This window comes from Acinetobacter psychrotolerans (assembly GCF_048552595.1).
GTDB lineage: Bacteria > Pseudomonadota > Gammaproteobacteria > Pseudomonadales > Moraxellaceae > Acinetobacter.
On the sequence record NZ_JBIMDK010000012.1, the window covers coordinates 1 to 57671 of the forward strand.

Sequence of the window (57671 nt, forward strand, 5' to 3'; positions counted from 1 at the left end):
GCATTGTAAATATTATTAGACATTCTATATATATTTATTAGTAATTATTAACTATTCTACAAAATTAATGCCTTCCTCGTCTATATTGATTTAAATTCAAGCGACACTTTGTGTCTCTTTTTGTTTCAGCCTTTTAAGTAAATTGCGACGATAGTCAACTTGCCCTTTTGTAATTTGAAAAATCTCCTATATCTTCTTTCGTTCGAAATTTTCTAATTCATATTGGTATTATCGCACCCAGTCATAATCAGGAACTCTAATTTCAACCACGATACCCAATTGTTTTCTGACATAAGCTTTGGCTTTGTTGAGTTGTGACAATGTCATATTCAGCTGTAGCGCAAGCTCTTTATCCATTTCCGCTGAGTTTAAAAGCAAATCCTGATTGTCCATGAACCATTGCTTTCTATCACCTCTGCGCTGTGTTCGTTGAATGCCTGTGATCGGTAATTGATTTTCTGCACACATGCGCAAATGGATATCACGTGCAATACTGATATGTACATTAAGTGTTCAGCCAGTTAAACAATGGTGTTGCAATGAATAATCTCTACTTTATGTTGTAAAACATTTTTCACGTTCCACAACTGTTTGTAATGCTCTCCGTCTATGGGTATCGTTGTATCTAAAACACATCAGAAAAGTGACTTTTCCTTTTTGCGAGACACGAACGCTCAATCCATCTTGATCAGGCTCTGTATGTATTGCTGAACGTCACGATCTAAATTCTTCTTAGGCCACGTATCTGTTAAAGGCATTTTACTCCACCTGTGTACACAAAAATACTGACTAGACTTGAATTCTATTGAATGGGGTTGAATGATATATCAAATTAAGAATAACAATATTTTTATATTTTTACGGCACTTACAATATTTTTATTATTACATTTGAAAAGATTTGAACGAGCTTGAATAGGTGTCAGATATTTTGGTGGGAAATAATGGCGAACGTACGTCGCTAATTCATCTTTAAAACTCATGCAATATTCCTGCTGTAAATGTACAACGCTGGAGATCAGAAATGATCAAAATAAAATTTGGCGATATTGTATCAGGTTTATTGATTGTTGATATTTCTTGCCTAATATGGACTCAGAATCTAAAATTGAGTTATTGTTTAAATTTCAATATATTACAAAAAAACCCTAAGCGATTTCTTTAAAGCAAAATTCAGTTATTTTCTAACTCACGGGTTATTTAATCTATTTCAAATCGTCAATGATATTCTTAGACACTTTCAATCATGATCCAATTTCGAATGATACAACCATTTACCTGAAAATTTTATTTTAAAAATCTTATAAAAATTAAAATGATCCTGCAAAAATAGGATAACTCGCCTCTAAACGGTCTACAGGCAACGGCATACCCAGTAAATAACCTTGTAATTGCTGACAACCTAAGCGTTTTAAAATCTCAGCTTGTTGTTCAGTCTCAACACCTTCCGCGGTGACGATTAAACCTAAACGAATGGCTAAATGAATAATACTTTCTAAAATAATTTCTTCTTTTGAGCCTTCACATAAATTACGAATGAACTCGCGATCAATTTTCAATTCATCTACAGGTAAATCTTTCAAATATAGGAAACTTGAGTGCCCCGTTCCAAAGTCATCAATCGCAAGTTTTATACCTAAATGACGCAATTTTTCAAAGGTTTGAATACTACCGCCAATATGGTGCATTACCGTAGATTCAGTAATTTCAATAATTAAACTACCGCTTTTAATTTGATATTTTTGAATCAAACATTCAAGCTTTTCGATCAAATTTTTATGTTCAAATTGCACTGCGGATAAATTGACTGCAATCGGGCAAAACTCTAGCTGCTTATCGTTCCATTCCTGAATTTGCATACACGCTTGTTCTAAAGCCCAATAGCCCATGCGAATAATTAAGCCTGTTTGCTCAGCACCATCAATAAACATACTGGGCGCAAGTAACCCTAGAGTCGGATGCTTCCAACGAATCAACGCTTCCACCCCACAAATTTGATAATCTGCGGTAAATTTTGGCTGATAAAACAATACAAACTGTTGTTCTTCCACAGCTTTATAGAGATCATTAATCAACTTGGATTGGCTTCTATTTTGATGTTGCTGATCTAAAGAACTGCTATAAATACTGAAAGTATTACGCCCTTGTTCTTTAGACTGCATCATTGCGGCATCGGCATTGATGAGTAAATCTTGTAAACTTTGCCCATGATCTGGGAAAAAAACAATACCAATACTTGCCGAAACGTTAATTTCTTTTCCAGAAATCTCAAAGCCTTCTTGAATTTTTTGCAAGAATAACTCTGCCATTTGTTCAGCTTCAGTCCGAGTAGAATTCTCTAAAATAAGAATAAATTCATCACCACCAATTCTGATTAATTTTTGATTATCTTTTAATAGTGGATATAAACGCTGTGCTAATTTAACCAATAATGCATCACCAACATGATGACCAAAAGCATCATTTACAGACTTAAAACGATCTAAGTCTATAAAAACAAAAACAATTTTAGATTTTTGATCTTTGTAATCAATAAATAAAGCATCTGTATATTCAACCAGAAATAAACGATTAGGCAATTTAGTTAAATTGTCTTGCAAAGCTAAATCTTCAAGTTCTTTATTTGCTTGTAATAATTGTAAATTACGCTCTTCCAATCTGCGCTCTAATACAGCAACACTAAATGCAGAAACCAGAATTAAACTGGTCACAAAAATGATGGTAAATAATAAAATACCCTGCCCATCATGTATGTGTGGTGCCGTATCACCCATTGAATAAAATGTCGCCGCAGCCATGCCAGTATAATGCATACCGACAATACTGAATGAGATCATAATAGCGATAGCAGATTTATATAGAGTCTTGTAGTTAAAGGTATTTTTGTATTTAAATGCAAGCCAAAAAGAAAGACCTGCACCACTTATTGCAATCAATACAGAAAATATGACCAATAAAATATTATAATGAATTTCTTGATTTGGAATCTGCAAACCCATCATGCCTACATAGTGCATGCCAGAAATGCCCGATCCCATCAGTACAGCACCCAAAATCAAACGGACAATAGGTAAGGTATCTCGTGTGGTCAACCAAATGGCGAAAGTAGATGCAATAGCAGCAATGATATAAGAAAAAATGGTTAAGGTCAGATCAAAGGAGTAGCCCTTAGGTAAATGACAAGCCAACATCCCGACAAAATGCATCGACCAAATGGCAAATCCAAAAACCATACCGCACAAACACAATGTGAACTTACGAATACCTGATTTTTTTTGATTGAATATGAGTTGTTCCAATGAAATAGCCACGTAACAAATAATTACCGCAATGCATGCGGAACCTATTACGAGATTACTATCATAACTCATATAACTCATATAAATTTTCTTCCAGCAGTGAAGCTATTATTGTTATACGAAACCCCAAAAATTAAAACGCATAACTGCGATAAGGTTCTACTTTATTAATGAACTTTAGTACTCCTTAAAATATCACTATCCTATTGAACGTCAAGTTATTTTTTAATCTGCATAAAAAAAAGCATATATTAAATATGCTTTTTTATTTTACCTAAACATAGTATTAAGTTATTTATTTTTTAGATGCGACATATCTAATAAAACATTGGCAGCTTCATTCACAAAAGTTTCCTCTTCTGCTAATGCAGGTCGTTGGTTTGCTTTCATTTTAGCTCTTGATTCTGCCAAAGCATCTAAACTCGCTTGGTAACTTTCCCAATTTGAATAGGGTTTTAAGCCTGTTTCAGCACGGCGTTTGTTTTCCGCAGCTAAAGTCTTCGATTCAAGTGCAATCAATTCCGCCTTGCGTTTATCAATATCCAAAGATGCTTGCTTTTGATCTTTGGCTTGCTTCGCAATGGCCGTACGTGTTTCTAAATATTGAAATTGTGGATCTATTGCCACACGAGCTTTCGACTTTTCACCCAATTGAGCGACATAAGGTTGAATCGAACCTTCACGTTTAAATGGTGCTGTTGGAATAGTATCCCATTTCAAAGCATTCTTCGCTTTACGCTCACCAAACTCTTCATCGTAGATATCAACCAGTTTAATGTCTGGAACCACACCCTTGTTTTGAGTACTTCCACCCGTCACACGATAGAATTTACGCTGTGTCAATGTAGCTTGACCATAAGCTAAGCTATCCAATTGAACTTGTGCAGTTCCCTTACCTGTCGTTGTACTACCAATAACAATTGCACGATCATAATCTTGTAACGCTGCTGAATAAATTTCACTCGCCGATGCCGATGCTAAATTAATCAGAACAGCCAATGGACCTGCGTAAGTCTGCGCTCCACCATCTGTATCATCAAAAACACTGACATTGCCATTACCATCACGAATCTGAACGACAGGTCCTTCTTTAATTACTTGACCAATCATTTTCGCAACTTCTTCCAGTGAACCACCTGGGTTGTTACGCAAATCGATAATGATGCCTTCAACATTCTGTGAAGCCAGCAATTTTAAGGCTTTATTAGTATCTTCAGACACTGAACGATAATCTGTACCTGCACGACGTGCGCGATAGTTCAAGTAGAATGAAGGAATTTCCAAAACACCAAATTTATGTTTTTTTCCATCACGAGTAATATCGACAATACGTGAGCGAACACCTGCATCTTCCTCTTGAATCACATCACGAGTAATCGTCACGACGCGTGCTTGGTTCATAGACGCGCCAGCACCCAACAGTTTCACAGAAACTTTGGTACCACGTTTACCGCGAATCAATCCTACAATTTCAGAACTTGGCCACCCAATCACATCAACCATTGCTGCGCCATCTTGCGCAACACCGACAATACGATCACCCGACTTGACCTGACCTGTTTTACTTGCAGGGCCACCATCTACAATGGTTTCAATCTTGGTATAGTCTTCATTGCCACGTTCAGGACGAATCGATACACCTATCCCTTCCAATTGCAATGTGGTTTGACGGTTCAATTCCATTGCATCGACAGGTGGGAAATAGTTACTGTGTGGGTCGTAGGTCAGTGTCATCGCATTCAAAATGCGTTCTAGCACATCATCACTTTTAGTACGCCCAATACGCTCTAATTGACGGGTATAACGCTTAGTCAAAGTCTGTACTGGCGTTAAATCTTCAGGCGAAGTCAAATCCTGACCATTCGCCAATGAAGGATCATCTTTCAACGCTTTTTGCTTGGCTTGATCTTCTTGTTTGGCAATGGTTAAGTTGATCAGTTGTGAAACCAACATTTTACGCCAGTAATTTTGCAACTCTTCTTTGCTGCCAAAAAATGCCGCTTTTTCACGATCAGTATCGATAAATTGATTCGGTTGATTTAAATTTTGATTTTTTTTCAACTCTGCCAATTCAAACTCATAAAATTCTTTTAAACGTGCACGATAATGTGCATGAATGGCGAAAGGACCCGACAGATCACCCGCTTTCAGTCGAGCACCTAAAGTTGCACCATATTCTTTTTTATATTGTTCAATTTCTGAGGCTAAAAATAACGTATGTTCAGGATCTAAACTATCAATATACATATCCAAAATACGATTGGATGTATTTGCATCTAAACGCATATTTAAATAATGTTGACGATCAACCAAAGTCGCAAGCTGACGCGTCACTAAAGCTTGCTCTTGAGACGGCTGAATCGATTGCGATGCATTTATAGCATTGGTTTCTGCCATTGCCTGATTGATGGTATGCGAAAAAAATAAGCCACCTGTTGCAAGTGCGATAGCGCAAGCGAGTGTTTGAAGTTTCATATATGCTTAATACTTCCTTGGGTTTTCCAATTTCTATGCCGTTTTTCAATCTGATTCCAACAGTTTCAAGATCTTAAACAACTTTATCTGTTTATGTTGTGTAGTTTTATCATAATCTGTACGGACTAAATGTAGCAAATCATTGCAGAAATCGGGTATTGTTCCCACGTTTGTATAAATATAACCGTGGATTCATTATGATCGGCGCATTGATGCTTGATATTGCAGGCACAGAACTTACCCAAGAAGATATTGAACTATTACAAGCTCCGCAAGTCGGTGGCATGATTTTATTTGCTAGAAATATAGAATCACCCGCTCAAGTACGTGCTTTAACCGATCATATGCGTCAAATTCGCCCAGATATTCTTGTCGCTGTAGACCAAGAAGGCGGACGAGTACAACGCCTAAGAAAAGGTTTTACACTTCTTCCTGCGATGGGGAATTTTGGTGCTCTTTACTTAATTCAACCTGAAAAAGCCTTAGAACTTGCAGAAAAATGCGGTTGGCTCATGGCAATAGAAGTCCTTGCTGTCGGTATCGATTTTAGTTTTGCACCTGTTTTAGATATCAACGATATCAGCGATGTGATTGGTGACCGTGCATTTGCTAAAAATATTCAAGATATCGTGCCTTTAGCAAGTGCATTCATGCAAGGTATGCGACGTGCAGGCATGGCAACAACAGGAAAACATTTTCCTGGTCATGGTTCAGTGAAAGCAGATTCACATGTTGCAGCAGCGATTGATAGCCGTGAATACCAAGAAATCTACGATAATGACATGCAAAGTTTTATCAAGCTGCAATCGCAACTTGATGCACTCATGCCTGCTCATGTAATTTACGAAAAAGTTGATCCAAACCCTGCAGGTTTTTCACCATATTGGATTCAAAAAGTTTTGCGCCAAGAGCTTCAATTTGACGGCGTACTTTTTTCAGATGACCTAACAATGCAAGCTGCTTGTGTTGTAGGTGGTGCAGATGCACGTATTCGTGCTGCTTTGGATGCAGGTTGTGACATGGGTTTGGTGTGTAATAACCGTGAATCGGCTTGTACCGCTTTAACTGGCATCGAAAATTTACCATTGCCAAACCAAGAACGTCTGGAACGTATGCGCGGTAAAATTCCACAGATCCAAATTGGCGAACAACTCGATTTAGGAAATGAATGGCAATCTGTCAGAAAAGTCATTGAAGAATTTAAGAATTCGCTTTAAAAAGGACAGTAATAGTTCAAGACCACTCAAATCGAATACATTTGAGCAGATTTGAATAAATATCACCTCCCTCTTCTTGAAAAAGAAGGGAGGATTTTTGAGTGTTTGATCATATAAACACTCAAGATTTCCCTCATTTAAAAGTGGGGGAATATGTACCGCAAGGTATAGATTAAAAAGGAATAATTAAAAAATATTTTTAGTCTTCCTTTTTAATCGTAACGATTCATCGCAATCAAAATTAGAAAAATAAGTTAAGGATAACTCAAAGGATCAACATGTCTGAGCAGCAACTTTCCAAACATCGCCATATCTCATTTACAGCACATTACACAGGCTATATTTGGTACCAAATGGGGATTTCACACCCATTGCTTGCCACATCTAAAGGTAAAACATTGGCAATGATTGCTCACCCGATTGAAAGTTGGGGAGAGAAATATGTCGGTGGTAGTATGCGAACGACACTCAAAGAACGCCACACTATGCTCGATGACCGTCTTAGACAACTCATCGAACAATCACCCGATTTACAAGTCTTAGAAATCGCTGCAGGGCTTTCACCACGGGGTTGGTGGTTTAGACAACATTATCCAATGGTTGATTATCGCGAATTGGATTTACCCGATATGGCACAAACCAAGCAAAATGCATTAAAGCAAATGGATAAAAAAAGTCCAGATGTACTTTCTGTAGATTTATTTACCGAAGATTTTCAAAAAGCATTTGATGTTTTTGACCATAATCGCCCTTTGGTGGTAATCAGTGAGGGATTGATTAACTATTTTACTAAAGAACTTTTACAACAGTTAATTCAATCCATTGCACACTATGGAAAAGATTTTAAAACTTTGCATTATTTAACAGATTTATATCCTGAACCTGTCAAAAACAAACTGGCAAAAGTAATTTGGAACAGCAGCAAATTGTTAAAAGTCATGTCTCGCAGTGCTTTTAGCTTTCACTTTGTTAGCCCAGAAGAAGTCCGAAACTTTATGCAATCTGCAGGTTTCCGTCAGGTACAAGTAATTCAACCAAGCCTCTGTTTCAAAAAAAATACGACTGATCTAAATCCTGAAGAACACTTAGGCGACTTAGTTTGGATGATAGATGCTCAAATCTGAGCACATAATGCTTCAACCTTTAGAACAAAAAAACCAGTCATTAGACTGGTTTTATACTCAATAAACGATATCTGAATGACTAAACAGTTGCTTCAACTGTTTGGTGTTGCGCTTCCGTTTGACGTGCCACAAAACGCAATAAGCGATCCGCATTTTCAAAACTGCCATGCTTAAACAAGGCACGCACACCCTGTGTAGATGTTTCAAAAATTAGACACTCAATGGCAAATTCACCTTCATCATCACAGAGATTCAGTGCTAAATCTCGGGGATGAGCATTGATAAAGTCTAAGTCAGTTGGATCATCCAATTTCATGAATAAACCGAAATAATTGAAATCGACAATTTCAACATTTACCATTTGAGTAGAATGTCTATGTGTCAGTTGATGTTCAGGTTCAATGACTTGAATTCTAGCTTCACCACGACGTTCTATCTTCCGCATGTCTTCACGGGTGAAATTAATAATCCCATCAAGCCCATAAATTGACTCACCTTTTAAGTAAGTAGTGAATAAGTTCATGGTTTCTTTACGACGTTGTAATTGTGGCACATGATCAGCATTGGCAATCATGGCAAACTGCATATCTGGGCATTGCAATGCAAAATGTGCATTTTCATGCGGTAAGGTAAAACTGTCATATTGCCCACATGCAACCAAGGTATTCACTTGAGGCGCAGGTACATGATTTAAACGCAATAAACGATTGCAATTGATCTCATAGCGTTCTTGTTCAGTATCGGAAAATTGTGCCATTTGCTTATAGAATAATCTTTTGGCTGTAGGCGACATGCGTGTCTTATCCAGTTTTGCATGATTCACTAAATACAAAATCACAGCTTGACCGAACTCATCCATACGTTGCTCTTTCATGAGCATTAAAGATTCTTCTAACAACATCCGCCAGCTTTTACGTGTTTCTTGCATGACACCCATCAAAATCATTTTTTCAACGAGTTCAGGACGTTGCTCTACAAAAAATGAAGCGATAACTGAGCCTAAAGAAATCCCAACCACTGCAACTTTAGAAATTTCTACAATATCTAGCCATTCACCTAACATACGTGACAAATCAGGCAGTTCTAAAGTACCTGCGGACAAACCTGTATCAACATTGGTAATTTGTTGGTTTGAACCCATCGATGGTAAATCAATCAAAATAACAGGGCCACTCTCGAAGAATTGTTCAACACAATACTTATAAGAGTTAAAGTTTTGGAATGCTCCTCCAACAATCACAATCGGTGTATTGTGAATGGTCTTCGGGTCGGCAATTGCCATGTACTCAATTTTCCAACCATCAATCCAAGTTGTGCGAGCTGGTTGCTTAAAACTGTGTTTATTGTATATGTCAAAAAAACCAAAGCCTGTAAAGGTTTGGTGTGATTCACTGTCCATTTGGATAATGGAATTCATATCCGTCCTCCATCCTTGCTTTATTCTTTTAGTATGCAAGATTATTTGACCCGCATCTTTCTTTCAAATAGCAACACAAAATCATTTTGTATTACGTCAATGTCCTTATTGTTTCATTTTATACAGATGTTTGATTTGTACGCAATCGCTATTTTGACCGCTTATCTAGTTTAAATGGTAAAAGAATTACAAAACATTTACCTCAATTCTTTTAAGCCCCTTTATTTTAGTTCAATACTTCCTTGCTTGTGCAGAGACTGTTACTATCAAAGGGATATTATCAGTGATCAAATAAAACGCTATGCAAGATTCAATTGAACAGTATATGCAAAATGTAGGGAAACAAGCTCGCCAAGCCGCTAGTGTTTTGGCAGGTGCATCTACACTTGTAAAAAATAATGCCTTATCTGCTATTTATACTGCTTTAGAAAATAGTGAACCCCAAATTTTAGCGGCTAACCACATTGACATGACGAAAGGTCGTGACAATAACTTGGATAGTGCTTTACTTGATCGTTTAGAACTCAACCCCACACGTTTTAAAGACATGCTACAAGGCTTAAAAGATGTAATTGGTCTTGTAGACCCAATTGGTGGAATCACCGACTTGGCTTACCGCCCAACGGGTATTCAAATTGGTAAAATGCGTGTGCCTTTAGGTGTAGTGGGAATGATTTACGAATCACGCCCAAATGTCACCCTTGAAGCAGCTTCACTTGCTTTGAAATCTGCCAATGCCATTATTTTACGTGGTGGTTCGGAAGCATTGAATTCGAATCAAGCGATTGCAGAAGCGATTCAACACGGCTTAAAAGTGAGTGGATTGCCTGAAACTTGCGTACAAGTCATTAATACAGCTGACCGTGCTGCTGTTGGGCAACTTATCACGATGGCTGAATATGTCGATGTGATCGTACCGCGTGGTGGTAAAGGGTTAATTGAACGTATTAGCAATGAAGCCACTATTCCAGTGATTAAACATTTGGATGGTAACTGTCATGTGTTTGTAGAAGCTCAAGCAGACTTACACAAAGCCCTTCCAATTGCATTAAACTCTAAAACGCATCGTTATGGTGTGTGTAATGCGATGGAAACGCTTTTGGTTGATGAAAAAGTGGCTGAAGAATTTCTACCACGAATTGCAGAACTCTATGCAGAAAAGCAAGTTGAATTACGTGGTGATGCAGAAACACGCCGCATTTTGGGTAGTTCAGTGAAAACTGCAACTGAAGAAGATTGGTATGAAGAATATCTTGGTCCAATTTTAGCGGTTAAAGTAGTTTCTGGGATTGAAGAAGCGATTCAACACATTAATAAATATGGTTCGCACCATACCGACTCAATCATTACAGAAAACTTTAGTCTTGCACGTCAGTTCTTAACCCGTGTCGACTCAAGCTCTGTGATGGTCAATGCTTCAACACGTTTTGCCGATGGTTTTGAATATGGCTTAGGTGCTGAAATTGGTATTTCAACTGATAAAATCCATGCACGTGGTCCTGTTGGACTAGAAGGGTTAACTTCGCAAAAATGGATTGTTTTAGGTGATGGTCAAATTCGCCAATAATTCACTATGTCGTTATTAAAAAATTAAGTCTTTTTTAAACTCAGTATTTATGCAAATAGGTACTGAGTTTTTTATATTTTTTATTTATATTGATGATCAATAAGCTCAGCAATGTTCATTTACAAGAAACTGCATATTGCTCATAGATTAAAAATAAGATGAGTGATAATTTTTAATAATTAAGTGATAAATATTAAATATTAATCAATTTCAGGTCGATAGTCCGAAAGTCTAATCACCTAAAGTCTATCTAGGACAAAAAAACTGCACATGGTACAACATACTTACTGATCTAATTTGCCCTACAAAGAAGCCTAATCAGATCAATCAGGACGACCTTTTCAAATTACAACTTCGGGTATTAAAACGTGTCTACATCAGTATTAGTCATCAATTGCGGATCTTCATCGATTAAATATGCGCTTGTTTCTGAAAGCCGTGAAGATCGTATCTTTGGTTTAGCAGAAAACTTAGGTTCTGCTGAGGCACGTATTAAAGGTATTACTGCGGGTAATCAACCACTTGAATTATCAATTCCATATGCAGACCATGAAAAAGCTTTAGAAACGATTTTAGGTCGCTTGTCACAATACAAACCTAAAGCCATTGGTCACCGTGTCGTACACGGCGGTACATTAACAAAAGCAGAATTACTAACACCTGAAATTGTAGAACGTATTCGTGAAGCAACGCCACTTGCACCACTTCACAACCCTGCCCACTTGGTGGGTATTGATGCAACTATGCGTTTATTCCCAGAATTACCGCAAGTTGCTGTTTTTGATACTGCATTCCACCAAACAATGCCTTCACACGCGTATCGTTATGCGCTGCCTAAATTCCTTTATACACAACACAATGTACGTCGTTATGGCTTCCACGGCACAAGTCATGCTTATGTTTCTGAGCGTGGTTCTGAACTTGCAGGTAGCTACAAACAAGGCGGTTGGTTAACAGCTCATCTAGGTAATGGCAGTTCAACCTGTGCAATTTGGAATGGACAATCTGTAGATACATCTATGGGCTTAACACCGCTTGAAGGCGTGGTGATGGGTACACGTAGCGGCGATGTTGATCCAAGTATTCACAGCTTTCTTGCTTCAAACTTAGGCTGGGACATCTATAAAATTGATAAAATGTTAAATAGCCAATCTGGTTTATTGGGTTTATCTGACCTTTCCAATGATATGCGTACATTGATTGAAGCTTCTGAGCAAGGCAATGAAGATGCGACTTTAGCCATCGAAGTATTCTGCTACCGTTTAGCAAAATCATTGGCAGCGTTAAGCTGTGGTTTACCACGTCTTGATGGTTTGTTCTTTACAGGAGGTATTGGCGAAAATTCTGCATATATTCGTGAAAAAACGGTCTCTTACTTGCCACACTTTGGCTTCAATTTAAGTAAAGAAAATAATGATGGCTTAAAACGTGGTACTGAAGGTCGTATCGATAATGGTACTGGACCTCAAATTTGGGTTATACCGACGGATGAAGAAGGTCGTATTGCTCAAGAAACTGAACATGTTGTAGAACATGAGGTACAACAGGCTACAAAAAAGTCTGAATCTAGTATTGCGGCAGTTTAAAAACTGTCGTAATACTTTCAATTAAAATATCTTTTATTTCTAAGAAACTTCTATGAAAACAATTTTATTGGTTCCTACTGGGGAAGGCGTTGGTTTAACCTCTGCTTGTTTAGGCTTAGTCTATGCTTTGGATTGCCAAGGGGTAAAATCTGGCTTTTTAAAACCATTTTCACAAGAACTTAAAGCAGAACCAGACCGCACTACTGCGCTGTATCGTCATATTGCAAATTCAGACACAGTAGAACCCATTTCATTTGCCAAAATCGTTCAGCAATTAAATGCAGGCGAAACAGATGAGTTGCTTGAAGAAGCGGTTAGTCTACATCGTCAAATTGCTAAAAATCATGACATTATTATTGTCGAAGGTTTAGTTCCGACAGCTCGCGACTCATTTGCCAGTGATTTAAATGCATCTTTGGCACAAGCACTAGATGCAAAAGTTATTTTTGTCAGCAATGCAGACATTAACAAACCTGAGCAAACAGCAGAAAAGATCGAAATCCAATTACGTAATTTTGGTGGTGCTTCGTCTTCACGTAATGCAGGTGTATTGCTAATGCGTACACGTGGCTTACCTGCCGATTCTGCACAGATTCCTGTAACAATTGATACTCATTTACGTTTAGTCAGTGATATCAATAAATTCAGTGCTGAAATCCAAAAAACCCATGCTCATATTGGTTCAGCGCAGTTACCAATTATCGGTTTAGTTCCATTCAGTGATACATTGAGTGTGCCACGTATTTCAGACTTGGCTCAACAAATTCAAGCAACATGGATCAATGAAGGAAAAGCAGCAACTCGCCGTGTATTGCACAGCAGTTTAATCGCTTCGAATATTGAACATGAATTGGATAAGTTTGTTGCAGGTGAATTGATCATCAGTGCTTCTGACCGTATTGATGTATTGCTTGCAAGTAGCTTGGCTACGAGTAATGGTATTCCGTTGGCGGGTTTGATTTTAACAGAACACCATGAACCTAATAGTGTCGTTTTAGCGTTTTGCCAATCTGCAATTAAAAATGGTTTACCTATTTTACATACACCGCTCAGCATTTTTGAAACAGCGCAACAGCTTTCAAATTTAAGCAATGAAATCCCTGTGGATGATACGCAACGTGCGGATCAAGTGACTCGTTTTGTATCGAGCCATATTGACCCAGTATGGTTGGTTCAGATTCTAAATGGTGACTACAAACCACGTTTATCACCGTCTGCATTCCGTCACGAATTGGTACAAAAATCGATTGCTGCAAAAAAACGTATTGTTCTGCCTGAGGGTGATGAACCACGTACTATTCAAGCCGCTGCAATTTGTCAATCTCGTGGTATTGCACAATGTATCTTGTTGGCAAAACCTGAAGCTGTACTTGACGTTGCAAAAGCACGTAATATTGAATTGCCATTTGATTTAGAAATTATCGATCCTGATCTGATTCGTGAAAATTATGTCACCAAAATGGTCGAGCTTCGCAAAGGCAAACTCAATGAATTACAAGCGCGCGAACAACTACAAGACACTGTCGTTTTAGGTACGATGATGTTGGCACTGGATCAAGTTGATGGCTTGGTCTCAGGTGCAGTACATACTACGGCAAATACCGTCCGCCCTGCTTTCCAACTCATTAAAACCGCACCCGATTATTCATTGGTCTCGTCTGTATTTTTCATGTTGTTACCCGATGAAGTCTATGTCTATGGTGACTGTGCAATTAACCCAGATCCAAGTGCAGAAGAATTGGCAGAAATTGCGATTCAATCTGCCGACTCTGCTCAAGCTTTTGGTATCGACCCACGCATTGCCATGATTTCTTATTCAACAGGAACATCAGGTGCAGGTGCAGAAGTTGAAAAAGTTGCAGAAGCGACTCGTATTGCCAAAGAGCGTCGCCCAGATTTACTCATTGACGGCCCTCTGCAATATGATGCAGCATCGGTAGAAAGCGTGGGTAAATCTAAAGCTCCAGATTCTAAAGTTGCAGGTCGTGCCAATGTATTCATTTTCCCAGATTTAAATACTGGAAATACCACATATAAAGCGGTTCAACGTTCGGCAAATGTGGTGAGCGTCGGACCAATGTTGCAAGGTTTGAATAAACCTGTAAATGACTTATCTCGTGGTGCATTAGTGGATGATATTGTATTTACCATCGCTTTAACTGCGATTCAGGCTGAACAACAAAAAGCATAAATTTTTGATGTGAAAATAAAAAACCACCGCATTGAAAGATGAGGTGGTTTTTTAGTTTTATGAAATAAGTATTTGATTGAGGAACTAAAACATCACAGCAAATTATGATATTCGTTTTAAAAATCAAATCAATATCGCAAGCGATGATGATTTTTTCTATAAGCGATACAACTTATTTGAATGATCAGGCTTAGAAGAAATAGTTCACGCGAAATAAATAATTACGCGGAGTACCCGGCATAGCGTTTGAACGCCAATATTCTTTATCTGTTAAATTATTCACAGCAATCGTCGCGCCCCATTTATCGTCTTTATAACCAATTGCAGCATCTACACGAGTCCAATCTGGCATTTTGGTGGTATTTTCATCAGAAGTATAATAATCCCCCATATAGGTTGCACCGACCTCGCCATAAATTTTTTCGGTAGGAAGATAACGTACAAACAAATTGCCTGTATGCTTGGAAACATTGCGTAAATTATTATCAACTAATTCAGGTCTTACATCATGTTTAGTAATTTTGGCATCTGTATAACCATAGCCACCTCGAACATAAATATTATTCAGTGCCTGACCAATAAAACTAAACTCTAATCCTTTAGATTCATTTTCCCCAACAACAACATAAGGTGAGTTATTATCATCTGGATCTTTACGCGCGCGGATATTATGTTTTTTAATATTGAATACAGATAATTGTGTGTTTAGCTTAGAATCCAGCCAATCACTTTTTATACCCACTTCATATTGATCAAGATATTGCGGCTCATAATTAAATGCACTTAGATCATCGGTTGCATTTATAACATTGACGCCCATATTGCCGCCAAAGGGTGAAAAACTTCGACTATAAGATGCATATAGACTTTGTTCAGGGACGGGTTGCCATACAAAACCTACATTTGGGCTAAATGTCTCATCTTTGACTTCGCGTGATTGTCGGTATGAGGTTGAACTCTCTAACTTATTTGTAGTTTTTGACTCATAGTAATCATATCGCCCACCTAACATCATTTTAAACTGATCATTAAAGCTAATGAGATCCTGAAGGAAAAGCGCATAATTTGTTCCTTCATTATAATTATGCGAGGTAGTAATATGCCCTGTACCACGGTTACTAAAACGATCACCTGTTAATGGATTAACAAATCCATAAATCAATGAGCCATCCTTGTTTTTATTTGATAGTAAGGGTTCTCTCTGCTCATAAGACCAGTCTGTACCAACTAGAACATTATGTTTAATCGCCCCAGTATTAAATTCACCGGTTATATCCCAAGTATTGGTTGTGGTTTTATTGGTTGTCTGTTGCCAATAATAAATTTGATTGATATAACCTTTATAACATCCTTTATTTGTATTCGTTGGCTTTACGTCAGCAGTACACATAGAGCCTAAATAAAAATGATCAAAATTTTGTTCCGACTCACGATGACTTAAACCCCAGTGAAATTTCCAATTTGGTGCAAATTCATATTTAACATCTGTACGCATTGTTTGAAGAATATCTTCTACATAATCACCAGGTTGAGCAAACCCCATCTTAATTGAAGTTCCTGCAGGCAAATTATCATAAGAAGGACCACGATCAGGAACCCGATTTATATTGTCGTAAGTAAATTCCGTTGTCCAAAGTAGCTTTTCATCATCACTACGATAAGTCACACTTGGAGAAATCATTTCCTCATTGGCGCCGATTTCAGAACGGAAACTATTGGTATCGGACTTTTCACCAACCAAACGGACAGCCCAGTTATCATTGAGTACTTTATTAATATCAAGTGTTCCCCCAATATTGCTATAAGAACCCGCGTATGCTCCAACTGAACTTCCCGAATCAAAATTTGCATATTTGGTGACCATGTTGATCACACCACCACCGCCACTACGGCCATATAATACAGATGCTGGGCCTTTTAAAATTTCAATCCGTTCAACATTGGCCGTACTGCGACGTATCTGTCCACTTTCACGCACACCATCACGATAGATATCACCAGAATCCGCACTAAAACCACGCAGCATAATGCCATCACCACGCATATCGTAGCTGGTTGAAACACCTGGCGTTCCTTGCAGCATGACACTCAGATCATTTGCACCATAAAGCTTATATTTAGAAACATCAATTGTATCAATCGTTTGTGGTATATCTTTTTTATCTAAACCATTTCTAGTTACGTTAGCTTGCTTATAATCTACATATGTTTTTATTGGGTCACCATCAGCCATTGCTTCAATTACAATTGTCGGAAGCGTTGCTGTAACTGCTTTTTGCTCATCAGTGAGATCTGAATTTGCAAATGTCATAGAGGAAACAAAAAGCCCCCCTGTTGACAGCATCATTAAGGTTAAGCTTTTTTTTGCAAAAGGCATTGTCACACCAATATATAGATGATAATAATTATCGTTATAATATAGATTATCATTAATGCTTACAATACTATGCTATTTAACAACAAAAGCATTATGGTATAAATTAAAAGACTGAAAAATATCGTGAAAAATGAAGTTCTTTCTTATATTTTCCAATATCAAACAAAAATAGTTAAAAATAATATCAATATTTATTCTTTAAACATCCGTGACTGCTAAAAATAGCTCACCGTGTATACCTATTATTCTTTGTATTATCTTGAATCAAACTGTTTAAATAAATTTTGCCAACCACACTGTATGCCCTGCACATCCCACATCTTCCGCAACCATACTTACCACCTCAAAACCATGCTTAGACAATAACTGACGATACTCATCTTGCGACAAACTTGCATGATACAAAGCATCACCAAACATATCTCCAATGGCTTCACCTACGGAAGGCCCACTCGTAAACATCAATACTGTGCCCTGCTCTGCAAACTTTGCGAATTGCTGAAACATCGCTCGCTGATCATTCGGCGTAAGGTGAAAAAAACTATCCCAAGCTAAAATCCCTTGAAATTTTTTCGGTAAATTCACAGCGCGCATATCTGCCTGAATCCACTGATGATGTGGAAAGTCTTGTTGAGGAAAATTTTGCTGCGCCATCGCAATCATCGTATCGGAACTATCAATACCCGTAATAACATGACCATTTTGAATTAAATAAACTGCAATTGGCTTTCCAGAACCACAACCTAGATCAAGAATATTTGATTGCGGTGGGATGAAAGATAAAAAATGATCTAACCACGCTTTTTCATAAAGGAAATCACCTCGTAATGCCGTCCATGCATGACCGTGTTTTTTATAAATATCGATAATATTTTTTGCAAGATGAGATTGATCAGACATCGTGATTATTCATGATTTTATTGAGATCAGTATAGAAAACTTATTAGGAAAATAAGCTATGATTAAAAAAATTAAATATAAAAAAAGATAAAGTGTTGAGCTTAATCCTCTTTCTGACCGTAGATCCAAGTTGCTGCAATATATACACTAAAACCCATAACCATCAGAATGCCTGAAACCGTCATCACATTTACATCTCGATTTTTGATAAATATATTATGTGAAAGTTATATGACAAAGTTATGACAAAACCGTCATATTACCGCCCCTACAATTCAACAACTATTTTTTGATATAAAATACAATTAGTTAAAAAAATGAAATTATAAAAATTAAAGCTAAAAATACTTATTCATCCATTTTAATATCTTTTGAGCGCACAATATTCATCATCAAAAAATCATGAAAAATGACCAATAAATCTCATAAAACTTTAGTCCGAAAGTGAGGCAAACCTACCACACAGTAAGCAATATCACGTATAATTTAGCCCGCCAGCTATCAGCCCGCTCAAGAGATTTTTCGATATGACAACTATTATCAAGCAAGATGACTTGATCACATCGGTCAAGGATGCACTTCAATTCATTTCTTACTATCATCCACAAGATTTTATCCAAGCGATGAGTCGTGCGTATGACCGTGAAGAGAACAAAGCTGCTAAAGATGCAATTGCACAGATCTTAATTAATTCACGTATGTGTGCAGAAGGTCATCGTCCAATCTGTCAAGATACTGGTATTGTTAACGTATTTGTTGATGTGGGCTTAGATGTTAAATTTGATTTAACCTTAAGCTTAGATGACGCGATTAATGAAGGCGTACGTCAAGGTTACTTAGAAAACAGTAACGTACTACGTGCTTCAGTTTTAGCTGATCCTGCTTTTGGTCGTAAAAATACCAAAGACAACACCCCTGCTGTAATTCATTACAAACTCGTACCTGGCAATAAAGTAGATATTACTGTTGCTGCTAAGGGTGGCGGTTCAGAGAATAAATCTAAACTTGCTATGTTAAACCCTTCAGACTCAATTGTAGATTGGGTACTGAAAACTGTTCCGACAATGGGTGCAGGTTGGTGTCCGCCAGGTATGTTGGGTATTGGTATTGGTGGTACTGCCGAAAAAGCCATGATGCTTGCAAAAGAATCGCTCATGGAAGAAATCAACATGGACGAATTACTTCGTCGTGGACCTGAAAATAAAATTGAAGAACTCCGTATGGAAATCTTCGAAAAAGTAAATGCGCTTGGTATTGGTGCACAAGGTCTTGGTGGTTTAACCACAGTTCTAGATATTAAAATTAAAGATTACCCTTGCCATGCTGCGGGCAAACCAGTCGGCATGATTCCAAACTGTGCTGCAACGCGTCATACACACTTCCAATTAGATGGTTCAGGTATTGCACATATTCAAGCACCAAAAATTTCTGATTACCCAGAAGTGACTTGGGATTCTTCTTCTTCTAAGCGTGTTGATTTAGATAATATTACACAAGAAGAAATGAACACCTGGCTACCAGGTGACACCTTACTTCTGAACGGTACAATCTACACAGGTCGTGATGCTGCACATAAACGTATGTGTGAAATGCTCGACAATGGTGAAGAGCTTCCAGTCGACCTTAAAGGTAAATTCATTTACTACGTTGGTCCTGTAGATCCTATTGATGATGAAGTGGTTGGTCCTGCTGGTCCAACAACCGCAACTCGTATGGATAAATTTACTCGTCAAGTCGTCGAAGCAACAGGCATGTTCGGTATGATTGGTAAAGCTGAACGAGGCCCAACGGCGATTGCAGCGATTAAGGACAACAAAGCAACCTATTTAATGGCTGTTGGTGGCGCTGCGTATTTAGTGTCTAAAGCAGTTCGCCAAGCTGAAGTTGTTGCATTTGCTGACTTAGGTATGGAAGCAATATACAAATTTGTGGTTGAAGATATGCCTGTATCCGTAGCTGTTGATGTGAATGGTACATCTATTCATGCGACTGCACCAAAAATCTGGCAAGCAAAAATTGGAAAAATTCCAGTGGTTGATGCTGCTGCAAACTAATCTACACTTCGGTTAAGATTCAGCTTGAATGTTAATGAAAAAGCACTCTATGATTAGGGTGCTTTTTTATACTGAGTTACATAATGAAAATAAAACAACTGTTCTCGTCAATACTCATGGCGTGTTTAATTTGGGGAGTTCAATCTACTGCTTTTGCTCGCCCTGCTACAGATAAAAGCATCGATAATTTGATGCAACTTTCAAATATTTCAGAAATTTTTAAACAAAATACTAAAGACATGCAACCCTACTTTGATGAACAAGCTGAAGAACTCATTCATCAAATTACAGGTAGTAAAGAGCTTAATATTGACCAACAAAATGCAGCCTTACAAATTAGTGCACTTTATAGCGATACACAGCAACAAATGATCAATGATCCTGAGTTTATGAATTTATTTAAGTCACTATTTAAAAAGACATTTACTGAGGAAGAAGTACAAGCCAACATTGCTTTTTTAAAAACACCTCTTGGACAATCCATTAATCAGAAAATGAATCATTTAATGACTGAAATTTTGCAAGAAACCACCAAATACTCTCAGCAGCAAATATTAAAAACAGAAAACCAAACTACATTAAAAGCAAAAATGGATGCTATTTTGACCCCACTTTTGCAAGGTCAATAGCGGATACTTTAAAGCAATCACTAGAATCATGAAATTGAAGGAATTATCAATGGAATTAATCAAACGTCTTGCCTGTGCTGTTATCTGCTGTTCTGCAAGTCTGAGTTTTGCAGCTCAACCAACACCGCAAGATATTGAAAAACTAATGAATGTGATGAACTTGGATCAATTGATCCAAAGTACACTCAAGCAAATTCGCCCTCAGTTAGATCTTCAAGCTTATACAATTATACAAACCATTGTGAAACATGAAAATTTAACGCCACAAGAACAAATCATTGCCAATCAATTGGCTGATAAACTCTACAGTCAAAGTCAAAAAACTTTGGCTTGGGATAAATTACAGCCTGTTTATTCAAAAATTTATAGTGATATTTTTACCGCAGAAGAAGTGAAAGCTCAAATTGATTTCTACTCAAGTCCAGCAGGACACTCAATTCTCCAAAAAAGTCCATTGATCGCAGAAGAGAGTATGAAAATTCTGAATCATCAATTGGCTGAAATAATGCAAACTACGGAACAAGACTTTAAAGAGATTGATAAAAAATTGAATGAGCTGAGAAAACAAGCCAATTGAGTATTTTGAATATTGATCGACTCTTAAAAATAAAAGGTGATTAACCACCTTTTATTTTATGGATATTATTCATTATTTAAAAAACTACCACGTTAATGGATTCCAAATTTTAAATGGTTCAGTCAAGTGCGCATCATCACTTGCTTGATAATCCTCACCTTTAATTTTCTCTTTAGGCTTAATAACACGACCTTCTGCAGTCACCTCACCAACAAAATTTAAACCTGGCGATTTTAATTGTGTCATAGCAATTTCTTTTAAGCCTTGGCGTGTCGGCATCTGCATAAGTGGCCCCACACGAAGCAAGCCTGCTTCACCATTAGGACCACCACGGAATTTTTCTTCCTCATATTTCACAAAATATTGCCCACCTGCTTCAACATTGAAATAAGCAACTTTCGGCTTTTGGAAATGCAACACCCCTAACGGACGGCTCAAACTTAACTTATAATCACCTTCTGCAAGCTCTACCCAATAATAATGATTACTAATCAAGCTTGGTATGTGCTTACCATTTAAGAAGAAACTTGTCGGAATAACTTCTTGTCTATTCCAACGACTATCTGCTCGATAAAAATAAACAATCGCCGCTTGAGGATTTTGAGGTTTGACCAGTTTGAAATACTGTCCAGGTTTTTGATTCATCCAAGAACCTGAAGAAAATGAGGCAAGCTTATATTGATCAAGCTTTTCATGAACAGCAGAATCTTCTTTTTTGAAATCGATCGGATCTAAAGTTGAAACAACTTTAGTCGATTGCTCAACGGGTTTGTGACTTTGACAAGCTGCTAAACCACAACTCACCAAAATAGTTAGACCTAAGTAACGCATGATTTTCCCTCACCGCGTATTTTTTATTTTTCATTGTTAATAAACACTATTTTCTACAGTCAGCTTAACATTTCAATGACCATTTAAAAATAAAAAACGTGTAAATAGTCAAGCTAATTACACGTTTTAGATGAATTGCATAAAAATTCAAGCAAAATCAAAGAACTTAAGCCGATTTAGAGTCAACCAACTTTAAATCAACTTTTTCAACTTCAGCCTTTTCAAGCTTAGGTTGACGTTCTGCTTTGAATTCAGGTGCAGCTTTATCATTAATCACTGCTTCATTAATAATAACTGTACCTACATCTGTGCGACTTGGTAAGTCATACATTGTTTCGAGCAATACATTTTCTAAAATAGAACGTAAACCACGAGCACCCGTATTACGATCTAATGCTTTTTTAGCAACAGCACGTAATGCAGAATCTTCAAAAAGAAGGTCAACATTTTCCATTTCAAATAAATATTGATACTGACGTGTTAATGCATTTTTTGGCTCAGTCAAAATTTGCATCAATGCTTCTTGATCAAGTTCTTCAAGCGTCGCAATCACAGGTAAACGACCAATAAATTCTGGAATTAAACCAAATTTCACCAAGTCAGTTGCCTCTACTTGACGGAATAATTCAGATACTTTTTTAGTATCATCCTTACTCTTCACATCAGCGGTAAAGCCAATACCACCTTTCTCTTGGCGTTGTTGTACAACTTTTTCTAACCCAGAGAATGCACCACCACAAATGAACAAGATATTCGAAGTATCGACTTGAATAAATTCTTGCTGCGGATGCTTACGACCACCTTGAGGCGGAATAGATGCAACTGTACCTTCAATCATTTTTAACAATGCTTGTTGTACACCTTCACCAGACACGTCACGTGTAATCGATGGGTTTTCAGATTTACGCGTAATTTTGTCAATTTCGTCAATGTAGATAATGCCCTTTTGCGCTTTTTCTACATCGTAATCAGCTTTTTGCAATAGTTTTTGAATAATGTTTTCAACATCTTCACCAACATAACCAGCTTCAGTCAATGTCGTTGCATCAGCCATTGCAAACGGCACATCAAGCAAACGAGCAAGTGTTTGTGCAAGTAACGTTTTACCCGAACCTGTCGGTCCAATCAGCAAAATATTACTTTTTGCAAGTTCAATTGCATCCACTGGTTTGTGCCCAGTTTGGCTTACTTTTAAACGCTTATAATGGTTATAGACTGCAACCGAAAGGGTTTTCTTCGCAGTATCTTGACCAATCACATACTGATCCAAAGCCGCACGAATCTCATGTGGTTTTGGCAGAGGACGACTCGCCCAATCGCCAGTTTCCACTTGTTGACTTGTTTGAACTAAGTCTAAGCACACGTCAACGCATTCATTACAAATGTATGCATCTTCGCCTGCAATAAGCTTACCGACTTCAGACTGCGTTTTACCGCAAAATGAACAATGCTTTTGTCCCTGAGGAAGATCGGACATTTTCACTCCAAATTCTTAAATCTTGTCTTATCACACTTAGTCTTGAGGGCGTTTATTTAACACCTGATCCACTAAACCATATTCTTTTGCTTGATCAGCAGTCATGAAATTATCACGATCTGTATCTTTTGCAAGGCGTTCATAATCTTGACCGCTATGTTCTGCCATCAAACGATTTAAGCGCTCTTTGATAAATAGAATTTCACGTGCGTGAATTTCTATATCTGAAGCTTGACCACGAAAGCCACCCAATGGTTGATGAATCATCACACGCGCATTTTCCAAGCAATAACGCTTACCTTTCGCACCAGCGTTCAGCAAGAATGCACCCATAGATGCAGCCTGCCCCATACAATAAGTCACTACATCGGGTTTAATAAATTGCATGGTGTCATAAATCGCCATACCAGCTGTTACCGAACCACCTGGTGAGTTGATATATAAATGAATATCTTTTTCTGGGTTTTCAGCTTCTAAGAACAACATTTGCGCAACAATAAGGTTCGCCATGTTGTCTTCAACTTCACCAGTTAAAAAAATCACACGCTCACGTAAAAGACGTGAGAAAATATCGAAAGAACGCTCACCACGAGACGACTGTTCTACGACCATTGGTACTAAAGCGTTTTCAATAGATGTAACATACATACGTTATTTATTCCTGAATTTTTGTTACTTCACCCATATTCACAATATGAGGGATAATTGCTGAAAATGCAAAATATTCCCAACTAAATATCAGATATTTTTTGCATATGTATTGTGAATAGTCCGATTAAATTCATGTTTAAGTTCATAAAAAAAGGCGCCGAAGCGCCCTTTTTTAAGTTTGAAGAACTTAGCCTTGTTGACGTGCTTGTTGTTCTTTCAATAAATCTTGGTAGCTAATCGCTTCATCTGTTACTTTCGCAGCAGCTAAAATGTGATCAACAACTTGATCTTCTAACACAACGCCTTCAATTTGAGCACGTTGTTGTTTATCAGTTTTGAAATATTCAATTACTTCAGTTGGATCTTCGTAAGAAGAAGCCATATCATTGATATAAGCTTCTACACGAGCTGGATCAACTTCAAGTTTAGCATCTGCCAACAATTTGCTTACTAAAATACCAAGTTTAACTGATTTTTCAGCTTGTTCTTTAAACAATTCGTCTGGAAGCATGCTGCTGTCAAATGCTTGCGCACCTTGAGCACCAAACTGTTGAGTAAATTGTTGAATCATTTGTTGACGTTGGCGGTCAATTTCTTGAGCTAACATAGACTCAGGAATTTCAACTTCGTTTGCAGCCACTAGCGCATCAAAAGTTGCACTTTTCACTTGGTTACGAAGACCGTTTTGAACTTCACGTTCCATATTCTTACGAACGTCAGCTTTTAATTTTTCAACGCCTTCTTCTTCAGTCAAACCAAAGATTTTTAAGAATTCAGCATCAATTTCTGGAAGTTTTTGTTTTTCAACAAGTTTCACAGTGATTTTAAATTGAGCAGCTTTACCAGCAAGGTTTTCAGCTTGGTAGTCTTCAGGGAAAGTAACGTCAATTACTTTCTCTTCACCTTTCTTCATACCAACGATACCGTCTTCGAAGCCAGGGATCATACGACCTGAACCTAAAACAAGTTTAAAGTCTTCAGCAGCACCGCCTTCAAACTTCTCACCATCAACAGTACCTTCGAAATCGAAAGTTACTTGCATGTCTTTTTTAGCCATGCCTTTTGTTTCAGACCATTCAGCACGCTGTTTTTGAAGGTTCTCAAGCATTGCTTCTACGTCTTTATCTGTTACTTCAGATGATTTACGTGAAACTTCAAGACCTTCAAACTTAACATCAACTTCAGGATAAACTTCGACAGTTGCTTGATAAACCAAAGCATCTTCTTTGTTTTCAACTTTATCAATATTTGGCATACCAACAGCGTTGATTTTTTCTTGTTGAATTGCTTCAAACACTGTGTCACGAATAACATCGTTCACAACTTCTTGGTAAATACTTGCGCCATATTCACGACGTACAACATTTAATGGCACTTTACCTGGACGGAAGCCGTTAATCTTCGCAGTTTTAGCTGTGCGTTTTAAGCGAGCTTCGAACTGCTCGTTAACACGGCTCGTCGGTACGGATACATTTAAACGACGGGCAACGCCCGAAACCGCTTCAGAAGTTACTTGCATGGCTTCCTCGATAGAATTTAATAATTACAGTTTTTTAAAAGTGCCACATTATATGACAACCTTAGAGGATATACAAAACAGGATTACTAAACTATCGTTTTTTTATCCACTTTTTACTCTTCGCTTCACTTTTTTGCTTTTTAGAATGATTACTCAATTTTTGCATGCTTTTCATTGCAAATGATAAACTTTATCATTATCATTGTTATGTTTTTTAATATTTCATTTACTTTCATGTGTTTATCTCGTCCACCTTGGAATTCTATTTATGAGTAAGTTCAACCTTCGCCCACTGAGTTTCGCTATTCTTGGAATCACAGCAAGTTCAGTATTTGCCAATACAAATACTGCAAGTGACTCCTCTTTACATCAACTTTCAACAATAGTGGTTTCAGCTGCGGGGTTTGAACAAGATATTAAGAATGCACCTGCCACGATGACGGTCATTACTGCTGAAGATTTAAAAAATAAAAGAATTACTTCAATTGCAGATGCTTTAGTTGATGTCGAAGGTGTTGATATTAGCCCGACTGCGGGAAAAACTGGTGGGTTAAATATTCGTATTCGTGGTATGGATTCTGAATATACTTTGGTTTTAATTGATGGTCGTCGCCAAAACAGCACGGGTGACATTACACCAAACGGTTTTGGTGAATCAAATAATAGTTTTATTCCACCTATTTCGGCAATTGAACGCATAGAAATCATTCGCGGTCCTGCATCAACCCTGTATGGTTCTGATGCAATGGGTGGTGTCGTCAATATTATTACGAAAAAAGTGAGCAATGAATGGACAGGATCTGTCACTTTAGAAGGAACATTACTACCAAACAGTTCTGATTTTGGCAATCAACGTTCTGTGGATGCTTTTGTATCGGGACCAATTATTAAAGACCTACTTGGCGTACAAATTCGTGGTCGCAAAGCTGAAAGAAGCCAATCTCATGTCACTCGTACAGATGACCAAGATGCTTCAACCGAATTAAATATGGGGAATAATCCTACAAGGTCCGACTTAGAAACAGTCGGTGTTCGATTCACATTAACACCAACAGATCATCATGATATTTCAGCTGAATATGAGCAAACCGAACAGTGGTATGACAATTCACTTGGTCAATTGGGTACGCTCGGTGCAAATGGTGGTTACGATAAAGCACAAGAATATAACCGTGAAAAAATGATCTTAGCGCACACGTGGCGAAATAATATTGGTACTTTAGATTCAAGTATTACCAATACTCAAACTGAAACTGTTGGGCGCTTAATTCCATCGCGTGCACAAAATGGTTCTACCATGATTACGCCTCGCTTATTAGAAAGTGAAGACACTATTTTTGACACAAAATTCACCACTAAACACTTTAACGGACATAATATTACTGTAGGTGGTCAATGGTGGGATGCCAGTATTAAAGATGGTCTAAGGGTGAATAAAGAAATTTCTTTTGAACAACTTGGATTATTTGCCGAAGATACATTGGCACTTACAGACAATCTAGCATTAACACTTGGCTTACGTTTTGATGATCACGATACCTTTGGTGATTTTTGGACACCACGCGCTTATTTAGTTTGGAATGCCAACGATAGCTGGACGTTCAAAGGTGGCTATTCAGAAGGCTATAAAGCTCCACGTTTAGAGCGCCTTACCAGTGGTATTTATAATGTCGGTGGGCAAGGTCGAACACCTTTATTTGGTAATCCTGATTTAAAACCTGAAACCAGTAAAAACTTTGAACTTGGTGCATATTTCGATAACGCATCGAACTTTGATGCCAATATCACTGCTTTCTACAATCAAGTTGAAGACAAAATTGTCTCTGGACCTATTGAAAAAACCTGTGATGCCAACATCAATAAAGCCGAATGTGAACAGATCATGGCAAGCATTGGTACACCTTGGGTTATGCAATCGGGTGATACAGGAAACCGCTCATGGATAATTTCACGTTCTGTAAATGCAGAAGAAGCTAAAATTTACGGTGTTGAAACAGGTTTAAATTGGGCATTTCTTCCTAGTTGGAAATTAGGCTTAAATTACACATGGACAGAAACTGAAATTAAAGATTCGAAACTGGGTAATCCACCATTAAATGATACTCCAAAGCATATTGTTAATGCTTCTTTAAAATGGCAAGCAGATGACAATATTCAACTATGGGCACGAGGTGAATACCGAAGTGATCGCGCTCGTTTTACCTCTACTTATGAAAATTTAAGTGCTGCCAATAAAGAAGTCTATGATGCATTAGGTGATTATAAGTCTTACGCCCTTTTACACCTTGGTTCAAATTTTACAATTAATAATCAATGGGATGTTGGTGTTGCCTTGTACAATGTTTTTGATAAGAACTTTATTGATTATGAAAAAGTAGATTCAGGTTATTACAACCGATACAGTAATACTCAAGAAGGTCGCCGCGTTCAATTAAGTACAACCTTTAAATTCTAAAATCCACTCCTTCTGAAAACCCTGTTCCTACAGGGTTTTTTAATATCCAATTTTCACCCTTATGCAACATGCTCATACCAATCGACATGGATAATGAGGCTGAAAAATGCTTAGAACATTAGCCTCACTTACTCACTCCCCCAACAAACTATTTTTTTTATCTTGAAATATCTTGCATTTACTTAATAATGATAATTATTAATGATTTAAAATATCATGTTACATTATTTCATTCATTTTTCCATTATCTCACTATTTGAGAATCGGCAATTTCAATTCAAAATGGATGCAATAAAAAACAAGAATCATTATTATTCGCATACAAATTTACACTACTCTTTGTGAGTTAATAATGTCGTTTATCAAATCTCGTAAAAAGATTGTATCAACTGCAATCGCTTCTTCTCTTTCAGTTATAGCGACTGCTGCTATTGCACAACAAGAAGACGTTGCACAACTTCCTACAATTCATGCAGAAGCAAAATTGCAAGAACAAAGTCTAAAAGTAGACAAATCTGCCAATACAAAATTTGTTGCACCGTTATTAGATACACCAAAATCTGTATCAATCATTTCAAAACAATTAATTCAAGATACCCAGGTTACAACTTTAAGCGATGCTTTACGTACAGTTCCTGGTATTACCTTAGGTGCTGGTGAAGGTGGTAATCCAAATGGCGACCGTCCATTTATTCGTGGTTACAGCTCTGAAAGCTCAATGTATGTAGATGGTGTTCGTAATTCAACCTCTCAAAACCGTGAGATGTTTGCTATTGAACAAGTTGAAGTGACTAAAGGTTCTGCTTCTGCTCTAGGTGGTGCTGGCTCTGCTGGTGGTAGCATTAACATGATTTCTAAAGTTGCGAAAAAAGGTAACTTTTTAGAAGGATCTGTTTCTGGTGGTACTGACGATTACCAACGTATTACTCTTGATGGTAACAAAGATTTTGGTAATGGAATTGCAGCTCGTGTTGCTGTATTAGGTCACCATAACAATAAAGCAGGACAGGATGATGGTGCTGAATACAAACGAGTAGGTATTGCACCAAGTATTACTTTCGGTATTGACTCTCCAACACGTGCAACATTAAGTTATTATTATTTAAAATCGAATGACACTCCAGATTCAGGTGTTCCTTACTGGAATCCAACTGACAAAACTGCGACAGGTAAACCTTTAGATGCGAAACAAGGTATTTACTATGGATGGTTAGGTCGTGATTTTCAGAAACAGGAAAATCAATCTGGTACGATCAAATTAGAACGTGATTTGACAGACAGTATCACTTTAAGTAACACAGCAATTTATAGTAATTCTAAAAATGACTACATATGGACTCAACCAGACGACAGCCAAAAAAATATTGCCAATGGTGAAGTATGGCGTCGTGTCAACTCACGTATCACAGATACGAATACTTTTACTGACCAACTGGCTTTAACTGGTAAATTTAATACAGGCTCAATTAAACATAGCTTTAATGTCGGTGCAGAATATAGCGACCAGAAATCAGATAAAGGTTCTTATAATGTAACTTCAAACTCAGGAAAACCGATTACTGGTTCACCAACAACAGGTGCTTGTTCACTTGGAATTGGGGCTGCGTCTGATTATTGGTGTACATCTGCCTATAACCCTAATTCAAAAGATCCATGGTTAGGTAAAATTGCTGAAAATAAAGCTGTTACAACGACTACAGCTCAAACGACGTCCGTTTATTTATTGGATAATATTGAGTTTAGTCCACAATGGTTACTAGACCTTGGTGCTCGTTGGGACAAGTTTGATACAGAACTTAAAACCAATGCGACTGGTGCTAAAATTGAAAACAACACCGACTTTTTCTCTTATCAAGCAGGTTTAACATTTAAACCAGTTGAAAATGGTTCAATCTATGCAAGTTTTGCAACTTCAGCAAATCCTGTAGGTATTGATGCTGGTGATGGTTCAGAAACAGCAGTTAGTGCAAGCAATAAAGATTTAGATCCCGAGGAAAGCCGTACTTTTGAAATTGGTACAAAATGGGATTTTTTCAATGATAAATTGAATTTGACTGCTGCTATTTTCCGTACCGAAAAACAAAATACCCGTATTTCACTTGATGCCAACACCTCTATAAATGGTGGTGCAAGTAAAGTGGATGGTGTGGAATTAGGACTTAACGGGAATATCACTGATAAATGGGCTGTTGCTGCTGGCTATACTTATTTAGATAGCGAATCAACTAAAAATGGTGTGAGCTGTCGTGGTACTACTTGCACAGATCAAACGATCTATAATGGTAATGTTATGCCAAATGTTGCTAAAAATAGTGCAACGCTTTGGACAACGTATCAAGTATTACCACAGGTTAATTTAGGTGTTGGTGCTATTGCGATGGATAAAGTCTATGGTGATTTAGCCAATACTAAATGGGTTCCAGGTTATGTACGCTATGATGCAATGGCACGTTATAACGTCAACAAAAATGTAGATTTACAACTAAATGTGAACAATCTATCTGATGTACGTTATTTCACTAAAGCATATGCATCTCATTATGCAACAGAAGCAGAAGGTCGTAGTGCTGTACTTGCTATAAACTTTAAGTACTAAGATTCAGTAGCGTTTTATCCACTCTGAATTGAATTAAAAATAGCTCCTTAAAAAGGGGCTATTCTTTTATCGGTGAATAGAACATATCCTCCAAGATACACTCCCTTCGTATAAAAATAACAGGCTATTAAAACAGCACTTTTCAAATTATTTTTACACTATATTCATATTTTACCGATAGTTTAAATGAATTAAAAATACAAAAATAAGTAATATTTCCAAATGCAAATAATAATAATTATCATTGTTATTAATAAACATTCTCACTATCATTCGCAACAATTGTTACATATCCTAACAATTCATCCACGATTACTGCATATTTTAAAATTTAGGTCTATGTAGTAGAGAAAATTTGTCATATCCACATTAGGGATCACCTCCTATGGCACATATAAAAAGCCGTAAACATACGAAAATAAAATCTCTAGTCGCTATTGCTGCTGTTCTCCCATTAATGGCACATGCTGCACAAGAGGAAAGTGATATCACTAAACTTCCAACGATTGCCGTACAAGCCAAAGAAAAAGCAGAAAATAAATACAAAACAAATAGTGTAAGTTCAGCAAAATATACCCAGCCGTTAGTTGATACACCGCAAACAATCTCTGTGATTAATAAGGAAATCTTACAAGAACAAGGTGCAACTTCGCTTGTAGAGGCATTACGCAATACCCCTGGGATCACTTTACAATTAGGTGAAAATGGCAATACCAGTGCTGGTGATGCCTTCCAAATGCGCGGCTTTTCAACTCAAACCTCTACTTTTGTAGATGGTATTCGTGATCTTGGCGCAATCAGTCGTGATGTATTCAATTTAGAACAAATTGAAGTGGTTAAAGGTCCTTCTGGTTCAGAAACAGGTCGTGGTGCTGCATCTGGTTATATCAACCTTGTGAGCAAGTTGCCAACTTTACAAAATAATCATTCAATATCAGCAACCTATAATACTGCTGAACATGCTCGTATTTCTGCCGATCTAAATCAAGCTTTAAATAGCAATACTGCTATTCGTTTGAATATCATGGGGCAAGACGGTGGCATCGAAGGTCGTGATTATATTGAGAATAATAGCTATGCAGTTGCCCCTGCTATTGCATTTGGCTTAGATACAGATACACGTTTCTATCTTTATTCACAGCATGTACGCCAACGTAATATACCTGATGGTGGTATTCCAACCATTGGTATGGAAGGTTTCTATTATGGTTATAGCTCAAGCTATACAAATGATAAAAATCCAACATTACAAAATCAAATCCGTGATGCGATTAATAATTCTGCCGAAGCTCAAAAAATCAATGCTGCTTTACACAATGCTCCAGCAGTTGATCGTGAAAATTTTTATGGTCATTCTAATGACCATGAAGATGTCGATTCAAATATGGTGACTGCAAAGGTAGAAAGTGATTTAGCTGAAAATATCAAATTTACCAATATTTCACGCTTGGGCAAAACTCGTATGCAACGAGCTTTAACAGGTATTATTGGGATCAATGCACCATCTGTAAATGTGACTGTTAATCCAGACAATAGCTATAGTTATAAATTTAACTACAGCAATTTTGATCCAAATAATAAAGATACATGGACAATTTCTCGCTCGTATCAAGGGGTTGACCAAGAAAATAAAATCTTAGCCAATACATCAACGTTAAACTTCAATTTCAAAACAGGCTCAGTTGAACATGATTTAGTTGCAGGTTTAGAATTTTTAAAAGAAGAACAATATTCTCAAACCCTTTCGACCCAAAAACCAGGTCAAAAAGCACCAACACTACCTGCAGCAAATTTATATCATCCGAATCGTAACGATGCTTTTCCTGAGTTAGTGAATACAGGTGCATATACGGATGGTAAAACAGATACTGCAGCCGCATATTTATTCGACACCATTAAATTACTCAATAATCGCCTGCAATTTAATGGTGGTGTCCGTGTTGATTATTATGAAACTGACTACAAAGCTTTGGCTATTGCAACAAATGCAAATACTTTGGCTATTACCAAAACGCCAACCAATTTGTCTGCACATGACACGCTTGTAAGCTGGAAACTTGGTAGCTTATTTAAACCAACTGAAAAAAGCAGCGTATATGCTTCTTATGCTAAATCACTGACACCACCAGGAAGTGCAAACTTTGGGCTTTCGGCAGATGGAATTAACAGTGCAGCGGCAAAACCACAAGAAACCAATCATTATGAAGTCGGTACAAAGTGGGATCTATTAAATGATCAATTGGCGATTAATGTTGCTGCTTATTACACAGAAAATGAAAATCAATTTACTCAAGATGCCATTACTCGTGAATCCATTCAAGAAGGTAAAACAAACGTTAAAGGTGTTGAGCTTGGTGCTGTAGGTAAAATCACAGATGCTTGGAATATTTCGGCAGGTATTGCTCACATGAAAACGGAGCAAGAAGACCAAATTAGTGTCAATGCAACGACTGGAGCAATCACTAAAACTAACAATGTTCGCTGGTCGCCAGAATGGACTGCAAGCTTATGGTCTACCTATGACATCAAAGGTTTTAAAGTCGGTGTAGGCGCACGTTATGTCGATGATCAAAAACGTGTAATTACTGACAGTACTGCCCCTGCTGCAATGCCTTCAATTCCAAGTTATGTGGTTTTTGATGCAATGGCAGGCTATACGTTCAATAAAAATGCATCTGTAAACTTAAATGTTTATAACCTCACTGATAAAGAATATATCAGTACATTAAATAATGGTGGTGGACGTTTAATCCTTGGGCAACCACGTTCAGCGGCATTAACACTCAATTATAAATTCTAAAATTTCAGTTCAGCTTTTTTACAAAAAGTAGTACATTCTCAATGCGTGTACTACTTTTTTATTTGTCTAAAATATTGTTCCAAAGAGTGATCCAAGCCAATGATGCTACATATCCCACAAGTATTAACAAAACAACAAGTCGCTGAATTTAGGGCTCAGTTGCAAGATGAAAAACTTTGGCTCAATGGCAAAATAAGTGCAGGCTCTCAGGCGCAACAAATCAAAAATAATTTACAAGTTGATGTTCATCAAGACAGCTACCAAATAATTTCAACTCAAGTTCTTAAAGCACTTAAAAATAATCTACTGGTACAATCTGCGGGACTGCCTAAACACCTTTTACAACCGATGTTGAATTGCTACCAAGACGCAGGCAATTACGGTAATCATGTGGATAATGCTGTGCAATTTTCATCATTAACAGGACAAATGATCCGCACCGATGTTTCAATGACAGTATTTTTATCTGATCCTGATGAATATGAAGGTGGCGAACTCATTGTAGAAGACAGCTACGGTTGCCATGAAGTGAAGCTTGATGCAGGTGATGCAATTCTCTACCCTGCGACCAGTTTACATCGGGTTGAACCTGTGACTTCAGGAAAACGGATTGCTGCATTTACATGGATGCAAAGCATGGTCAAAGACGATTGGCAACGCAGTATGTTGTTTAATCTTGACATGACTATTATCAAATTACGTCAACAATTGGGTGACAATGAAGAAGTGGTGAGTTTAACCAGCCATTATCATAATTTACTCCGTCAATGGGGTGATTTATGATTGCTACGACGTCGACAAAAAACCTTACACCATTCACTCAAATTCCAGAATATTTACAAACAATTGCAGATTATGAACGACAGGCAGAAAAGCATTTGCCTGAAAATACATGGCATTACCTACAAGGTGGTGCGATGGATGAAAATAGTGTCCGAGAAAATTTACAACAATTCCAAAAAATTCAACTTGTTCCAAGACTCTTGAATGATTTGACCCAAGGCTCTACCGAAATCGAAATTTTAGGGCAAAAATTTCCACATCCTATTTTTTTAGCACCGATCGGGCATCAACAACTCTTTCATTCTGAAGGTGAAGCTGCTGCGGCACTGGCTGCCGAAGTTCTTGGCAGTAATATGGTATTGAGTACCTTTACCAATACCGATATGCGTCAGCTTAAAAAAGATAATCCTTTAAAATGGTTTCAATTGTATTGGCAAGGTGATCGTGAGAAATCATTGGCCTTAATTCAACTTGCAGAACGACAACATTTTAAAGCCATTGTGATTACGGTAGATTCACCACATACGGGCATTCGTGATCGTGAACGTCGTGTGTTTTTCCAATTACCTCAAAAGATGCAACATCCACATACGCCTACACACATTCCTCTACCTGAAATTTCAGCAGATCAACATCCTGTATTTAATGGCTTAATGCAAATCGCACCAAAATGGGCAGATATTGAATTTATTATTGCCCATACACATTTACCGGTGATTTTAAAAGGTGTACTTCATCCATTAGATGCAAAAAAAGCACTAGATTTAGGTGTCAAAGGATTAATTATTTCCAATCACGGCGGACGTGTACTGGATACCTCTATCTCACCACTAAAAGCTTTGCAGAATATTAAAGCTGTTGTTCCGCAGGATTTCCCATTATTACTCGATGGTGGCATCCGTCGTGGTACAGATATTTTTAAAGCATTGGCTTTAGGCGCTTCTGCGGTACTCATTGGTCGTCCTGCGATTTATGGACTTTCTGTTGCAGGTGCTTTGGGCGTTGCCCATGTACTAAAAATTTTAAAAGAAGAATTTGAAATCACTATGGCTTTAATGGGAACAGCTACCGTGAATGATATTAATAAAGAATATATTTCCCAAGATTGATTATTTTGTAGAAAAATTTTCTCTCAATCCGCATTTTTTATGCAAATTAAGGAATTTATTCCCAAGACAACTGTTTTAAAATTGATCTTAAGATAAACCATTTGCAAGTCATCCGTGTTTAGGTTTATAGCGTGTTATCCACCTATAAATTTATGAAAATTTAGCGTGTTTTTCACATTAAAAACACTTGTAAATTGAACAGATAGACACAATCTATATGCGTAGTAAGTTGCCTAAGCAAGAAACGAGCAACAAAAACTACACAAGGAGTTACCTCATGATGTTGGCTGATCCAAGTACAAAATACCGTCGCATGTACCAACGTGTAGACTTGCCTGACCGTCAATGGCCAAATAACGAAATCAATAAAGCGCCTATTTGGATGAGCACTGATCTGCGTGATGGTAACCAAGCAATTTTTGAACCGATGAATATGGAACAGAAATTCAAAATGTTCCAAATGTTGGTCAAAATCGGCTTTAAACATATTGAAATTGGCTTCCCTTCTGCATCTCAGGTGGACTTCGACTTTACCCGCAAATTGATTGAAGAAGATCATATTCCAGAAGACGTTTATATCGAGGTTTTAGTACAAGCACGTGATCATTTGATTGCGCGTACTTTTGAATCTTTACAAGGTGCAAAACGTGCCATTGTTCATATTTACAACTCTAACTCTCCGACTTTTCGTAAAAAAGTCTTGAACGTAGATGTCGCTGGTGCAAAAGCTTTAGCGATTAATGCTGCAACAAAAGTGAAAGAATATGCAGCAAAGCAACCTGAAACTGAATTTATTTTCCAATATAGTCCTGAATGTTTTACTGCAACTGAATTAGAAGTTGCTAAAGATGTCTGCGATGCTGTGACTGAGATTTGGGAAGCATCTCCTGACAATAAAGTGATTTTGAACTTGCCCGCAACTGTAGAAGTTTCTGGCCCGCACGTTTACGCAGACCAAATTGAATGGATGCACCGCAACTTGCAACGCCGTGATGGTGTGATTATTTCTGTACATTGTCACAATGACCGTGGTTGTGGTATTGCCGCTTCTGAATTGGCGATTATGGCGGGTGCAGACCGTGTTGAAGGTTGTGTATTTGGGAATGGTGAACGTACAGGTAATGTCGACGTTGCTGCCATTGCCTTGAATATGTATACCCAAGGTGTGGCTTGTGAATTAGATTTTTCTAATATCAACGAAATTATTGCAACTGTTGAAGAATGTACAGGTTTACCTGTTCACCCTCGCCATCCGTATGCAGGTGATTTAGTCTTTACTGCATTCTCTGGTTCACACCAAGATGCAATTAAGAAAGGCTTTGAATTCCAAAAAGACGAAGACATTTGGGATATGCCTTACTTACCGATCGACCCGAAAGATTTAGGTCGTGACTATGACGCTGTGATTCGTGTCAATTCACAATCGGGTAAAGGCGGTATTACTTACTTGTTAGAGTCAAATTACAACGTGGTATTGCCTCGTCGTTTACAAATTGAGTTCTCTCAAGTGGTTCAACAAGTTGCAGATGAAGAAGGTGTTGAGGTTTCGGCAAAGCAAATTTGGGAATTGTTCCAAGAAACTTATGTTGCTGCTAAAGATGCACATTATTCTGTCAAAAACTATAAATTATCTGATGATAATGGCAACCAAGTCATTGAACTTGATTTAAATATTAATGGTGAAACCCAGCACTTACGTGGTGAAGGTAATGGTCCTATCTCTGCGATTTTGAATGCTCTTCAATTACCTATTGATGTTGTGAACTATGAAGAACGTAGTATCAGCTCTGGTGCACATGCAAAAGCATTGGCTTTAATCGAACTTCAAGTACAAGGTACGGGTAAATCTGCATTTGGTGCAGGTATCCATGACAACATTGTCACTTCATCTATCGAAGCGATTATTGCTGCAACCAACCGTTTAATCGATCAAGGTGTGCTTAGCACAGACCCAGTGATCGCCGCTGCTGTATAAGCGATATCAATTAAAAGACTTTAGAAAGGATATCCCAAGTGGTATCCTTTCTTTTATTCATCTATACCCTTTTATTATTTTAAGGCGAACATTTCCTGTGTCTTTCCCAGCAGATTCGGTGGGTTTAGTTACCCCGCAAAAGTTTGAATTTGAACAACCTTTAGAACTTGAATGTGGTCGAGTATTGCCACGCTATGAAATCATGGTGGAAACTTATGGTGAACTTAATGCAGATAAAGCGAATGCAATTTTAATTTGCCATGCACTTTCAGGGCATCACCATGCCGCAGGTTATCATCACGAAGATGATAAAAAAGCAGGTTGGTGGGATGCCTGTATTGGACCTGGAAAAGCCATTGATACTTCAAAGTTTTTTGTCGTAGCACTAAATAATATTGGTGGATGCAATGGTTCAACGGGTCCAACCTCTCCGAATCCTGAAAATGAAAATCGTCCTTATGGCCCAGACTTCCCTTTAGTTACCGTTCGTGACTGGGTAAAAACGCAAGCCATACTTTCAGATCGTTTAGGAATTGATGCTTGGTATTCGGTCATTGGTGGTTCATTAGGTGGCATGCAAGCATTACAATGGTCTATCGATTATCCTGATCGTATAAAAAAATGCGTCATCATTGCCAGTGCCCCAAAACTTTCTGCACAAAATATTGCTTTCAATGAAGTGGCACGTCAGTCAATTTTATCTGATCCAGACTTTCACAATGGTCGATATTTAGAACATGATAGCTATCCAAAACGTGGTTTAATTCTGGCACGGATGGTTGGTCACATTACCTATCTATCTGAAGAAGCCATGAAACAAAAATTTGGTCGCGATTTAAAATCAGGCAAATTTATGTATGGTTTCGATGTTGAATTCCAAGTAGAAAGTTATTTGCGCTATCAAGGTGAACAATTTAGTCGTAACTTTGACGCCAATACTTATTTGATCATGACCAAAGCATTGGATTACTTTGATCCGTCTCGTGAATATGAGCAATCACTCACCAAAGCATTATCAAATACAAAATGCCCGTTCTTGGTGGTGTCCTTCACTACTGATTGGCGCTTTAGCCCACAACGCTCGCAAGAGCTTGTTAATGCGTTAATCACCAATCATAAACCTGTCAGCTATTTAGATATTGATGCTGAACAAGGTCATGACTCATTCCTATTTCCTATTCCGTTGTACGTCAAATCCTTACGGGCATTTTTAGGTGGTGCTGAACATCTTAATTCAACACCGAAGGAGGCTTTGTAATGCGTATTGACCAACAACTTGCCGAAAAATGGATCAATGCTGGTGCGAGTGTGCTCGATTTAGGCTGTGGCGATGGTGAGTTATTGTCACAAATGAGCAAAAAACAGCAAATTCATGCTTACGGTTTAGAAATCGACCAAGAAAAGATTGCAATTGCTGTCAGCAAAGGGTTAAATATTATACAACAAGACTTAAATCTTGGTTTAGGACGCTTTGCCGACCAGTCTTTTGATTACGTGGTTATGGCACAAGCTTTGCAAGCTGTAGATGCACCAGATGTACTTCTGCGCGATATGGTGCGGGTTGGGAAACAAGCAATTATTACATTCCCCAATTTTGCGTATTGGAAAACACGTTCATTCCTTGCACTTAAGGGACGGATGCCTGTTTCCGATGCATTACCTTATATGTGGTACAATACTCCAAATATCCACCTATGTACCTTTCGTGATTTTGAAGCATTGTGTGATGAAAATCAGATCCAAATTATTGATCGACTCGCTGTGAATGGGAACCAACAAGGCAGCTTTTTAAGTAAAGCTATGCCTAATTTGTTCGGCGAAGTCGCTATTTATCGAGTGAGCGCTCTATGAAAAAAATACTATTAAGCAGTACATTATTTTTTGGGCTGTTAACAGTTCAAGCCCATGCGGACTATGTCCCACAACAGCAACAATCTGTTTCTGCAATGGCAGCACAATATGCACATATGGATGTTGCAGATTTACAAAAAGCTGCAAAAGCAGGACAACCTGCTGCACAGTTTTATTTAGCGACGCATCTTCAGGCTGGTACTGGTGGCGTTTCTAAAGACTTAAAACAATCATTTACTTGGTTCAAAGCTGCGGCTGACCAAGGCATTTCATCTGCTCAGTTGAATGTCGGTCGTATGTATGCAGACGGCATGGGTGTTTCTAAAAGTGAAACGTCTGCGCGCCAATATTTTGAAAAAGCAGCAAGTCATGGCGACAACCGTGCAAGCTTTAACTTAGCCGTTATGGAAGAGCAAAAGAAAAACTACATGGGTGCTTACCAATGGTATGAGCTTTCTACTCGTGACGGAATGTTAGACAATAAGGTGATTAACATGTCGCAGTCTAAAAAGACCGCATTGGCTGCAAACTTAACGCAAGAGCAAATCCGTACTGCAACACAACGTGCAGATCAATGGATTCAAGCGCAGTAACTCATTGGTAACTTGATAGATTCAAAAAGCACCTTCGGGTGCTTTTTTATTATCGCTAGAAATACACTTTTTCTTTAAAAAGGTGATTCGGTTTTTTGGAAAATGAACCGATAAAATTGGATAACTACAGTTTTCTACATTCACCTAGTTAAAGCATATAAATCAGATAAAAGTCATATTTTTATATAAAAAGAACTGTAATGATGATGTCAATATTCAAAAAAGAATAAGGATGATCTAATGAAATCTGTTGTTTGCCATGATGCCGAATTAACAATTGAAAACTTAACTGAACTCGTTCCATTAAAAGGTCAAGTTCTATTGGATGTTGTCCGCTGTGGAATCTGTGGCAGTGACTTACATATGCAACACAGCTGCGACCACATGCACAATCTCGCAGAACGAGTCGGTTTTAAAGGTATTGCTAAAAATTCTGATAAATTTGTCATGGGGCATGAATTCTGCGGAAAAATCATAGATTATGGTCCCAAAACACGCCGTAAGCTCAAAACAGATACATTGGTCTGTGCAATGCCTCTATTGTATTTAGATAATTTAGGATACCAGTCTACAGGGCTTTCTCCCAACGCATCGGGTGGTTATGCAGAACAAGTCTTAGTGCAATCGAATTTAATGTTTGAAGTGCCCAATGGCTTAGATGCAGATAATGCTGCTATGACTGAACCTATGGCCGTTGCCCTACATGCAGTTCGGCGTAGTCGTATAAAAACCAGTGAACCTGCCATTGTAATTGGTTGTGGGCCTGTAGGCTTAGGGATTATTTTAATGTTGAAAGCGACTGGTGTGAAAAAAGTCATTGCCAGTGACTATTCTGCTAGTCGAAGAAAATTGGCAGAGCGTTGCGGTGCAGATATTGTGATTAATCCTGCGAATAACTCCCCTTTTGCAAACTGGAAAGAACTTGGTTTATTGGGCAATGCAGCTGAAGCACTTAATTACGGCTTAGGTATTTTTGACAAAATTCAGTCCACAGGTATACCGTGGTGGCATGCATGGCGTGTCGTAGATAAGTTAGGTGCTTTACCTAAACGACCTGTAATTTTTGAATGTGTAGGTGTTCCTGGAATCTTGCAACATATCATAGACGGCGCACCATTATTTTCAAAAATAGTCGGTGTTGGTGTTTGTATGCAAAGCGACCGTATTGAACCCGCCCTTGCGATCAATAAAGAAATCGAAATGCAGTTTGTTTTAGGCTACACACCTTTAGAATTCCGCGATGCCTTACATATGATTGCAGAAGGCAAAATCGATTGCTCACCACTCATCACAGGTATTGTGGGATTAGATGGGGTAAGCAATGCTTTCTCTGCACTTCGTGACCCTGAACAGCATGCAAAAATTTTAATCGACCCAAAGAAAATGGGTACTGACATCATGTCTAAATGATTTAGATAACTCAAAGAAGCCATACTATTACCTAAAATACAGTATGGCTTCTTCATTTAGATTTCAGGTTTTTAAGCTAAAACTCAAACTTCTATTTTTCAAATCATGCTTAGAATCCGTTAAAATACTCAACGTTATTCAAAATTCAGAGCAATTGAAATGTCTGCACAAGATTGGTTATCGCAAGGAACACTGGTACTCGCAAGTAATAATAAAGGCAAAATTGCTGAATTCACAAAAATGTTTGCCGAGTTAGATCTACCTGTTGAAGTAATTCCTCAAGGGCAACTGAATATCGAAGATGCAATTGAAGACGGTTTAAGCTTTATTGAAAATGCCATCATTAAAGCACGCCATGCAAGTCGTATTTCAGGTAAACCTGCGATTGCAGATGATTCAGGTATTTGCGTGCCTATACTTGGTGGAGCACCAGGCATTTATTCTGCACGCTACGCAGGTGAACATGGTGATGATGCAGCCAATAATGTAAAACTTTTAGAAAATTTAAAACCTTTACGTAAAGACCATGAAACGATTCAAGGAATGTTTGTTTGTGTACTTGCATTGGTTCAACATGCAGACGATCCGCTTCCACAAATATTCCAAGGCATTTGGCAAGGTGAAGTATTAGAGCAAGCACGTGGTGAAAATGGTTTCGGCTATGATCCGCTGTTTTGGCTACCTGAATTGGGTATTTCCAGTGCTGAAATGAGTAAAGAAGAAAAGAACAAAATTAGCCATCGTGGACAAGCGATGCAATTATTTAAAGCAAGTTTAGAAAAGTAAAATACCTTTAAATTCCCTCTTGAACTCTCTCTCCAAATGAGAGAGTTCAATTAACTTTAGCTCAAAAGATACACCATAACGCCATAAATCACGCAGACCACACAACTTACAATTGTTCCCGAAGCAATATATTGAGCTGAAATACCCGTTCCCTGATAGTGCGTTTCTAAAGCGACAATATTGGCTGCAGGTGGTAAACAGAAGAGTAAAAACATCACTCCAATATATTCATGAATATGCGGCACAGGTAAAAATAAATACGCCAAAGTACACAACACGACACCACACAGTATTTTCAATACTGCAAGCTTTGAACTTGTCACTAAATCATCAAGATAAACTTTGGTTTTTCTAAGCCACATCCCCAATACACACATACCAGCAAAGCTCATACTCCATTTGGCAGCCGTATACATCCAATTGACCCAATCATCATTTTGAAAGTGTTGCACATCAAAACAACGTAAGGCTCCTGAAATCATCAAAGCAATGACAGGTGGTGATTGCAGCATTTTTTTCAATAATTCAAGCCTAGATTGTGGTGCAGAACTGACTGAAGTGACCGCCCAAGAATTCCCAAAAATTGATACACCAATGTACAGCGGGATCATTGCCATACTATTTTCAATTCCAAAAATTGCGATAGCAATTGGAAAACCCAACCAAGCCATATTGGTATAACTAAAACACAGTGAAGCCAAGCGATCGTTAGATAGTTTTAGGTAGATAAAGAACAGAATAAAACAAGAAAAAAAGGCAAATAGAATTAAAGCAATGCTGCCAGATTTATAAAAAACCATATTGTAAATAATCACAACAGGGATAAATAAACGAGCAAGTAATAATGATAACCAAGATTTGAGAGTTGCCGAAAATTTGCTATTCGCCAGTATCAAGCCACAGATAAATGATAAAACTGGAAATAAAAACGCCACAGTACAGCACCTTATTCTCAATATGATAATTAATTGACTTACTGAAACAAGAGATTGAATAAGCTCACGCCATGTGAGTAGTTTAAATACTCAATTGGAGGGCTTCAAGACACAAAACAAAGCTTTGACCGAGCAATTATAAGTACTCGAAAGCAAATGAATAGATTAAAGAAATAAATGAACCACGACAAAGTTATAGTCCTAGTCGTGGAATGAGGTATTAACTACATTTATTCAAGGTATTTTTATTCATTAGCTTTAGATAGTTTTTAAAGTCAGAGCTTAGCTCATCTTGAGTATCAGAATCTTTCATAAACTCATCATATCTTATTTTTTTTGCTTTTTTCATTGCGGCTTTATCTATGAATGTAGAAAAAAAACTCCTCGTGTATGCTGATTTAATTTTTTTATTTGAAAAATATATAACGTCTTCATAGCCCCCAAAGTTTGATTCATTATTCAAAATAGCAACAATTGCACATTCTCTATTCTTCATTTGATATATTGTGGCATTTTTATCGGAAATTCGTCCATCTTCATATTCGTAAGGAATAATTATATGTTGTAATTTGTTGAATTTACTGTTTATTTCAACACCAGTGTAAGTGTAAGCTAATACTTGGTTATTAATACAAGCAACTATAGAAAACATTAGGGTTAAGTAGCCTATAACTTTTTTCATAATTCCCACCTAAAACTTTAATTTTTTATAATTTTTTACACCTAACTCTAATAGTTGGGGCTTTAATACTCTCCAAGTTTTACCATTTGGACACAACTGGAAATGTGGCCAATCTTTCTTTTTCCATGATCCGCCCCATTCTAACCCTAATTCTTGACCTATTGGCCCTATTTTTTTACTATCAAGTTTAGATTGATTATCATCAGAAAGGTACGTTATCTCTCCGTTTCTGACAGAAACGATGTCTATTGCTAAGCCATATTGATGATAGCTCTGTAAAGCTTTAGCATTAGTATTTGCACTTGGTAAAGCGTCTTGTGCTGATGGACTTCTATAACCATCTGTAATGACCCAAGTTATTCCAAGTTTTTGATATGCAGTATTTATTAGTTTAATAACATAAGGTTGATACACAGCATGGAGTTCAGCTATTCGAGCTAAAGTACGCTTATAATGTTTTTCCCCACCACATGCTTGAGGTAATAAGCCTTTTACGTTGACTGGCGTAGGGGCTTCAACTTTAGCTACAGGAGTTTTTTCTTTATTTTTAGAAGCATCTTGAGTAACTTTTGGTGGTGTTACAGGCTTTTTCTCTTCTTTTTTCTTTGGTGTTGTCGGTTTTGTTGCAGTAGGTGCTACTTGACGATCATATACTCTTAACTTTTGATTATGGCTCAATCTATCACTAGAAAGACTGCTTAACTTTTTAATTTCATCAATCGTATTACCTGTCAATTTAGCAATCAACGGTAAAGTATCGGTTTGTTGAACAACAATAATCTTTGTTTTTTCTTGCTGATTTGGCTTTGGAGCTTGTGGTTTAGGCTTAACTTCAGGTGGTGGCGTTAGTGCTTCAGCTTTTTTAGGAGGAATTTTTAAAATTTGACCTGAGTGAATATCGGTATCACTTTTTAGATTATTTATTCTAATTAACTCATCTGTTGTTGTGTGATTATCATCTGCAATTCGACCTAAATAATCTCCCTCGGCAACGATATAAGTTGAGCGTACATATGTGCCAGTTGCGGCATCTTTGGCTGAAAGATTTACGCCTTTGAGTAAGATTTTAGGGCTACGAACAATAAAAATGGTTTTTTCACCAATAAGCTGTATTTTAACTTGAGAGTTATATTCTCCAGTGACCATACTTCTTACTCGAACATCAATGACTGTACCTACAGGACGTTTAATCCATACAGATTCACCACTGGCAGGGGATACATAATCAGAGATTAGTGTAGAGCCGACCCAAAGTTGGTGAACTAAACCACTGATTGGTTGATCAAGAGCATCCAAAAATTTTATATTGGCTAAACAATCCATAATTATATCTCCCCCTCATGGTCATGATCTTCGTGTGATCCACAACTACAGTTATACTCAAAATCATCATATTCACTGTCATCATCCATAGAGACAGTCCAGACATCATCTGTTCCAATAAGAAGATCATGATTTTCATTATTAGATGTCGTCATACGTTGAGTACGCCCATGCTCATCTAGCTCACCTGAAACATAGGTATAATTTTTATTATTGACTAATTTATATTTTACTTCTGAAAAATTAGCTTCATAAAACAGGTCATAACAATCCCATTTATTGGTAAAAGTTTTAATTTCATTGACAATGGCAAGCGATGGAATTTCAGCCTTAACTTGCTGTCCACTTTCAAATTTATGTTGTCCTGCTTGATATAAAATTTTGCCACCAGTAGAGATGGTTATACCTTGATCATTGATTACAATCCGAGAACCGCCAGCCATTTTATTATTGCCCCAGCATTATAATTATGAGACAAGATTAACATATTTACTTAAAAATAAAAACAAGGATACACATGACAATGATTGTTTCAGTTCATTTGGGAGATTGCATATTAATTGCCGCAGATAAGCGAGCAATGGTATGTGACTTAAAAACAGGTTCAATGCGTATATCTAAGGATGATGAAAAAAAAATTAAACTATGGACTCGAGGGGCAATAGTCGGCACAGGAGAAACCCTCTTTCTCAATCGAATCGCTGACTACTTTATTCAATTTAAAGAAGATGGGCGATCACTCAAGCAAATGGATGCGATTTATGAGGAAATTGAAAGAAGATTACAAGAAGGTATACCAAAAGAGCACTTAAGGAACAATACAATCATTTTTTCGATATTTGATGGAACAGAAACTTTACTGTACTCAATCCCAATAGACCCATTTTTTGAGGTTACTCTTAAAAATGACATAGAGATGATCCATCCTTATATGCATGAAATAAAAGTGTGGGAGGTTAATGTCACCTGTTTTAATCTTCCTCCTGATATGAGTAGCTTACAAAGTTTTCAACGACATTTAAAAGGATTGTCTGCATTTGAAAATGAAAAAAACTTTATCGAGTACTACATAGATAAACTAAAACATGTTTTTACAACACATGCTTTTATAGATCCGAGTATTACTCCCTCATTTGATCTTTATATACAATCTTGCGAAACAGGAAAAAGCCTTGCGTTACACGTTCCAAATTTACAATTAAGTATACCAAGTACTGAAAAATTGAATTTTAGGGATAAAAAAGGGTAGTTTTTAGATAAAAAGAGCTATCAAATAAGTCCCCCTTTCGGTCAAGACTTGTCCGCTTCTATGCACCCATTTTATCGGTTAGACATATGTAACTTGCAGTAAGAATAAATGTCACTGGCATTACAAACGCACTGACTTTTAACATACCGCAACTGTTCAAATTAAATTAATGTCTTTAAATTGAAATATAGATGTCACCTTTCTGTCACAGATAACTGTTGTTATAGCTCTTATTCAAAATAGGAGTTTAAACTATGGCTGGATTATCGATTTGGCATGTACTGATTTTTGCAATTGTTGTCATTTTACTTTTTGGTACCTCTAAACTTAAAAACTTAGGTAAAGATGTTGGCGGTGCTGTTAAAGATTTCAAAAAGTCTATTAAAGAAGAAGAGGCAATAGCAGCTGCTTCATTGACTGAATCTCGTACATTAGAACATCAAACAACAAATACTGATGTGAACTCTACTGTAAAGCATTAATTGTAGGGGCGTAGATCATGTTAGATGTCGGATTTTCTGAATTATTGGTATTTGGGATCATTGCCCTGTTGGTACTGGGTCCTGAAAAACTACCTGAAGCGGCACGTTTTGCGGCCAAATGGTACAGCAAATTTAAACGTGCCATTACCAGTGTGCAAAATGATATCGATCGTGAATTGCGTCTTTCTGAATTCCGCGAACAAATGCAACAAGAAATGCAACGTATACAAGAACTTGAACAAAAGATGCAAGCGCAGATGAATGAGTTGCAACAACAATCTATACTTGCAGCAGAACAAAAAAAACAGACTATTCTTACTGATAATAAAAAGCCCTTTCATATTTTTAAAATACTAAATCCATTAAATACGGTGGTTCCTTCAAGTTATATGACTAAAATCTGGCTAAATAAACAACACTGCCTACAGCAGCATACATTACCTGTGAAAATTGAAAAGACCATGCCACATGAGCTGAAGGTGGCGGTATGACTGACTCATTATTGCCACAAATTCCAAACGCTGAGCAAAACTCTGATCAAAATTATGACTCAGAAAAACCACCACTTAATGCAATGCCCATTACCCAGCATCTTGTAGCCTTACGTAAACACTTATTTAAAATTGTGGGCGTATTATTGCTCATCTTTTTTTGCTTATTGCCCTTTGCAAATAAAACCTACGTCACATTATCTGAACCGCTGAGAAAACAACTTCCAGTAAACTCAACCATGATCGCAACGGATGTTACGGCAACATTCATGGCTCCATTTAAGCTGAACTTCTTTATTGCTTTGATGTTAGCAATGCCATTTATTATTTATCAATTGTGGGCTTTTATTCGCCCTGCTTTATATGAAAAAGAAAAGAATTTAGCCTTTCCATTATTATTTGGCAGTATTTTTTTATTCTATTCTGGAATCGCTTTTGCTTACTTTGTTGCTTTGCCATCAATCTTGCATTTCTTTATGAGCGTTTCGCCTGAAACCGTTGCACCTATGACGGATATCAATAGCTATTTAAGCTTTTGCTTAAAGTTATTTCTCGTTTTTGGTTTAACATTTGAAATTCCCATCATCACGCTTTTATTGATTTTAATTGGGGTAGTGACAACAAAAACACTGGCAGAAAAACGTCGCTTCATTGTGGTTGGGTGCTTTTTTATTGCAATGTTTATTACTCCACCTGATGCAATTTCAATGATCATGTTAGCAATTCCAATGTGGATGTTATTTGAAATTGGCTTATTATTTGGAAAAATCATCGAAAAACGTAAAAAAGTAGAAACTTAAATTTTTTTGAATCTATTAATGACATTGAATGAGCGACTTTTTATAAGTCGCTTTTTTATTCTATAACCACGCTTTCTTTACGACTGTAATCTCTAAATCAACTTTCACTAAAATCTTAAATGAACCTTAAATTTAACCAATCTTAAATATAACCGTAAGAATGTTTAAACATTACTCCGTTATGGTCTATGACTTACTAAATATTTATTTTTCAATTACTTTTAGCCAAAGGGCATCATCTCATGACAGACCTCACGCCATATTGCGAAGACCAAGAGTTAGACAATAACACCTCTAATAACATTCATTTCCGTGACATTTTAGAACAACGTATCTCTCGTCGTAGCCTCATTACAAAAACGGCAAGTGGTGCAGCGGCATTGGCTTTAGCATCAAGCTTAACAGGCTGTAATGACGATGATTCAAGCTCTACAACGCCACCAACAACAATCAAAAAACCTGAAAAATTAACTTTTACTCCTGTTGCTAAAAACCTGAATGATATCGTGACTGTACCAGAAGGTTATGAAGCAAATGTTTTATATGCAATGGGCGATTCAATTAACCCTGCTTATGCAGAATGGGATGACAACAATGTACCATCAGGATTAAGCTTTCAATTTCGTTCAGGCGATTGCCATGATGGAATGAGCTATTTCGGTATGAGCAGTTCAACACCAAAATATGATGCAAATGCTTCTGAACGTGGTTTATTGGTAATGAATCACGAATATATTAATCAGACATTTTTACATCAAAAAGGTGCAACCAAAGTGGACGGTCGCCGTCCAGAAGATGAAGTGATTCGTGAAGTAAATGCGCACGGCGTATCAATCATAGAATTAAAGAAAAATAGCACAACTCAAAAAGTTGAAATTGTTAAAAATTCTGTTTTAAACCGACGTATTACTGCATCAACAGTTATGGATTTTGGCGGTATTGTTGCTGCGAGTCCATTAGTTGCAACTATACATTCACCAGCTGGCAAACAAACACGTGGTACACACAATAATTGTGGTAATGGTTACACGCCGTGGGGAACCTATTTAACAGCTGAAGAAAACTATATTGGCTACTTCGTACGTAATAAAGGCGACGATGCTAAACGCACACCTGCGGAAATCATTGCTTTAAATCGTTACGGTTTAAAAGATGGTGCAAGTTCTCGCTATGGCTGGGAGACTGCAATTGGTTCATTACAAAGCCAAGACTTATATGATCGTTGGAATTCATCTGTGACTGCAAACTCAGCAGTTCAAGATTATCGTAACAGCGCAAATACTTTTGGTTGGATTGTTGAAATTGACCCATTTGATGGTACACAAAACCCTGTAAAACGTACTTCACTGGGTCGTTTTGCACATGAAGATTGTCGTGCAAGTCGTTTAATTCAAGGCGAAAACCTTGCATTTTATATGGGTGATGACTCTCGTGGTGAATACATTTATAAGTTTGTATCAGATGCTCAGTGGGATGCCAAAGACGTTAATGGCGGATATAAAGCTGGCGATAAATATATGAATTCAGGCAAGTTGTATGTTGCTAAATTCAATAATAATGGTACAGGTCAGTGGATTGAATTGGCATACGGCAAAAATGGTTTAACCGATACAAACTCAGTTTATCCATTTAAATCACAAGCTGAAGTCACTACATTTGCTCGTTTAGCGGCGGATGCTGTAGGCGCAACAAAAATGGATCGTCCTGAATGGGTTGCGATTAATCCTGAAAATGGTGAAGTCTATGTGACACTGACCAACAACTCAAACCGTGGTACAACAAATACGCTAGATGCTGCGAACCCACGTAATTATACCGATACAAAAGGCACATCAACGCAGCAATCGGGCAATGTGAATGGCCACATTATCCGTTTTCATGAAAAAGACAATAAAACCACAGCGGAAAGCTTCACTTGGGATATTTATTTATTCGGTGCTGAAGCAAAAATGGCAAGCAACATCAATCTATCTGGTTTGAATGATAACAATGATCTTTCTTCTCCAGACGGTATGTGGTTTGACCCACGTGGTGTGTTATGGATCCAAACAGATGATGGGGCTTATACCGACACCACTAACTGTATGATGCTTGCAGCATTGCCAGGTAAAGTCGGTGATGGTACAAAAGCAACAACTTCATCAGGGCAAGAAACCATTGTTGGCGCAAAAATTACAGATGATAATTTACGCCGCTTCCTCACTGGACCTAAAGAATGTGAAATTACAGGTGTCACTATGACGCCAGACTACAAGGCCATTTTTATTAATGTTCAACATCCTGGTGAAGATTCTAAATCATATTCAACACCAAGCAGCAATTGGCCTGCAACGCAAAAAGATCCAGCAAATAAAATAGCTCGCCCCCGTTCTGCAACAGTTGTAATCACACGCAAAGACGGCGGCGTTATTGCAGGATAATACATTGTTTTGTAAGTATAAATAATTTCTATACCGTGTTTTATCGTTAGATTTTATATTTACATCCAAAAATTAAATGCGTGCTGAACTCCATTCAGCACGCATTTTTATTGAACAACTGCACTATTAAATTGAATCAAATCACCTTGATATTCACCCTGCTGAGTTTTTTCAATCCAATCGATATGCGTATGCCCTATTCTTAAAACATTGGAACATCGTGTTCCGTAGACTGGGCTTTGTATAAATGTAGAAGAAAGTAACCCCTCCATATCTGAATTAATTCCAGTATTCGGTAATAGGTCTGGAATAACTTTGCGTTCATCTTCCAAAATATCCCAAACTGCATATTGAATATCAACTTCAGAGGTAGATGATAGTTGCAACATCGGTAAAAATTCTTGAGTAAAGCGTTTGCGTAAATGTTTGGTTTTTTCCCAATCATCTGACATCAAACCATTTGAAACAACAAATACACCTTTGGATAATACCTGTGGTGCTTCACCCCGATTACTCATATAAACCGCTTGTTGTAGATCGCCCAGAAATAAATTAAAGCCTGCATAATCTCGTTGAGTTTTTTCTAATTGTTGTGCAAACCGAATCGGTGTTTGTTCAGATTCTAAAAAAGCTTGAATTAAATGTCCCCGTGACGTTGGATAACCGACTTGATCATTGCCATCACGATAATTAGTGACCACCGCCCAACGACCTTGTTCGGTGATGCCCATCCATGTTCCACCTGATTGCAAATCTTGTCCTGCAACAATTGGGCTTTCTGACCAATGATGTAATTGCGATGTTGGACGATGATAGAACTCATCCCGATTTGAAATTAAACATACAGGAAATTCATCCAAAACTTGCCAAGCGAGAGCCACGATACACATAAAAACATTCCTTGAACTTTACACATTGAATGTACAACATTTTCTACATCTTTCAGCTAAAATCTGTGCAAAATAGAAACTCAAGGCATAGGCATGCTTACTTACCCGAATATTGATCCAGTTGCATTAGCACTGGGACCTATAAAAGTCCATTGGTATGGGCTGATGTACCTATTGGCATTCTTATGTGCTTGGGGTCTTGCAACATATCGTGCTAAACAACGTGATAGCTGGAACTCTGAAATGGTTTCAGACCTTGTCTTCTATGGTGCATTGGGTGTTGTACTCGGTGGTCGTATTGGCTATGTCCTATTTTACGAGTTTAGTAAATTCTTAGCAGATCCAATTTGGTTATTTAAAGTTTGGACTGGCGGCATGAGTTTTCACGGCGGTTTCCTCGGTGTGATGATTGCAATGCTATTGTGGTGTCATAAATATAAAAAGACATGGTTTGAAACGCTTGATTTTATTGCACCTTGCGTACCCACAGGTTTAATGTTTGGTCGTATTGGTAATTTCATTGGTGGCGAACTCTATGGTCGTCAAGTTTCTGACCCAAACTTTGCTTTGGGAATGATTTTCCCAACAGATCCATTGCAATTAATACGCCATCCATCACAAATTTATCAAGCACTGTGCGAAGGCTTACTGCTGTTTATTATTTTATGGTTCTATAGCGCTAAACCACGCCCACGCTATGCAGTTTCTGCTGTATTTTTAATGGGATATGGCTGTGCCCGCTTCTTTATGGAGTTTTTCCGCGAACCCGATGCAGACCAAGGCTATATTTTAATGGGATGGATGACCAAAGGTCAGATATTATCGTTACCGATGATCTTGGTCGGTTTATGGTTAATTTGGTATGCTTACCAAAAGAAAATTTTCGATTGGGGTCCACAAAAGACCACATTAAACTAAATATAGAATAAAAAATAATGAGGCAATGCCTCATTATTTTTCATGTGTTAGAGTATTTATAATTTCAGTCAGTTGATTCACTATGCTTGAATTTTGGTTTGATCCTAAAGTGGCGATTGCCAAAAAATTAATGTTCCTGATCTTAATCGCAGCCGTTACGATTGGACTATATGCGTACCAACCGCTTACAGTCGATAATATTTTACTTTTTGCAGGGACTGGAATTATTTTCCTCATTTGCCGTTATTGTAAAATTCATTTTGCTGCAAAAAATCCAACAGGCTTTATATATCGCCTGATGACTTGGATTCCAATTGCGATACTGCTAGCACTGGTTTTCAAAAATATGAACAATGGCGAAATCCTTATTCCAGGTGCGCAAGGCATTGCATTCATGGCTTTGACGGCCTGTATTTTTTCGCCTTTTTCATTATTAAATAAAAATACGACCTCAACTGAGCTTTGATCATGTTAGATTTTTGGTATTCAGAGCGCTGCTCACGACAGATTAAAACCATTGTGTCTATTCTCACTTGTGCAATCATTTACTATTGTTCAACGTTTGAAAAAATCAGTCCAATCTTCACACTCATTTGCCTGCTGATAGGAATCTCTATTCATCTATTGCGTAATTTATGTCTAAAAGTGGATGCGACAAAATCCTATAAACAAGCGTTGAAAATACTGACTTTAATATTGCCAATAATTGCAGTGATTGTTGTCATTTACTTGCTACCTACTCAAAATAAAATGTTTACCAGTGTTCAAGCCATTGGATTCGTTGCCTTAGGTTTATTCATTGTATCGATTTATGAAAATCGGCAAAAACGCATCGAATAAAAAAGAGGAAGCGATTAACCAAAATCGCTTCCTCTTTTATGCTTTTGCATATTTACAAACTTTCAGAATTAAGCTGTTGTGTAGACGCTTTCGAACATTCTAAGCATTATCCATTTAAACGGTAATATTCATACGTTACATTTGAGTCTTTATAAACGTCATAGCTGCGTTGTCTAAAGTCAGAAACCCACTGAGAACCTGTAAATCCAGCAATATGACCATAACGATGGCGACTGGTACTGTTGATGATATAAATATCACCTTCTTGAGGATTATCAAAGTCAGGACGGATTTGCTTATAACCAATCTCAGTTAAAGTCGAACCCCAGTCTGAAGCGGCAACAGGATGATCAGAAAAACGCGCACCGGCTGATTCAAGTGCTATACGCACATATCTCGCACAGCGATGTGCAGTAGTACTACGCGACATACTGACAAGTTTTTCGGTAAATTTACTAATATCGATTAAGCTTTCTTTCTTAAATGCTTCAGTTTGATTTTTAAAAGTTTCAAATGCTTTATTTTTTAAGTATTCATCTGGTCGAAAATTATTATTTTGATTTTCCGATCGAATCTGAATATGAACCGTGGGATTCACGTATTCATTCATATTAACATTGTGGTCGTAAATCATGCATTGTCCTCAAACTGCCCTTTTGAATTGATTCAAACCACCTTGTTTAAACCAATAACAACTTTTCACAAGCCATGCATAGTAATCAGCAATTCTTAAAATGTAGACTTAAAACATGTAAAAAAATATGTAAGTGTTAATAAATCTCATTTGTAACGCCTCAAGCTACTGAAACTTCTGAAATTATAAAAGTTACAAATCGATTCTATTTGCTCAAAAAACAACCAACCTAAGGCGTGTAAATTAAGCCATATTGATTTAAAAATAAATCAATTGAATCAATGGGTTTAAGTGTCAACTAAGTCATGTTTTTGGTTTTTAAAATTAAAAAAATCTTGCTAAATAGGTATTTTTTAAATAAAAAAAGCTGATGTCATCAACATCAGCTTTTTCAGAAATCAGGTCATCTATGATTAATAGCAATCCCAGTTATATACCACTTTAGAAAAATCTCTTTTTTCGAGATCATCTGGATGAATAAAGAAGTTTCCTACACCTGAATCCCCCCACATGATCTCAATGCCTTCAACATCACCAGTATCAATCTGCAATAGCAAAATATAATCTTGAATGGATTCATTGTATTCACGAGGATCCGTTTGAGTAAAAAATGGATACCCCCCTAAACGATGACCACTTGCTGAAAAAACTTCACTGTATTCATCACAAAACTCTTCTTCATCGTCTCTTTCATAAGGGTCTGTGACTTTTTGAGCAAAACTAAAATCATTCATATCAATATAGCTTTCAGCTTTCTCAAACTGAATCGCAGACTGCCCTGCGATAGGACTATAAATATCATCCTCAGCAAAACTTGGAAAATCAGTTTGTAAAAGTGCAAGATCTTGCTCAATCTTGTCATAGAAAACCACGCGAAAGCCATCTTGCTTTTTTTGATCATCAAAATTGAGACCATATAAATCATCATGCGGATTGATAAAAAACTGTAAAATTCCTGACTTTGGATAATGGTGATTTTCAGGCAATTCTGCAAAATTAATCTGTGCCAATAATTGTAAGTCTTCACCCTCCACACTCTGCGGATATTGCCTTCCTACAGGTAAATAAGGATTTCCCCCTACTTTACTTTGCCAAATCTGTAAATCTTCAGTGGGCAATAATGATATTTCTATACTGTCTTTTTTTGTCGCAATAATTTGCGTTTTATAAGGCTGTAAACATGCTGGCAGCTCATTCAAATTTATACTCATTTTCAAATACTCTTAGTTTTAGATATTAGATGGATGCAAAAACAGAAAATAATCTATCTTAAAAAGAAAGTCAGATTAGTATAAACTCACAGACAATTCAGAAATATGATCAAACCATAAGGCTACGACACAGCTCGTCTCTTTAAGGTTTACGATGCACAGTGGGAAATTATGAAAACGTATTTAGACCTCTTACAACATATCCTCGACAACGGTGGCGATAAAGGTGACCGTACAGGTACAGGTACACGTTCTGTATTTGGTCATCAAATGCGTTTTGATCTTTCCAAAGGTTTCCCTTTACTCACCACGAAGAAAGTTCATTTTCGTTCAATCGCAATTGAACTTTTATGGTTTCTAAAAGGCGACACCAATGTTCAATATTTAAAAGACAATAAAGTCTCTATTTGGGATGAATGGTCTACGGCAGAACAAACGGCTCGCTTTGGACGTCCTGAAGGTGAACTTGGGCCCGTTTATGGTCATCAGTGGCGCAATTTTGGCGCAACCAAACTTGAAAATGGTTTGTATGACAATGATGGCTTTGATCAAATCCAATGGCTTGTGAATGAAATTAAGACCAATCCTAATTCACGCCGTTTAATTGTTTCAGGTTGGAATCCGAATGAAGCGGGTAATGTTGCATTACCGCCATGCCACACTTTATTCCAATTTTTTGTTCAGGATGGAAAGTTGTCTTGCCAACTTTATCAACGTAGTGCAGATGTTTTCTTAGGGGTGCCATTTAATATTGCCAGCTATGCTCTACTGACTCATATGGTTGCTCAAGTTTGTGGTTTAGGCGTAGGTGATTTTGTCTGGACTGGCGGTGATACACATTTATATGTTAACCATTTTGAACAAGCAAAACTTCAGTTAACACGTGAACCCTTACCATTGTGCCAACTTCAATTAAATCCTGAAATTACAGATATTTTTGATTTTAAATTTGAAGATATCGAAATTATTGGCTATGAATCACACCCTGCCATTAAAGCGCCTGTAGCAGTTTAATTTTTGAAAATACTCTCTTCTTAATGCAAACAATACCTGCTCTCTCGACAGTGAGCAGTTTCACAGCCTAAGACGAGAGATTGATCAAGACCTCGTATTAAAAGAGTCCGTTATGACATTTAAAAACTTTGAAATTGTGCATGTTGTTGCAATGGATCAACAACGCTGTATTGGTAAGGGCAATGATCTGCCTTGGCATATTTCAGCCGATCTCAAACACTTTAAAGAAATCACCCAAGGTGGTGTCGTGGTAATGGGACGTAAAACCCTTGAGTCGATGGGTCGAGCGCTTCCAAAACGTGTCAACTGGGTCATTACACGTGATGTGAATTGGTCATTTGATGGAGTCAAAACAGCGCATAGCATTGAAGCTGCTTTAGAGTTGGCTATTCCAGATGTACTTGCATCAGAAAAGCCTGAAAGTATTTTTATTATTGGTGGTGGTGAGATTTTTAAGCAAACGATTAATATCGTAGATCGTTTAGAATTAACGCATGTCGAATTAGATGTTCAAGGTGATGCTCATTACCCAGAAATTCCTCAAGAATTTAAAAAAGTTGCATCTGAGTCACATATTGATGACAAAACAGCCATTGCATTTGAGTTCGCAACATATCAAAAATAAGCCAAACTTAACAATTCAAAATAGCGCACTATGTACGACATGAGAAAAAAAGGATTTTTTCATACCTTTATGATGGGTTTAACCCATTTCATTTTTAGCTTATTTCTACTTTTAACCACGATCTGGTTCTGTCTCGCCATTTGGATGCAACAACCTGTTGGCTGGTTGTTGAGTTGCGTCATTATTGCGATCTGGGTTGTATTTGCACTAAGCATTCTTGGCATTTATTTTACAAAAAATGTTTTTAATCGCCGTACAGATACCTTGCTGTATATCGCTGCTTTTATATGTAGTTTAGTTTGGTATTTTAGTATTTCAGCTCAGCAAAATCGAGATTGGGACCCTGAAGTTGCACGTATTTTCACCTACCAAAAAAAGGGTGATCTGGTCACTATTGAAAATATCCGTGATTTCAAATGGCACGGTGAGCATCAATACGATGAGCATTGGGATACACGAACTTATAATTTAGACCATATCACGGGTGTTAATATTATTGCCTCGTATTGGATGGGGCCACAAATTGCCCATACATTGGTCAGCTTTAACTTTTCAGATCAGAAACCATTGGTCTTCTCAATAGAAATACGTAAAGAAAAAACCGAAAGCTTTTCTGCCATTGGTGGTTTTTTTAGAAAATTTGAGCTCAGTTTAATCGCTGCCGATGAACAAGATATTGTCTATACACGCAGTAATATTCGGGGTGAACAAGTTTATTTCTTCCCCATCAAAATGGCTAAACCTGAAATGAAAGCCTTGTTTGAAGAATACCTCACCAAAACCGATGAACTAGCCAAACAACCCAAATGGTACAACACCCTCACCAGTAACTGTACAACAATCGTTTTTGATATGGTACAAGCCATTTCCCCACAAAAACTTCCAACGGATTATCGACTTTTAGCTTCT

The 57671-nt window shown here is 37.5% G+C and carries 47 protein-coding genes and 1 pseudogene (1 of these 48 running past the window's edge); 30 read left to right on the top strand and 18 right to left on the bottom strand.

What is annotated here, in order from left to right:
- Positions 1–228 precede the first annotated feature (228 nt).
- The 4 genes and pseudogenes from ACG94X_RS11205 to ACG94X_RS11220 form a co-directional block, all read right to left on the bottom strand.
- A complete protein-coding gene (locus ACG94X_RS11205) occupies positions 229–468 on the bottom strand; it encodes a hypothetical protein (protein ID WP_419383808.1) in 240 nt (79 codons plus the stop codon).
- A 120-nt stretch (positions 469–588) separates the two neighbouring features.
- Positions 589–758 (bottom strand): annotated as a pseudogene (locus ACG94X_RS11210) (tyrosine-type recombinase/integrase); the annotation flags it as partial.
- 551 nt (positions 759–1309) lie between these two features.
- The gene (locus ACG94X_RS11215) at positions 1310–3379 is read right to left on the bottom strand and encodes a bifunctional diguanylate cyclase/phosphodiesterase (protein ID WP_419383809.1); all 2070 of its coding nucleotides are present in this window, start codon (positions 3377–3379) and stop codon (positions 1310–1312) included.
- Positions 3380–3589: 210 nt separating this feature from the next.
- Positions 3590–5773: a carboxy terminal-processing peptidase gene (locus tag ACG94X_RS11220; RefSeq protein WP_419383810.1), complete on the bottom strand. Its 2184-nt coding sequence runs from the start codon at positions 5771–5773 to the stop codon at positions 3590–3592.
- Between the two features lie 197 nt (positions 5774–5970).
- On the opposite strand from ACG94X_RS11220, the gene nagZ reads away from it, so the two are divergent.
- Both nagZ and ACG94X_RS11230 read left to right on the top strand, forming a co-directional pair.
- A complete protein-coding gene (gene nagZ, locus ACG94X_RS11225; RefSeq protein WP_419383811.1) occupies positions 5971–6990 on the top strand; it encodes a beta-N-acetylhexosaminidase in 1020 nt (339 codons plus the stop codon).
- Positions 6991–7268: 278 nt separating this feature from the next.
- Positions 7269–8114 (top strand): class I SAM-dependent methyltransferase, encoded by an 846-nt coding sequence (locus ACG94X_RS11230; RefSeq protein WP_419383812.1) that lies wholly within the window; start codon positions 7269–7271, stop codon positions 8112–8114.
- A 79-nt stretch (positions 8115–8193) separates the two neighbouring features.
- Here the strand turns inward: ACG94X_RS11230 and ACG94X_RS11235 are convergent, their stop codons facing one another.
- Complete coding sequence (locus tag ACG94X_RS11235; protein ID WP_419383813.1) at positions 8194–9531, bottom strand: alpha/beta fold hydrolase; 1338 nt, start codon at positions 9529–9531, stop codon at positions 8194–8196.
- A 301-nt stretch (positions 9532–9832) separates the two neighbouring features.
- Here ACG94X_RS11235 and ACG94X_RS11240 point away from each other — a divergent pair, with 301 nt between their 5' ends.
- The 3 genes from ACG94X_RS11240 to pta all read left to right on the top strand — a co-directional run bounded on the left by ACG94X_RS11240 (position 9833) and on the right by pta (position 14875).
- Positions 9833–11098, top strand: coding sequence for a glutamate-5-semialdehyde dehydrogenase (locus ACG94X_RS11240; protein ID WP_419383814.1), 1266 nt, complete (start codon positions 9833–9835; stop codon positions 11096–11098).
- A gap of 368 nt (positions 11099–11466) precedes the next feature.
- Positions 11467–12684, top strand: coding sequence for an acetate/propionate family kinase (locus ACG94X_RS11245; RefSeq protein WP_419383815.1), 1218 nt, complete (start codon positions 11467–11469; stop codon positions 12682–12684).
- 52 nt (positions 12685–12736) lie between these two features.
- Positions 12737–14875 carry a phosphate acetyltransferase gene (pta, locus tag ACG94X_RS11250; RefSeq protein WP_419383816.1) on the top strand — a complete coding sequence of 713 codons (2139 nt, stop codon included), beginning with the start codon at positions 12737–12739 and terminating at the stop codon, positions 14873–14875.
- Positions 14876–15065: 190 nt separating this feature from the next.
- On the opposite strand, the gene ACG94X_RS11255 is transcribed toward pta, so the two are convergent.
- Complete coding sequence (locus tag ACG94X_RS11255; protein ID WP_419383817.1) at positions 15066–17252, bottom strand: TonB-dependent receptor; 2187 nt, start codon at positions 17250–17252, stop codon at positions 15066–15068.
- A gap of 273 nt (positions 17253–17525) precedes the next feature.
- The gene (locus ACG94X_RS11260; RefSeq protein WP_419383818.1) at positions 17526–18152 is read right to left on the bottom strand and encodes a class I SAM-dependent DNA methyltransferase; all 627 of its coding nucleotides are present in this window, start codon (positions 18150–18152) and stop codon (positions 17526–17528) included.
- Between the two features lie 527 nt (positions 18153–18679).
- Between ACG94X_RS11260 and ACG94X_RS11265 the strand changes: the two genes are divergently transcribed.
- The 3 genes from ACG94X_RS11265 (at position 18680) to ACG94X_RS11275 (ending at position 21412) form a co-directional block, all read left to right on the top strand.
- On the top strand, positions 18680–20206 hold the full coding sequence (locus ACG94X_RS11265) for a fumarate hydratase (protein ID WP_419383819.1): 1527 nt from the start codon (positions 18680–18682) through the stop codon (positions 20204–20206).
- An 83-nt stretch (positions 20207–20289) separates the two neighbouring features.
- A complete protein-coding gene (locus ACG94X_RS11270) occupies positions 20290–20835 on the top strand; it encodes a DUF2059 domain-containing protein (RefSeq protein ID WP_419383820.1) in 546 nt (181 codons plus the stop codon).
- Between the two features lie 49 nt (positions 20836–20884).
- Positions 20885–21412, top strand: a complete 528-nt coding sequence (locus ACG94X_RS11275; RefSeq protein WP_419383821.1) for a DUF2059 domain-containing protein — start codon at positions 20885–20887, stop codon at positions 21410–21412.
- Positions 21413–21496: 84 nt separating this feature from the next.
- On the opposite strand, the gene ACG94X_RS11280 is transcribed toward ACG94X_RS11275, so the two are convergent.
- From ACG94X_RS11280 to tig, 4 genes are all read right to left on the bottom strand, one after another.
- Positions 21497–22243 carry a DUF2846 domain-containing protein gene (locus ACG94X_RS11280; protein WP_419383822.1) on the bottom strand — a complete coding sequence of 249 codons (747 nt, stop codon included), beginning with the start codon at positions 22241–22243 and terminating at the stop codon, positions 21497–21499.
- Between the two features lie 166 nt (positions 22244–22409).
- Positions 22410–23720: an ATP-dependent Clp protease ATP-binding subunit ClpX gene (clpX, locus tag ACG94X_RS11285; protein WP_419383823.1), complete on the bottom strand. Its 1311-nt coding sequence runs from the start codon at positions 23718–23720 to the stop codon at positions 22410–22412.
- 36 nt (positions 23721–23756) lie between these two features.
- Complete coding sequence (gene clpP / locus ACG94X_RS11290; protein ID WP_419383824.1) at positions 23757–24368, bottom strand: ATP-dependent Clp endopeptidase proteolytic subunit ClpP; 612 nt, start codon at positions 24366–24368, stop codon at positions 23757–23759.
- A gap of 190 nt (positions 24369–24558) precedes the next feature.
- Positions 24559–25890, bottom strand: coding sequence for a trigger factor (gene tig / locus ACG94X_RS11295; protein ID WP_419383825.1), 1332 nt, complete (start codon positions 25888–25890; stop codon positions 24559–24561).
- Positions 25891–26158: 268 nt separating this feature from the next.
- On the opposite strand from tig, the gene ACG94X_RS11300 reads away from it, so the two are divergent.
- The 11 genes from ACG94X_RS11300 to rdgB all read left to right on the top strand — a co-directional run bounded on the left by ACG94X_RS11300 (position 26159) and on the right by rdgB (position 42248).
- Positions 26159–28345, top strand: coding sequence for a TonB-dependent receptor domain-containing protein (locus ACG94X_RS11300; RefSeq protein WP_419383826.1), 2187 nt, complete (start codon positions 26159–26161; stop codon positions 28343–28345).
- Between the two features lie 352 nt (positions 28346–28697).
- Positions 28698–30941: a TonB-dependent receptor gene (locus tag ACG94X_RS11305; protein ID WP_419383827.1), complete on the top strand. Its 2244-nt coding sequence runs from the start codon at positions 28698–28700 to the stop codon at positions 30939–30941.
- A 385-nt stretch (positions 30942–31326) separates the two neighbouring features.
- Positions 31327–33741: a catecholate siderophore receptor Fiu gene (locus ACG94X_RS11310; protein WP_419383828.1), complete on the top strand. Its 2415-nt coding sequence runs from the start codon at positions 31327–31329 to the stop codon at positions 33739–33741.
- 99 nt (positions 33742–33840) lie between these two features.
- On the top strand, positions 33841–34524 hold the full coding sequence (locus ACG94X_RS11315) for a Fe2+-dependent dioxygenase (RefSeq protein ID WP_419383829.1): 684 nt from the start codon (positions 33841–33843) through the stop codon (positions 34522–34524).
- Complete coding sequence (locus ACG94X_RS11320) at positions 34521–35633, top strand: alpha-hydroxy acid oxidase (protein ID WP_419383830.1); 1113 nt, start codon at positions 34521–34523, stop codon at positions 35631–35633. Before ACG94X_RS11315 ends, ACG94X_RS11320 begins: the two co-directional genes overlap by 4 nt.
- A gap of 277 nt (positions 35634–35910) precedes the next feature.
- The gene (gene leuA / locus ACG94X_RS11325; RefSeq protein ID WP_419383831.1) at positions 35911–37608 is read left to right on the top strand and encodes a 2-isopropylmalate synthase; all 1698 of its coding nucleotides are present in this window, start codon (positions 35911–35913) and stop codon (positions 37606–37608) included.
- Between the two features lie 97 nt (positions 37609–37705).
- A complete protein-coding gene (metX, locus tag ACG94X_RS11330) occupies positions 37706–38866 on the top strand; it encodes a homoserine O-succinyltransferase MetX (RefSeq protein WP_419383832.1) in 1161 nt (386 codons plus the stop codon).
- Positions 38866–39459: a methionine biosynthesis protein MetW gene (gene metW / locus ACG94X_RS11335; RefSeq protein WP_419383833.1), complete on the top strand. Its 594-nt coding sequence runs from the start codon at positions 38866–38868 to the stop codon at positions 39457–39459. Before metX ends, metW begins: the two co-directional genes overlap by 1 nt.
- Positions 39456–40052 carry a tetratricopeptide repeat protein gene (locus ACG94X_RS11340; RefSeq protein WP_419383834.1) on the top strand — a complete coding sequence of 199 codons (597 nt, stop codon included), beginning with the start codon at positions 39456–39458 and terminating at the stop codon, positions 40050–40052. Before metW ends, ACG94X_RS11340 begins: the two co-directional genes overlap by 4 nt.
- A 240-nt stretch (positions 40053–40292) precedes the next feature.
- Complete coding sequence (locus ACG94X_RS11345; protein WP_419383835.1) at positions 40293–41462, top strand: zinc-binding dehydrogenase; 1170 nt, start codon at positions 40293–40295, stop codon at positions 41460–41462.
- 159 nt (positions 41463–41621) lie between these two features.
- Entirely contained in the window at positions 41622–42248 is a 627-nt protein-coding gene (gene rdgB / locus ACG94X_RS11350; protein ID WP_419383836.1) for an RdgB/HAM1 family non-canonical purine NTP pyrophosphatase, read from the top strand.
- 56 nt (positions 42249–42304) lie between these two features.
- On the opposite strand, the gene ACG94X_RS11355 is transcribed toward rdgB, so the two are convergent.
- The 4 genes from ACG94X_RS11355 to ACG94X_RS11370 all read right to left on the bottom strand — a co-directional run bounded on the left by ACG94X_RS11355 (position 42305) and on the right by ACG94X_RS11370 (position 45631).
- Positions 42305–43183, bottom strand: a complete 879-nt coding sequence (locus ACG94X_RS11355) for an AEC family transporter (RefSeq protein WP_419383837.1) — start codon at positions 43181–43183, stop codon at positions 42305–42307.
- Between the two features lie 220 nt (positions 43184–43403).
- A complete protein-coding gene (locus tag ACG94X_RS11360; RefSeq protein WP_419383838.1) occupies positions 43404–43865 on the bottom strand; it encodes a hypothetical protein in 462 nt (153 codons plus the stop codon).
- A gap of 9 nt (positions 43866–43874) precedes the next feature.
- On the bottom strand, positions 43875–45188 hold the full coding sequence (locus tag ACG94X_RS11365; RefSeq protein ID WP_419383839.1) for a LysM peptidoglycan-binding domain-containing protein: 1314 nt from the start codon (positions 45186–45188) through the stop codon (positions 43875–43877).
- Between the two features lie 2 nt (positions 45189–45190).
- On the bottom strand, positions 45191–45631 hold the full coding sequence (locus tag ACG94X_RS11370; RefSeq protein ID WP_419383840.1) for a hypothetical protein: 441 nt from the start codon (positions 45629–45631) through the stop codon (positions 45191–45193).
- A gap of 74 nt (positions 45632–45705) precedes the next feature.
- Between ACG94X_RS11370 and ACG94X_RS11375 the strand changes: the two genes are divergently transcribed.
- The 5 genes from ACG94X_RS11375 to ACG94X_RS11395 all read left to right on the top strand — a co-directional run bounded on the left by ACG94X_RS11375 (position 45706) and on the right by ACG94X_RS11395 (position 50630).
- Positions 45706–46437, top strand: coding sequence for a hypothetical protein (locus ACG94X_RS11375; RefSeq protein WP_419383841.1), 732 nt, complete (start codon positions 45706–45708; stop codon positions 46435–46437).
- 254 nt (positions 46438–46691) lie between these two features.
- Positions 46692–46919 (top strand): Sec-independent protein translocase subunit TatA, encoded by a 228-nt coding sequence (locus ACG94X_RS11380; protein WP_419383842.1) that lies wholly within the window; start codon positions 46692–46694, stop codon positions 46917–46919.
- Positions 46920–46936: 17 nt separating this feature from the next.
- Positions 46937–47410, top strand: a complete 474-nt coding sequence (gene tatB / locus ACG94X_RS11385) for a Sec-independent protein translocase protein TatB (protein ID WP_419383843.1) — start codon at positions 46937–46939, stop codon at positions 47408–47410.
- Between the two features lie 83 nt (positions 47411–47493).
- Positions 47494–48210: a twin-arginine translocase subunit TatC gene (tatC, locus tag ACG94X_RS11390; protein WP_419383902.1), complete on the top strand. Its 717-nt coding sequence runs from the start codon at positions 47494–47496 to the stop codon at positions 48208–48210.
- A gap of 242 nt (positions 48211–48452) precedes the next feature.
- A complete protein-coding gene (locus ACG94X_RS11395; RefSeq protein WP_419383844.1) occupies positions 48453–50630 on the top strand; it encodes a PhoX family protein in 2178 nt (725 codons plus the stop codon).
- A 107-nt stretch (positions 50631–50737) separates the two neighbouring features.
- On the opposite strand, the gene ACG94X_RS11400 is transcribed toward ACG94X_RS11395, so the two are convergent.
- Positions 50738–51520, bottom strand: a complete 783-nt coding sequence (locus tag ACG94X_RS11400) for an NRDE family protein (RefSeq protein ID WP_419383845.1) — start codon at positions 51518–51520, stop codon at positions 50738–50740.
- Positions 51521–51613: 93 nt separating this feature from the next.
- Between ACG94X_RS11400 and lgt the strand changes: the two genes are divergently transcribed.
- The 3 genes from lgt (at position 51614) to ACG94X_RS11415 (ending at position 53278) form a co-directional block, all read left to right on the top strand.
- Positions 51614–52438, top strand: coding sequence for a prolipoprotein diacylglyceryl transferase (gene lgt / locus ACG94X_RS11405; protein WP_419383846.1), 825 nt, complete (start codon positions 51614–51616; stop codon positions 52436–52438).
- 82 nt (positions 52439–52520) lie between these two features.
- Positions 52521–52904, top strand: coding sequence for a hypothetical protein (locus tag ACG94X_RS11410; protein ID WP_419383847.1), 384 nt, complete (start codon positions 52521–52523; stop codon positions 52902–52904).
- Positions 52905–52906: 2 nt separating this feature from the next.
- A complete protein-coding gene (locus tag ACG94X_RS11415) occupies positions 52907–53278 on the top strand; it encodes a hypothetical protein (RefSeq protein ID WP_419383848.1) in 372 nt (123 codons plus the stop codon).
- A gap of 106 nt (positions 53279–53384) precedes the next feature.
- Here the strand turns inward: ACG94X_RS11415 and ACG94X_RS11420 are convergent, their stop codons facing one another.
- Positions 53385–53912: a CHAP domain-containing protein gene (locus ACG94X_RS11420; RefSeq protein ID WP_419383849.1), complete on the bottom strand. Its 528-nt coding sequence runs from the start codon at positions 53910–53912 to the stop codon at positions 53385–53387.
- A 413-nt stretch (positions 53913–54325) separates the two neighbouring features.
- The gene (locus ACG94X_RS11425; RefSeq protein ID WP_419383850.1) at positions 54326–55123 is read right to left on the bottom strand and encodes a YwqG family protein; all 798 of its coding nucleotides are present in this window, start codon (positions 55121–55123) and stop codon (positions 54326–54328) included.
- Positions 55124–55294: 171 nt separating this feature from the next.
- On the opposite strand from ACG94X_RS11425, the gene thyA reads away from it, so the two are divergent.
- From thyA to ACG94X_RS11440, 3 genes are all read left to right on the top strand, one after another.
- Positions 55295–56137 (top strand): thymidylate synthase, encoded by an 843-nt coding sequence (thyA, locus tag ACG94X_RS11430; protein ID WP_419383851.1) that lies wholly within the window; start codon positions 55295–55297, stop codon positions 56135–56137.
- 112 nt (positions 56138–56249) lie between these two features.
- Entirely contained in the window at positions 56250–56762 is a 513-nt protein-coding gene (locus ACG94X_RS11435) for a dihydrofolate reductase (protein ID WP_419383852.1), read from the top strand.
- Between the two features lie 30 nt (positions 56763–56792).
- Positions 56793–57671: the 5' portion of an Lnb N-terminal periplasmic domain-containing protein gene (locus ACG94X_RS11440; RefSeq protein WP_419383853.1), read on the top strand. Its footprint extends 183 nt past the window's final position; 879 of the gene's 1062 nt are visible here — the first part of the coding sequence; it begins with the start codon at positions 56793–56795; its stop codon lies off the right edge, out of view.

Bases quoted from the DNA above. Each gene is read 5' to 3' on its own strand.
- ACG94X_RS11205 (WP_419383808.1), bottom strand. From the start codon at position 468: ATGTGTGCAGAAAATCAATTACCGATCACAGGCATTCAACGAACACAG.
- ACG94X_RS11215 (WP_419383809.1), bottom strand. From the start codon at position 3,379: ATGAGTTATATGAGTTATGATAGTAATCTCGTAATAGGTTCCGCATGC.
- ACG94X_RS11220 (WP_419383810.1), bottom strand. From the start codon at position 5,773: ATGAAACTTCAAACACTCGCTTGCGCTATCGCACTTGCAACAGGTGGC.
- nagZ (WP_419383811.1), top strand. From the start codon at position 5,971: ATGATCGGCGCATTGATGCTTGATATTGCAGGCACAGAACTTACCCAA.
- ACG94X_RS11230 (WP_419383812.1), top strand. From the start codon at position 7,269: ATGTCTGAGCAGCAACTTTCCAAACATCGCCATATCTCATTTACAGCA.
- ACG94X_RS11235 (WP_419383813.1), bottom strand. From the start codon at position 9,531: ATGAATTCCATTATCCAAATGGACAGTGAATCACACCAAACCTTTACA.
- ACG94X_RS11240 (WP_419383814.1), top strand. From the start codon at position 9,833: ATGCAAGATTCAATTGAACAGTATATGCAAAATGTAGGGAAACAAGCT.
- pta (WP_419383816.1), top strand. From the start codon at position 12,737: ATGAAAACAATTTTATTGGTTCCTACTGGGGAAGGCGTTGGTTTAACC.
- ACG94X_RS11255 (WP_419383817.1), bottom strand. From the start codon at position 17,252: ATGCCTTTTGCAAAAAAAAGCTTAACCTTAATGATGCTGTCAACAGGG.
- ACG94X_RS11260 (WP_419383818.1), bottom strand. From the start codon at position 18,152: ATGTCTGATCAATCTCATCTTGCAAAAAATATTATCGATATTTATAAA.
- ACG94X_RS11265 (WP_419383819.1), top strand. From the start codon at position 18,680: ATGACAACTATTATCAAGCAAGATGACTTGATCACATCGGTCAAGGAT.
- ACG94X_RS11270 (WP_419383820.1), top strand. From the start codon at position 20,290: ATGAAAATAAAACAACTGTTCTCGTCAATACTCATGGCGTGTTTAATT.
- ACG94X_RS11275 (WP_419383821.1), top strand. From the start codon at position 20,885: ATGGAATTAATCAAACGTCTTGCCTGTGCTGTTATCTGCTGTTCTGCA.
- ACG94X_RS11280 (WP_419383822.1), bottom strand. From the start codon at position 22,243: ATGCGTTACTTAGGTCTAACTATTTTGGTGAGTTGTGGTTTAGCAGCT.
- clpX (WP_419383823.1), bottom strand. From the start codon at position 23,720: ATGTCCGATCTTCCTCAGGGACAAAAGCATTGTTCATTTTGCGGTAAA.
- clpP (WP_419383824.1), bottom strand. From the start codon at position 24,368: ATGTATGTTACATCTATTGAAAACGCTTTAGTACCAATGGTCGTAGAA.
- tig (WP_419383825.1), bottom strand. From the start codon at position 25,890: ATGCAAGTAACTTCTGAAGCGGTTTCGGGCGTTGCCCGTCGTTTAAAT.
- ACG94X_RS11300 (WP_419383826.1), top strand. From the start codon at position 26,159: ATGAGTAAGTTCAACCTTCGCCCACTGAGTTTCGCTATTCTTGGAATC.
- ACG94X_RS11305 (WP_419383827.1), top strand. From the start codon at position 28,698: ATGTCGTTTATCAAATCTCGTAAAAAGATTGTATCAACTGCAATCGCT.
- ACG94X_RS11310 (WP_419383828.1), top strand. From the start codon at position 31,327: ATGGCACATATAAAAAGCCGTAAACATACGAAAATAAAATCTCTAGTC.
- ACG94X_RS11315 (WP_419383829.1), top strand. From the start codon at position 33,841: ATGATGCTACATATCCCACAAGTATTAACAAAACAACAAGTCGCTGAA.
- ACG94X_RS11320 (WP_419383830.1), top strand. From the start codon at position 34,521: ATGATTGCTACGACGTCGACAAAAAACCTTACACCATTCACTCAAATT.
- leuA (WP_419383831.1), top strand. From the start codon at position 35,911: ATGATGTTGGCTGATCCAAGTACAAAATACCGTCGCATGTACCAACGT.
- metW (WP_419383833.1), top strand. From the start codon at position 38,866: ATGCGTATTGACCAACAACTTGCCGAAAAATGGATCAATGCTGGTGCG.
- ACG94X_RS11340 (WP_419383834.1), top strand. From the start codon at position 39,456: ATGAAAAAAATACTATTAAGCAGTACATTATTTTTTGGGCTGTTAACA.
- ACG94X_RS11345 (WP_419383835.1), top strand. From the start codon at position 40,293: ATGAAATCTGTTGTTTGCCATGATGCCGAATTAACAATTGAAAACTTA.
- rdgB (WP_419383836.1), top strand. From the start codon at position 41,622: ATGTCTGCACAAGATTGGTTATCGCAAGGAACACTGGTACTCGCAAGT.
- ACG94X_RS11360 (WP_419383838.1), bottom strand. From the start codon at position 43,865: ATGAAAAAAGTTATAGGCTACTTAACCCTAATGTTTTCTATAGTTGCT.
- ACG94X_RS11365 (WP_419383839.1), bottom strand. From the start codon at position 45,188: ATGGATTGTTTAGCCAATATAAAATTTTTGGATGCTCTTGATCAACCA.
- ACG94X_RS11370 (WP_419383840.1), bottom strand. From the start codon at position 45,631: ATGGCTGGCGGTTCTCGGATTGTAATCAATGATCAAGGTATAACCATC.
- ACG94X_RS11375 (WP_419383841.1), top strand. From the start codon at position 45,706: ATGACAATGATTGTTTCAGTTCATTTGGGAGATTGCATATTAATTGCC.
- ACG94X_RS11380 (WP_419383842.1), top strand. From the start codon at position 46,692: ATGGCTGGATTATCGATTTGGCATGTACTGATTTTTGCAATTGTTGTC.
- tatB (WP_419383843.1), top strand. From the start codon at position 46,937: ATGTTAGATGTCGGATTTTCTGAATTATTGGTATTTGGGATCATTGCC.
- tatC (WP_419383902.1), top strand. From the start codon at position 47,494: ATGCCCATTACCCAGCATCTTGTAGCCTTACGTAAACACTTATTTAAA.
- ACG94X_RS11395 (WP_419383844.1), top strand. From the start codon at position 48,453: ATGACAGACCTCACGCCATATTGCGAAGACCAAGAGTTAGACAATAAC.
- ACG94X_RS11400 (WP_419383845.1), bottom strand. From the start codon at position 51,520: ATGTGTATCGTGGCTCTCGCTTGGCAAGTTTTGGATGAATTTCCTGTA.
- lgt (WP_419383846.1), top strand. From the start codon at position 51,614: ATGCTTACTTACCCGAATATTGATCCAGTTGCATTAGCACTGGGACCT.
- ACG94X_RS11410 (WP_419383847.1), top strand. From the start codon at position 52,521: ATGCTTGAATTTTGGTTTGATCCTAAAGTGGCGATTGCCAAAAAATTA.
- ACG94X_RS11415 (WP_419383848.1), top strand. From the start codon at position 52,907: ATGTTAGATTTTTGGTATTCAGAGCGCTGCTCACGACAGATTAAAACC.
- ACG94X_RS11420 (WP_419383849.1), bottom strand. From the start codon at position 53,912: ATGATTTACGACCACAATGTTAATATGAATGAATACGTGAATCCCACG.
- ACG94X_RS11425 (WP_419383850.1), bottom strand. From the start codon at position 55,123: ATGAGTATAAATTTGAATGAGCTGCCAGCATGTTTACAGCCTTATAAA.
- thyA (WP_419383851.1), top strand. From the start codon at position 55,295: ATGAAAACGTATTTAGACCTCTTACAACATATCCTCGACAACGGTGGC.
- ACG94X_RS11435 (WP_419383852.1), top strand. From the start codon at position 56,250: ATGACATTTAAAAACTTTGAAATTGTGCATGTTGTTGCAATGGATCAA.